Origin of the sequence: Chromobacterium sp. Panama (assembly GCF_003052555.1) — a bacterium.
In the GTDB taxonomy this organism is placed as follows: Bacteria; Pseudomonadota; Gammaproteobacteria; order Burkholderiales; family Chromobacteriaceae; genus Chromobacterium.
In genome coordinates this window covers 2389960-2433613 of the sequence record NZ_QARX01000001.1, presented here as the reverse complement: position 1 = coordinate 2433613, position 43654 = coordinate 2389960, and the positions used below count along the sequence as shown (strand labels likewise).

The window sequence follows — 43654 nt, the reverse complement described above, 5'->3', positions numbered from 1 at the left end:
TTTCGCTCGTTTTCGCCTTGTCTCACCTTAGCTCGCGAGATCGTAAACAGGCTCTTGGAAGTTATTCAAGGTTCGCGGCGCTGCGGCGGGATAGTTGGACCGAGGCGTGGACAAGAAGCTAGAAGGAGATGGCAATGGATTTGCACGCAGACGCGCTGGTGATAGACGGACTGATCATCGCCAAATGGGCGCGGCCGGTGTTCGAGGACATGCGCCGCGGCGGCTTGAGCGCCGCCAATTGCACCGTGTCGGTGTGGGAGGGCTTTCAGGACACCGTGAACAATATCGCCGAGATGAAAGGGCTGATCCGCGAGCACGGCGATCTCTTGACCCTGGTGCGCGGCGTCGAGGATATCCGCCGCGCCAAGGCGGAGGGCCGCACCGGCGTCATCCTGGGTTTTCAGAACGCCCACGCCTTCGAGGACAGGCTGGAGTCCGTCGACGCCTTCGCCGACATGGGCGTGCGCGTGGTGCAGCTGTGCTACAACACGCAAAACCTGATCGGCACCGGCTGTTACGAACGCGATGGTGGCCTGTCCGGCTTCGGCCGCGAAGTCATTGCGGAAATGAACCGCGTCGGCATCATGGTGGACCTGTCCCATGTGGGCGGCCTGACTTCGCGCGAAGCCGTTCTGGAATCGAAAAAGCCGGTCTGTTACTCCCATTGCCTGCCCTCGGGCCTCAAGCCGCATCCGCGCAACAAGAGCGACGAGGAGCTGCGCTTCATCGCCGATCACGGCGGCTTCATCGGCGTCACCATGTTTCCGCCCTTTCTGCGCCGCGGCATCGAAGCCACCGTGGACGACTACGTGGAAGCGATGGATTACGTGATCGCGCTGGTGGGCGAAGACTGCGTCGGCTACGGCACCGATTTCACCCAGGGCTACGATCAGGGCTTCTTCGACTGGATCACCCACGACAAAGGCCGGTATCGCCGGCTGACCGATTTCGGCACCATCCTCAACCCGGAAGGCATTCGCACCATAGGCGAAACGCCCAATCTGACCGCGGCGATGCAGCGGGCCGGCTGGCCTGAGCGCAAGATCCGCAAAGTGCTGGGCGAGAACTGGTTGCGGGTGTTCGGCGAGGTATGGGGGGCTTAGCCCCCTGGCCACAGCCCGGATCCCGCGTTGAGCCTCCTCGCGCGCAAGCGGCGCATGGGTATTTCTTAAGAGCCGTTCAAAGTCTCGCGAGCAAGGGCGAGACAAGGCGAAAACAAGCGAAAAAGCGGAATGTACACGTGGTACATGAGCATTTTGAGCTGGTTTTCAACGCCGTATCGCTGAAGCGCAGCAGACTTTGAACAGGTTCCAAGGTGGGCTCGCCGCATCCGAAGCATATTCAGGAGGACTTATGAAGCAAGTTAAAGTATTGGGGGCTTTGCTGTTGTCGGCCGCGCTTTGGACCCAGCCGGCGGCGGCGGAGACCGAGCTGAAGCACTGGCCGCCCAAGATCGCGGAACGGCTGAACGCCATGATCAAGGCCAATGCCCATAAGGGCGAATACGCGGTGTTCGACATGGACAACACCAGCTATCGCTACGATCTGGAAGAAGCGCTGCTGCCTTATATGGAGGCCAAGGGCTTGCTGAGCCGCGAGCGGCTGGACCCGTCCTTGAAGCTGATCCCCTTCCGCGACGAGCCGGACCGGCCGGAAAGCCTGTACAGCTACTATCTGCGGCTGTGCGAGATAGACGAACTGATCTGCTACCCCTGGGCGGCGCAGGTGTTTTCCGGACTGACGCTGCGCCAACTCAAGACCCAGGTGGACGCGCTGATGGCCAGCGGCGCCCCGGTGCCGGTCAGGTACTTCCATCAGGGCAAGCCGGTGGAGGGCAGCGTGCCGGCGCCGCGCGTGTTCACCGGCATGGTCGAGCTGTACGCCAAGCTGCAGGAGAACGGCATCGCCGTCTACGTGATGACCGCGGCCAGCGAAGAACTGGTGCGCATGGTGGCCAGCGATCCGCGCTACGGCTACCGAGCGCCGCCGCAGAACGTGCTGGGCGTCAACCTGCTGCTGAAAGACCGAACGAACGGCGCGCTGACCACCTCGCGTTTGCAGATCAAGCGCGGCGGCTATGAGCCGGAACGCAATCTGGACCTGGAACTGACCCCCTATCTGATGAACCCGATGACCTGGTACGAGGGCAAGGCCGGGACCATCCTGGGCTGGATAGACCAATGGCGCAAGCCGGTGCTGGTGGCCGGCGACACGCCGCAGTCCGATGGCTACATGCTGCTGAACGGCATCGACACGGCCAAGGGCGGCTTGCGGCTCTGGGTAGATCGCAAAGCGGGTTATTGGGATCGGATCCGCAGCTGGAGCCGGGAAGCGGCCAGGCAGCAGCGCAAGCTGGGCCAGCCGGCGACGGCGGACCGCAACTGGCTGGTGGTGAAGCCGGAGCAGATTCAATAAGCGCTGGAAGACGCGGAATGGGGCGCATGGGCATGCTCACGCCGCTGGCAAGCTTGTATCGCCGAAGCGCGGCAGACCTTGAACCGCTTTAGAACCGCTAACAAAACCTCGTAGAGACGCTGGACCAAGGCGCGCCGACGCAGGCAGTACCAGCAGGCGCAACGCAGGGTCGGGGGTTGGCTTAGCGGGTCTTAAGGGAGGAAACGAATATGTTGAGGCAATGGTGTTGCATCCTACTGCTGCTCTTGTGTGTGCCGGCCCGCGCGGCCGAGGCCACGCCCGGCAAACCGCTCATCAAGATCGGCTACGTCGAAGGCTGGGCGGACAGCGTGGTCACCACCCAGGTGGCGGCCCAGATCATTCGCGGCCGGCTGGGCCACCCGGTGGAGCTGATGCCGGTGGCCGCCGGCATCATGTGGCAGGGCGTGGCGCGCGGCGATCTGGACGCCACGCTGTCGGCCTGGCTGCCGGTGACCCAGGGCGCGTATTACCGGCAGTTCAAGGACAAGGTGCTAGACCTGGGGCCCAATTACGTCGACGCCCGCATCGGCCTGGTGGTGCCGGACTATGTGGCCGCCCGCGCCATAGGGGATCTCAACGCCGAGCGCGCGGCGTATCAGGGACGCATCGTCGGCATAGACGCCGGCGCCGGGGTGATGCAAAAGACCGAGGCGGCGATCAAGGCCTACCGGCTGAATTTGACGCTGATGCCCAGCTCCGGGCCGGGCATGACGGCGGAACTGGCGCGCGCGATCAACGCCCGCAAGCCCATCGTGGTGACCGGCTGGGTGCCGCACTGGATGTTCGCCAAATGGAAGCTGCGTTTTCTCGACGACCCGCAAAAAGTGTTCGGCGAGGCCGAGCACGTCAACAATGTGGCCCATCCCGGCCTGAGCGCCAAGGCGCCGCGGGTGCTGGCCTTCCTGCAGCGCTTCCGCTGGCGGCCGGAAGAGATCGGCCCGCTGATGCTGGCGGTGGAAACCGGCACCAAACCCGCGGCGGCGGCGGCCTCCTGGATTCGGGCCCATCCGGAGCGGGTGGCGGAGTGGGCGCCCTGAACCACTGCGCGTTCAATGTCATGCCTCCCCTTGGCGGACCGCGGTCCGCCTTTTTTGCGCCCGCGCCGCGAGGTGTCGGCAATGGGCAAAAACCGGTCGCGCCGACGGCTCCGGCCCGGAATGGCCTGCGGCAAGATGCCGGCAATGACGGGCTGCGCCCGACTTGCTCAGAGCCGGTTCACCGTCTGGCGAGCAAGGGCGAGACAAGGCGAAAACCGCTGAGGAAGCGGAAGGGTCATGCGGCATATGGGCATTCTGAAGCCGTACTCACCACGCCATGTCCGACGAAGCGCAGCAGACCTTGAACAGGTTCTCAGGAGAACGGCATGCAACCGCAACTTCCCATCGACGTGGACCCCGACAGCGGCGTCTGGCGCACCAACGGCCTGCCCATGTTGTACGTGCCGCGTCATTTCTTCATCAACAACCACTTGGCCATGGAGGCGGCACTGGGCCGTTACCAGTACGCGGACGCGCTCTACCAGGCCGGCCATCGCTCCGCCCACTTCTGGTGCGCCAGCGAGGCGGCCACCCACGGTCTGGCCGGCCTGGCCGTGTTCGAGCACTACCTGAGCCGGCTGTCCCTGCGCGGCTGGGGCCGCTTCCGCTTTTTGGAGGCCGACGTGGCCAGCGGCAACGCCCATATCCGGCTGGACCACTCCTGTTTCGTGCTGGCCCAGGGCGAGGCCGGCGCGCCGCAAAGCGAGCACATGGCCTGCTATCTGTTCGCCGGCTGGTTCGCCGGCGCGATGGACTGGGTGGGGGAAAGCCTGGGGCGCGACTACCGCACCGTCTGCCGCGAAAGCCAGTGCGCCGGGCAGGGCGCGCCGTACTGCGCGTTCACGGTCCATCCCTTGTAGTCAGGGTCTGTTGACGTATGTTTTACCGCTGCGTTCGTCCCCAGCCGGTGCGGCGCGCGAAGGCCGCCTCGCCGCAGTGTTATTCACTGCTAGAGGCGGTCGACAAAGCGAGGCACAGGCTGGGGACGAACCCGGAAGGCTGACCGAGGAAAGCCCTTTCTACGGCGTTGTCAGGCTTGGCCTTGGTTTACCAAAGCCTGCGCCCTTCGCCTTGTAGAGCGCACTTTTCTCGGTCAGCGCGGCGGGGAAAGCATACGTCAACAGACCTTTAGGAGCCGGCCATGTCTTACCCGCATTTGTTCGAACCCATCACCCTGAACCGGCTGACCTTGCGCAACCGCATCGTCAGCACCGCCCACGCCGAGGTCTACGCCGAAGCCGGCGGCCTGCCGGGCGAGCGCTACATCCGCTACTACGAAGAAAAAGCCAAGGGCGGTCTGGCGCTGGCGATTTGCGGCGGTTCCAGCCCGGTGTCCATCGACAGCCCGCAGGGCTGGTGGAAATCGGTGAACCTGGCCAGCGACGCGGTGATAGAGCCGCTGGCGCGGCTGGCGGAAGCCATGCACCGCCACGGCGCCAAGATCATGATCCAGGCCACCCACATGGGGCGGCGCTCCAGCTATCAAGGCGAACACTGGCCGCATCTGCTCAGCCCCTCCGGCGTGCGCGAGCCGGTGCACCGCGGCAACGCCAAGATCATGGAGACGGAGGACATCCATCGCGTGATCGCGGATTTCGCGCTGGCGGCGCGGCGGGTCAAGGCCGCCGGCCTGGACGGCATCGAAATCGCCGCCGCCCACCAGCACCTGATCGACCAGTTCTGGAGCCCGCGCACCAATCAGCGCGAGGACGAATGGGGCGGCAGCCTGGACAACCGGCTGCGCTTCGGCATGGAGGTGCTGCAGGCGGTGCGCGCCGAGGTGGGCGCGGACTTCTGCGTCGGCCTGAGAATGAGCGGCGACGAATTCCACGAAGACGGCCTCAGCCACGACATGCTCAAGGAGATTGCCGCCGCCATGTCCGAAACCGGGCTGATCGACTACCTGTCGGTGATAGGCTCCGGCGCGGACACCCACAACAGCCTGGCCAACTGCATGCCGCCGATGGCGCTGCCGCCCGAGCCTTTCGTGCATCTGGCCGCCGGCATCAAATCGGTGTCCAAGGTGCCGGTGATGCACGCGCAGAGCATACGCGACCCGGTGCAGGCGGAACGCATCCTGGCCGCCGGCATGGTGGACATGGTGGGCATGACCCGCGCCCACATGGCCGATCCGCATCTGGTGATCAAGATCCGGGACGGCAAGGAAGACCAGATCCGCCAGTGCGTGGGCGCCAATTACTGCATAGACCGCCAGTACTACGGCCAGGACGTGCTGTGCATCCAGAACGCCGCCACCAGCCGCGAGTCCACCATGCCTCATCTGATCTCCCGGGCGGCGCGGCCGCGCCGGGTGGCGGTGGTGGGCGCCGGGCCGGCCGGGCTGGAGGCGGCGCGGGTGGCGCGCGAGCGCGGCCACGAGGTGGTGCTGTTCGAGCGGCAGCCGCAGGTGGGCGGTCAGATCCTGCTGGCGGCGCGCGCGCCGCAGCGCGAACAGATGGCCGGCATCGTGCGCTGGCTGGACATGGAAACCCAGCGCCTGGGCGTGGACCGCCGGCTGGGCGCGGCGGCGGACCGCTCCATGATCATGGACGAGCGGCCGGATATCGTGGTGCTGGCCACCGGCGGCCGGCCGCACACCGGCCAGGTGCCGGCCTGGGGCGTGGCGGAGGGGCTGGCCGTCAGCAGCTGGGACATCCTGTCCGGCCAGGTGGAGCCGGCCCGCAACGTGCTGGTCTACGACGCGCTGAGCACTCACGCCGGCTTCGGCGTCGCCGACTATCTGGCCAGCCGCGGCAGCACGGTGGAAATCGTCACGCCGGACGTGAAGGTGGGCGACGACACCGGCGGCACCACCTTTCCCATCTTCTACCGCCGCCTGTACGCCCAAGGCATCATCCCCACCCCCAATGTCTGGCTGGAGGCGGTTTACGCCGAAGGCGACAAGAAAATCGCCGTGCTGCGCAACGAATACACCGAAGCGCTGGAAGAGCGGGCGGTGGACCAGGTGGTGATAGACAACGGCGTGCTGCCGGACGACGCCCTGTACGGGCAGCTGAAGCCCTTGTCGCGCAACCGCGGTCAGACCGATGTGCGGGCGCTGTTCGCCGCCGAGCCGCAGCCCTGTCTGGACTGGCCGCTGGCGGCCGGGGAATTCCTGCTGTTCCGCGTCGGCGACTGCGTTTCCATGCACAACATCCACGGCGCGCTCTACGACGCGCTGCGGCTGGCCAAGGATTTCTGACATGAGTTTTCCCTATCTCCTCAGCGGCCTGTTCTGGTTGGGCGCGCTGCTGCTGAGCGCCGGGCTGCTCCGGCGCGCGCGGCTGTGGCGGCGGGGGCGCGCCGCGCCGGCGTCCTGGCGCGGCCTGCTGGCCGCGCCCAAGCGTTACTTCGTGGACCTGCACCGCGTGGTGGCCCGCGATCCGGCCGCGGCGCGCGCCCATGTGGCGGCGGCCGGCGGCGGGACGGCGGCGCTGCTGCTGATCGCGCTCAATTACGGCCTGCTGCTGCATCAGCGCTGGCTGGACCTGCTGCTGGCGGCGTCGGCCGTTCTGATGCTGATCGGCGCGGCCTTGATGCGCGCGCGTCGCCGCGCGCCGCCGGCCCGGCTGTCGTTGGGAGAATGGCAGCGGCTGCCGGCGCGGCTGGCCTGTTTCGCGCTGGGCGCGCTGCTGGCGGCGGCGCTGGCCGGCGGCGAGGCCTGGCTGAGCGCCGCCGGGCAAGGGCTGGCCGCCGTCGCGCTGTCGCTGCTGGCCTTGGGCGGCGCGGAGCTGGCCCTGGGCATAGGCCTGGGCCGGCCGATGAAGCACGCGGTGGCCGGTTTGCTGCACCTGGCCTTCCATCCGCGCGCCGAGCGCTTCGCCGGCAAGTCCGCCGATCTGAAGCCCTTGAACCTGGCCGCCGGCGAGCTGGGCGCGGCGCGGGCGGCCGATTTCGCCTGGAACCGGCTGCTGTCCTTCGACGCCTGCGTGCAATGCGGTAAATGCGAAGCCGCCTGTCCGGCCTTCGCCGCCGGCCAGCCGCTCAATCCCAAGCGTCTGATCCAGGACCTGGTGGCGTCCATGGGCGGCGGCGGTCCGGCCTACGCCGGCAGCCCGCATCCGGGCCGGCCGGCGGCCGCGGCCGCGAGCGCGGACCGGGACATCGTCGGCGGCGCGTTGGCGGCGGACACCTTGTGGTCCTGCACCACCTGCCGAGCCTGCGTGGAAAACTGCCCGATGCTGATCGAGCACGTCGACGCGGTGATCGATCTGCGCCGGCACCTGACCCTGACGCGGGGCGAACTGCCGGGCAAGGGCGCGGCGGCGCTGGCCAATCTGCGCCATACCGACACCGTCGGCGGCCATCCGCTGCGCGCACGCTACCACTGGGCGGCGGACCTGGACCTGCCGCTGCTGCGGGAGGGCGAGTCCGTCGATTGGCTGTTGCTGGCGGGCGAGGGCGCTTTCGACATGCGCTATCAGCGCGCCTTGCGCGCCCTGCTGACCGTGCTCAAGGCCGCCGGCCTGCGCGTGGCGGCGCTGGGCGAAGCCGAGCGCGACTGCGGCGACCTAGCGCGCCGCCTGGGCGACGAGGCGGGTTTTCAGCGGCTGGCGCTGGCCAATATCGCCACGCTGGGCCGCTATCGCTTCAGCCGCATCGTCACGCCGGACCCGCATGTTTTTCATTGCCTGGCCAATGAGTACCCGGCGCTGGGCGGACATTACGAAGTCTGGCATCACAGCCGGCTGCTGGACCAACTGCTGGAGACGCGGGCGATCCGCGTGCGCTCCCGCGACTCGGCCGAGCCGCTGAGCTATCACGACCCCTGTTATCTGGGCCGCTACAACGAGGGCTACGGCGCGCCGCGCCGCGTGCTGGCCGGCATCGGCATCCAGGTGGTGGAGATGAGCCGCTCCGGCCGCGACGCTCGCTGCTGCGGCTGGGGCGGCGGGGCGGCCTTTACCGACGTGCCCGGGCCGCGCCGGATTCCGGACATGCGCATGGACGACGTCCGCGCCGCCGGCGCCGGCCGCGTCGCGGTGGCTTGCCCCAACTGCACCGCGATGCTGGAAGGCGTCAGCGGCGCGCGGGCGGAGGTGGTGGAATTGGCGGAACTGGTGGCGGAGCGTCTGGAGACCGGCCCGGAGGCCGGGCAAGAGCGGGGCGATGCGCGGCGCGCGGCGGCGCAAGGCCGGCTGGCGAAGGAGGAGGTATGAAGATGAAGCAGACCGCGCCGCGGGTGGATCCGCGCCGGCCCTGGGTGCGTTCGCCGGGCGGGCTCAAGCGCATCGTGCTGGGCGAGGACGGCGGCCTGCGCGACGCGCCGCCGGCGAGCGCGGCCAAGCTCAGGCCGCTGCGCAGCGCCGGGCCGTTCGATGGACGGCTGTTGGTGGTGGCGCACGCCGAGCGCGGTCAGCTGGACGAGGCGGCGCGCGAGGCCATCGCCGCCGCCGCCCTGCTGGCCGGCCCGCGCGAGGAGGTGCTGGCGGTCTTGTTCGGCATGGAAGGCTGCGCCGACGCCGAACTGGCGGAACTGGCCTTGGACCGCGTCTTGACGCCGGCCGATCCGGGCTTTGCGCCGGAAGCCAAGCTGGCCTTGTTGCGGCGGCTGTGGCGGCGGGAGCAACCGCGCCATGTGCTGTTCGCCGACCGCGGCGAGGACGCCGACCTGGGCCGGCGCTTCGCCTGCCGCGAGCGCCTGTCGGTACTGACCGACGTGGTGGAAATCGCCGCCGACGGCGTGCGCCGCCGCCGGCCGGGCGCGGGCTTCAGCGTGCATCCGCGCGCCCAGGCGCTCTTGCTCGCGCGCGGCGTGGCCGACGTCCGCCTGCCCTTCGTCGGGCGCGGGCTGCGGCAGGCTTGCGCGCCGGAGGCGGCGGCGGAGCGGGTGCGGGACCTGGGCGGCGTCGCCAGCCCGGCCTCGCAACTGGCGCTGGAAGAGGCGGACCTGATCCTGGCCGCCGGCAACGGGGTCAGCGACGTGCCGGCCTTCCTGCGGCTGGCGGAATCCATGGGCGCGGCGGTGGGCGCCTCGCGGGTGGCGGTGGACGACGGGCGTTTCCGCCGCGACCAGCAAGTGGGCGCCACCGGCCGCAGCGTGCAGGCCAGCGCCTATCTGGCGCTGGGCATTTCCGGCGCGGTGCAGCACCTGCAAGGCATCAAGGCCTGCCGCCATGTGATCGCGGTCAATCTGGACGCGGCCGCGCCCATGGTCAAGCGCGCGGACCTGAGCGTGATCGACGACTGCCAGTCCTTCATTCAGGCCTTGCAGGCCTTGCTGGAGCTTGAGAACAAGGAGGTCGGACCATGAGCGAGACGGCGCTTTCCGCCGGAACGGCGGCGAAAACGGCGGTGTTGGTGGCCCCGGCGCCGCATCCGGTCAGCGGGCGGCCCTGCGCCGGCCCGGGCGATCTGGCGGCGCTGGCGCTGGCGCGCCGGCTGGGCCGAGCCTTCGTCGTCTTGCACGCCGGGGACGCGGACAAGGAGGCGCTGGCCGACTACCTGGCCCAGGGCGCGGCGGCCATCGCCGTGTTGCAGCCGCCGGCGGACAGCGACCCGACGCCGGCGCTGATCGCCGCGCTGGGGTGCCCGCGCCCAGGCTGGAGCCGGCGCGGCGCGCGCGGGCGCTGGCGGCGCAGCGCGGCAGCGGCCTGGAGCGCCTGCTGGGGGCGATTGCCGGCGACGACGCGGCCGCCGGGGGGCGCGTCGTAAAACAGGGGGATTCCGTCGAGAAAGCGCAAGCGGTGCTGGATTACCTGCGTCAACATCGGCTCGTCGATTTTTGAGCCGCCCGCCATCAAAGGAGCGAGACATGTCCCACAGCGTCATTCCCTTCCCGGCAGCGACGATGGCCCCGCTGCGCGAACTGCTGGCCCGCCGCCGTCCCGGCCACAGTCTGGAAGCGCCGTTCTACCGCTCGCCGCNCGCCGTTCTACCGCTCGCCGCAGGTGTTCGAGGCCGATCTCGAATACATCTTCCGCCGCCACTGGATCTATGTCGGCGTCAGCGCGGAAATACCCGAACCGGGCGACTACCTGACCGTGGAGCTGGGGCGCGATCCCATCCTGATCCTGCGCGACGACGACATGGTCATACGCGCTTTTCACAATGTCTGCCGCCACCGCGGCTCGCGGCTGTGCGCCGAGCGTCAGGGCTCGGTGGGCAATCTGGTCTGCCCCTACCATCAATGGACTTACGACCTGTCCGGCCGGCTGATCTTCGCCGATCACATGGCGGACGGCTTCGACCCCTCGCATCACAGCCTCAAGCCGGTGGCGCTGAAAAATCTGGAAGGGCTGCTGTTCATCTGCCTGGCCGAGCGGCCGCCGGAGGACATCGACGAGATGATGGCGCGGATGGCGCCCTATATCGCGCCGCACCGCATCGACGATTGCAAGGTGGCGGCCCAGGTGGACATCGTCGAGGCGGGCAACTGGAAGCTGACCATGGAGAACAACCGCGAGTGCTATCACTGCACCGCCAACCATCCGGAGCTGACCGTCTCGCTGTACGCCTACAGCTACGGCTTCGCGCCCCGGGCCGAGCAGGCCTCCGGGCTGGCCGATTACCAGCGCGTCGTCGCCGAGCACCACGCGCGCTGGGAGGCCTGCGGTTTGCCCTCGGCCGAGATCGAGCGCCTGTCCGAGGTGTCCGGCTTCCGCGCGATGCGCATGCCGCTGGACCGCAAGGGCCAGTCCCAGACCGTGGACACCGGCGCGGCCTGTCGCAAGCTGCTGGGCGATCTGCGCGACCCGGCGTCCGGCGGCCTGTCGTTCTGGACCCAGCCCAACTCCTGGCACCATTTCATGGCCGACCACATCGTCACCTTCACCGCCTTGCCGCTGTCGGCGGAAAGCACGCTGGTGCGCACCACCTGGCTGGTGCGCAAGGACGCGGAAGAGGGCGTGGACTACGAGGTGGACAACCTCACCCGGGTATGGAAAGCCACCAATCAGCAGGACCGCCGGCTGGTGGAGGAGTCGCAGCGCGGCATCAACGGCTCCGCCTATCGGCCCGGTCCTTATTCGCCCTACACCGAGGCCTTGGTGGAGAAATTCACCCACTGGTACGCGCAGCGGCTGGGCGACGGCCTGGAGCGGGAACGGCGCGACCATGAATAGCGCGCCGCCGGCCAGCCCATTGGATGATCTCCCGTCAGCCGCCGACCTGCCGCTGTGGCGGGCCGGCGAGGACAGCCTGCTCGTCTGCGTTCAGGCGCGGGAGGAAACCCACGATGTCAAAACCTTCGTGTTCCGCGCCGAGCCGCCGCGCCGCTTCCCTTATCTGCCCGGCCAGTTCATCACGCTGGAACTGGACATCGACGGCGCCGCGGTCAACCGCTGTTACACGCTGTCGTCCACGCCCACCCGGCCGGACCGGGTGTCCATCACCGTCAAGCGCATTCCCGGCGGCGTCGTTTCCTCTTGGCTGCACGAGCATCTGCGCCCGGAAATGGCGCTGCGGGTCTTGGGGCCGGCCGGCGAGTTCAGCTATGCGCGCCACGCCGCTTCGCCCTATCTCTTTCTGTCCGCCGGCAGCGGCATCACCCCGCTGATGTCGATGACCCGGGCGCTGACCGATCTGGCCTCAGGCGCCGACATCCTGTTCGTGCACAGCGCGCGCTCGCCGCGCGACATCGTGTTTCGCAAGGAATTGAGCCTGCTGGCCAGCATCCACCCCACTTTCAGCCAGGCGGTGATTTGCGAAAACCGGGCGGGAGAGCCGGATTGGGCCGGCCTGATCGGCCGGCTGGACCGGACGCTGATCGAGCGCATGGCGCCGGATCTGCACGCGCGCCAGGTGTTCTGCTGCGGCCCCGCGCCCTATATGGCCGCAGTGCGCGAGCTGCTGCGCCAGTGCGGTTTCGACATGAGCCGCTATCACGAGGAAAGCTTCAATTTCGCCGAACTCAGCGCGGCGCCGCCGGACGAGGCGGTGCGGACGCCGCCGCCCGGCGTCGAAGGCCGCGGCTTCAATGTGCGCTTCGCCAAAACGGGGGACGATTTATCGGTGGCGCCGGGGCAGACGGTGCTGGCGGCGGCGCTGGCCAAGGGTATGCGCCTGCCGGCCTCCTGCACCCGCGGCGTGTGCGGCAGCTGCAAGAGCCGTCTGCTGGAAGGCCGGGTGGACATGCGGCACCAGGGCGGCATCCGGCCGCGCGAAGTGGAGCAGGGTTATTTCCTGCCTTGCTGCAGCCTGCCCTTGAGCGATCTGGTGGTGGATCGCTGAGCGCCTGTCCAAAGTCTCGCGAGCCAGGCTGAAACAAGGCGGAAACGAGCGAAAAAGCGGCATGTACAAGCGGCATTGCGCGTTTTGAGCGGGTACTCACCGTACAACGCTTCACGAGGCGCAGCCGTCTTTGACCGCTTCCGCGCGCGCGTCCGTCGCCTCCCTGTCCTTCACGCCTGCCCGGCCGCGGCCGGCGTTTTTGTTTTTGCCGCCGGCGGCGGATTGCGGTTTTTTTACGACACAGGCCGGCCGGGCCGGAGACGAAAGCCGGCGCTGGATTTGGCGGCCAGGCCTATGCCGGCCGGTTTTGCGCGCGGATGTCGGATTTGGACGGCTTGTTGTCGGAATACCCTTACTTGGCCCAGCCCTTCCTTCCTATCTTGAACCTTGATTTACATTAAACATTCTTCGAATTGTCAGCGGCCGCGCCGAAGGGAGCCGGGATGCAAACGATCAAGGTCGAGGTCAGAAACCTCCACAAGGTGTTCGGCGGCAAGCCGGCGGAAGTGATGTCCTTGCTGCGGGCCGGCGAGAGCAAGGACGAAGTGTTTCGGCGCACCGGGGCGGTGGTGGGCGTCAACGACGTGTCGTTCTCGGTGCGCGCCGGCGAAATCTTCGTGCTGATGGGCCTGTCCGGCTCCGGCAAATCCACGCTGATCCGCCTGATCAACCGCTTGCTGGAGCCCAGCGCCGGCCAGATCCTGCTGGACGGCCAGGACCTGACCCGGCTGTCGCCCAGGCAATTGGTGGCCTTGCGCCGCCGCGACATGAGCATGGTGTTCCAGAGCTTCGCGCTGATGCCGCACCGCACGGTGCTGGACAACGCCGCCTTCGGCCTGGAAGTGGCCGGCCTCGGGCGCAAGGCCCGCGAGGCGCGGGCGCGGGAAGTGCTGGAGCAAGTGGGGCTGGCCGCCTTCGCCGGCAAGTACCCGCATCAGCTCTCCGGCGGCATGCAGCAGCGGGTGGGCCTGGTGCGCGCGCTGGCGGTCAATCCCTCGCTGATGCTGATGGACGAGGCCTTCTCGGCGCTGGACCCGCTCAAGCGCGCCGAGCTGCAGGACTTGCTGCTGCAATTGCAGCGCGAGCAGCGCCGCACCATCGTCTTCGTCTCCCATGATCTGGAAGAGGCGCTGCGCATCGGCAGCCGCATCGCCATCATGGAGGGCGGCCGGCTGGTGCAGGTGGGCAGCCCGCGCGAAATCATCGAATGCCCGGCCGACGACTATGTGCGCAACTTCTTCAAGAGCGTGGACACCTCGCGCTATCTGCAGGCCAAGGATCTGATCGAAGCCGCGCCGCCGCCGCGCGCGACGGCCGCTCCGCACGTGGAGCCGTCCTGTAGCCTGTCCGATGTGCTGTTGCGGCTCCAGGGGCAGGCCGAACCGCTGCAGGTGCGCGACGACGACGGCCGCTGCCTGGGCGTGATCACCCCCAGCAGCGTGCTCAACAAGCTGTCCCAGCACCGCCCTAGCGCGGCCGCCCACCACTGAACCCCAACGGGCGTCGCCGGCGCGGGGGCGTGTGGCTCTCGCCGTCCTGAGCGCGTCCGGCGAGACGAGGAGCACGCCGCATGGCCGACACCAGTCCCCAGTCCCCGCTGCCGATAGGCAGCTGGGTCAACCAGATCATCCATTTTCTGCTGGAAAACAACGCCGGCGCCTTCGACGCCGTCGGCGGCGGCATCGACTGGTTCGCCACCCAGGTGGAGGCCTTGTTGCAGGGCGTGCCGCCATGGGCGCTGGCCGGCGTGTTCGCCGGCGTCGGCCTGTGGCGGCTGGGCTGGAAGTTCGCCGTCTTCGTCTGCGCGGCGCTGGGCCTGATCTGGGCCACCGGCTTCTGGAGCCAGACCGTCGCCACGCTGGCGCTGACCCTGTCCGCCACCTGCGTCAGCCTGATGCTGGGCGTGCCGCTGGGCATCTGCTGCGCGCGCTGGCGCTGGGTCAACGCCCTGGTGCGGCCGGCGCTGGACTTCATGCAGACCATGCCGGCTTTCGTTTATCTGATTCCCGCGGCAATGTTCTTCGGACTGGGGCGGGTGCCGGGCATCCTGGCCACGGTGGTGTTCGCGGTGCCGCCGGCGGTGCGCTTGACCAATCTGGGCATCCGCCAGGTGAACCGGGAGCTGGTGGAGGCGGGCAACGCCTTCGGCTGCACCTCTTGGCAATTGCTGTTCAAGGTGCAGCTGCCCATCGCGCTGCCGTCCATCATGGCCGGGGTCAATCAGACCATCATGATGGCGCTGTCCATGGTGATCATCGCCTCCATGGTGGGGGCCGGCGGCCTGGGCAACGATGTTCTGGCCAGCATACAGCGGCTGGACGTCGGCCTCGGTTTCGAGAGCGGGCTGGCGGTGGTGCTGCTGGCCATCATCCTGGACCGGATCACCGAAAGCTTCGGCCGCGCGCCGGAAGCGGGCGCCGCGGCCGACGGCTGAGGATGAAACAGGAGGAAACCAGGGACGAAACAATACCTGCGCAACGGTTTTCAAGGCCGGCTGCGAACCGCTTCGGAGCAGAACAACAATTCTTGCAACGCACACATTGGAGGTCGTGATGGGACCGCAACAGATCGCCTCGTTGTCGCATATCGCCTTTTTGCTGCTGGACCGGTTTTCAATGATCGCGTTCTCCAACGCGGTGGAGCCGTTGCGCATGGCCAACTACCTGTCGCGCAAGAAGCTGTACCGCTGGAGCCTGCTGTCGGCGGACGGCGAGCCGGTCAGCGCCAGCAACGGCCTGAGCCTGTCGCCGATCTCCGCGCCGGGCCCTCCGCAGCAGTACGACATGCTCATCGTCTGCGGCGGCTGCCAGGTGCGCGAGGCGGCCACCGACAAGGTGCAGGCGCTGATCCGCCGCTTCGCCGCCCAGGGCGTGCCGCTGGGATCGATCTGCACCGGCACCTTCGCGCTGGCCCGGGCCGGGGTGCTGAACGGCTACCGCTGCGCCATCCATTGGGAAAACCTGCTGTCCATCAGCGAGGAATTCCCCCGCACCCGCTTCACCTCGGACCTGTTTGTGCTGGACCGGGACCGCTTCACCTGTAGCGGCGGCACCGCGCCGCTGGATTTCATGTGCCATCTGATCCGCCACAAGGGCGGCAAGAGCCTGGCGGCCGACGTCTCGGTGCAATTCATCGTGGACCGGCTGCGTGACGACGGCGACCGCCAGCACATCCCGCTGCTGGCGCGCATCGGCACCGGGCACGAGGCCTTGCTGGACGCCGCCTTGTCGATGGAGAGCAATATCGAGAACCCGCGCTCGCTGGAACATCTGGCGGCGGAGCTGGGCGTGTCGCTGCGCCATCTGGAGCGCTTGTTCAAGCGTTATCTGAGCACCACGCCGGCGCAATACTATCTGGACCTGCGCCTGCGCCGGGCGCGCGAACTGCTGCTGCAAACCAATATGAGCGTGATGGAAGTCACCGTGGCCTGCGGCTTCCTGTCCTCCTCGCATTTTTCCAAGTCCTACCGCGGGCTGTTCGGCTACCCGCCCAGCCGCGAGCGGCAGCAATACCTGGTGGCGGCCGGGGCCATCGCCTGAACGCCTGTTCAAGGCCGGCCGCGCCTTGTCTCGTTCCGGCTCGCGAGACCTTGAACGGGTGCTGGAAACCTAATGGGCGGCGCGGCAGCGGCCGCCGGGCGGACTCTCGCCATCATCGCTGCCCGGGAGGAAGGGATGAATCGATTCAAAGCAATGTCCGCGGCGCTGCTGCTGGCCATCGCCGGCAGCGCGGCGGCACGGGAGCCGGCCGCCTGCCGCAATGTGCGTTTCGCCGATGTCGGCTGGACCGACATCGCGGCCACCACCGGCATGGCCAGCGTGGTGTTGGAGGCGCTGGGCTACCGCCCCAGCGTGACCATGGCCTCGGTGCCCATCGCCTTCTCCGGGCTCAAGAGCCGGCAGATCGACGTGTTCCTCGGGTATTGGAGCCCGTCGATGACGCCGCTGATCGAACCCTATCTGAAAGCGGGCCAAATCAAGGTGCTGACCGAGCCCAATCTGAGCGGGGCCAAATACACGCTGGCGGTGCCGGACTACGTGGCCGCCGCCGGCCTGCGGGATTTCAAGGACATTGCCCGTTTCAAGGCGCAGCTGGACGGCAAGATCTACGGCATTGAAGCCGGCAACGACGGCAACCGCCTGATCGACGACATGATCCGCAAGCAACAGTACGGCTTGGGCGGCTTCAAGCTGGTGGAGTCCAGCGAGGCCGGCATGCTGGCCGAACTGGAACGCGCCGAGCGGCGGAAGAAATGGATGGTATTCCTGGCCTGGGAGCCGCACCCGATGAACGTCAGGCACAAGCTGCGCTATCTGTCCGGCGGCGACGCGGTGTTCGGCCCCAATTTCGGCGCGGCCAGGGTCTTCACCGCGCTGCCGCCGGATTACGAAGCGCGTTGCGCCAATGTCGGCCGCTTGCTGCGCAATCTGCGCTTCAGCACCGATATGGAAAACCGGGTGATGGGGCCGATCATGGACAAGATCAGGCCGGAGGTGGCGGCGCGGGAGTATTTGAAAAAGAACCCGGCGGTGCTGACGAGCTGGCTGGCGGGAGTGGACACCTTCGACGGCCGGCCTGGGCTGAGCGTCGTCGGCCAGGCGCTGGCGCGCTGAGAACCTGTTTACGATCGTGGCGCGTTTGATCGCAAAGGGGTCGCTTTGACTCAAGGCCGGCGTCGCTTTCTTTCCTAGCATCGGGAGCTGATGTCGCCGGTATCCGCCGGCGCGGCAGCGAGGAGACGATGATGACAGGCAATCGCGGAGTGGTGTACCTGGCGCCGGGCCAGGTGGAAGTGCGCTCCATACCCTTTCCGGAACTGGCGTCCCCGGCCGGGCGCAAGCTCGGCCACGGCGTCATTCTCAAGGTGCTGAGCACCAATATCTGCGGCTCGGACCAGCATATGGTGCGCGGCCGCACCACGGCGCCGGCCGGTCTGGTGCTGGGGCATGAAATCACCGGCGAGGTGATAGAGACGGGCGGCGATGTGGAAACGCTGCGCATCGGCGATCTGGTGTCGGTGCCGTTCAATGTGGCGTGCGGACGCTGCCGCTGCTGCAAGGAGCAGGATACCGGCGTGTGCCTGTCGGTGAACCCGGCGCGGGCCGGCGGCGCTTACGGCTACGTCGACATGGGCGGCTGGGTGGGCGGCCAGGCGGAATACGTGATGGTGCCTTACGCCGACTTCAACCTGCTGAAATTTCCGGACCGGGATCAGGCGCTGGCCAAGATCCGAGACCTGACCTGCTTATCCGACATCCTGCCCACCGGCTATCACGGCGCGGTGTCGGCCGGCGTGGGGCCGGGCAGCACGGTCTACGTGGCCGGCGCGGGTCCGGTGGGCTTGGCGGCGGCGGCTTCCGCGCGCTTGCTGGGCGCGGCGGTGGTCATCGTCGGCGACGTCAATCCGGCGCGGCTGGCCCATGCCCGCGCCGTCGGCTTTGAAACCGCGGATCTGTCGCAGGACGCGACGCTGGGCGAGCAGATCGCCGCCATCCTGGGCGTTCCGGAGGTGGATTGCGCGATCGACGCCGTCGGTTTCGAGGCGCGCGGCCACGGCCACGCCGCCTCGCGGCAGGAGGCGCCGGCCACCGTGCTCAACGCCTTGATGGAAGTGACGCGCGAGGCCGGGCGCATCGGCATTCCCGGGCTCTACGTGACCGACGACCCCGGCGCGGTGGACGAGGCGGCCAAGCAGGGCAGCCTGTCGGTGCGCTTTGGCCTGGGCTGGGCCAAGTCGCACAGCTTCTTCACCGGCCAGACTCCGGTGATGAAGTACAACCGCGCGTTGATGCAGGCGATTCTGTGGGACCGCATCCCCATCGCCGAAGTGGTGGGCGTGGAGATCATCAGCCTGGACAACGCGCCCAGGGGCTACGCCGAGTTCGACGGCGGCGCGCCGAAGAAATTCGTCATCGATCCGCATGGGCAGTTGCGCTAGCCTACTCTGTTGGCTGGGCATGGGCGGCCTGGTCCTGGACGCGCAGGCTTGGGATGCGTCCGCGACCAGCCCGCTGCCCGGCGGCATCGCGCCGAGGCAGCGCATTGTGGCGCCCAGGGCGAGCCTGGGTCCCGGGCTGCCGTCAACGTCCTTGACGAGAGACGTCTCTCCGCCGGAGGACGAAGCCGCGCTGCTCTCCGGCGCCTGCCGGAACCGCCACTTGAACCCCGAGGCGATTCGGGCGCATGCTAAATCCCGGCTCAGCGACATCAGCGCCAGCGAGTTGAGCGCTTACCGCCTTGAAGGCATCGTGCCGCAGGGGCCGAACCGGCGCGGGCCCTGGAGCAGCTTCGACTGGGTGTTCACCCGGCCCGACGGCGTGTTGCTGGTGTTGAGCGAATGGGATTTCGTCGCCGACGGCGGCGGCGTGCTGGCGCTGCGGGAAGACATGAATATGAGCGTGCGGGGCCATCCGGCCCGTTTTCAGCTCAGGAGCACGCCCTCCGGCAAGCCGGTGTCCGAGCTGAGCTGGGCCAGCCGGCAAAAGCTTTACAGCCTCAAAGTATGGGACGAGGTCGGCCCCGATGCGCGGCAAACCTATAATTCGGCTTGGCTGCTGCGTTTGGCCGAGCAGATCAGGTAAGCGAAGCGGGGGCCTGCTTGCACTCACTGGGAATCGCCATGTCCTTGACCGCGGAACAACAGGCGCGCATCGCCGCGCTGGTATCGGATCATCAAACGCAGCCGGGCGGTTTGCTGCCCTTGCTGCACGCCGTGCAGGACGAGTTGGGCCATGTGCCGGACGCCGCGACGCCGGACATCGCCCGCGCCTTCCGCCTGAGCCGCGCCGAAGTGCGCGGCGTGCTCAGCTTCTACCACGATTTCCGCGACGAGCCGCCGGCGCGCCATGAGCTGCGGCTATGCCGGGCGGAGGCCTGTCAGAGCATGGGTTCAGAGGCGCTGGCGCAAAGGCTGCGGGCGCGCACCGGCCTGGACGACGCCGGCCGCAGCGCCGACGGCGGCCTGGAACTGCGGCCGGTGTACTGTCTGGGCGCCTGCGCCTGCGCGCCGGCCTTGCTGCTGGACGGCGAATTGCACGCGCGGATCGACGCCGCCATGTTGGACGCCTTGCTGGCCGGCTGTCTGGAGGAGGGCGGCGCATGCTGACCTTCCATCTACCCTGTGATTCCGCGGCGCGGGCGCTGGGCGCGGACCGGACCGCGCGGGCGCTGGCCGAGGCGGCGGCGCGACGCGGCCTGGAAGTGGACATCCGGCGCAATAGTTCGCGCGGCCTGTACTGGCTGGAGCCCTTGCTGGAAATGGACACGCCGCAAGGCCGCGTCGGCTTCGGGCCCTTGACGGCGGCGCAGGCGGACAGCGTGCTGAGCGCCGTGCTGGAGGCGGACGGCCAGCATCCGCTGGCGCTGGGCTTGCTGGAGCGCCTGCCCTATCTGGCCGGCCAGCAGCGGCTGTTGTTCGCGCGCGCCGGGCTGACCCGTCCCTTGTCGCTGGACGATTATCTGGACCACGGCGGCTATCGCGGCCTGGCCCACGCGCTGGAACTGGGCGGCGAGGGCACGCTGGACTGCGTGCTGGAATCCGGCCTGCGCGGCCGCGGCGGCGCGGCCTTTCCCGCCGGCGTCAAATGGCGCACGGTGCGCGAGGCGGCGGCGGACGGCAAATACGTGGTGTGCAACGCCGACGAGGGCGATTCCGGCAGCTTCGCCGACCGCATGCTGATGGAGGGCGACCCCTTTTTGTTGATCGAGGGCATGACTATCGCGGCGCTGGCGGTGGGGGCGACCCGCGGCTACCTCTATGTCCGCTCCGAATACGCCGCGGCGGCGGAGACGCTGCGGCGGGCGTTGGAGATCGCCCGCCGGCGCGGCTATTTGGGGCCCGATCTGCAAGGCAGCGGCCGCGAGCTGGAACTGGAGCTGCGCCTGGGCGCGGGCGCGTATATCTGCGGCGAAGAAACAGCCATGCTGGAATCGCTGGAGGGCCGGCGCGGCGAAGTCCGGGCCAAGCCGCCGCTGCCCGCGCTCAGCGGCCTGTTCGGCCGTCCCACCCTGGTGCACAACGTGTTGACCCTGGCCTCGGTGCCCACCATCCTGGCCCGCGGCGCGCCGTACTACCGCGATTTCGGGGTGGGCCGCTCGCGCGGCACCATGGCGTTTCAGCTGGCCGGCAATGTGCGGCGCGGCGGCCTGGTGGAGCGCGGCTTCGGCCTGAGCCTGCGCGAGTTGATCGAGGACTACGGCGGCGGCTGCGCCAGCGGCCGGCCGGTCAAGGCGGCGCAGGTGGGCGGGCCGCTGGGCGCCTGGCTGAGCCCGGCGCAGTTCGACACCGCGCTGGACTACGAGGCTTTCGCCGCCGTCGGCGCCATGCTCGGCCACGGCGGCGTGGTGGTGTGCGACGACAGCGTCGACATGGCGCGGATGGCGCGTTTCGCCATGCGGTTTTGCGCCGAGGAGTCTTGCGGCAAGTGCACGCCCTGTCGCATCGGCTCCACCCGCGGCGTGGAGGTGATGGACCGGCTGTTGGCGGCCGGCGACGCCGCGGAGCGGCGCCGGCATTGGACCCTGCTGCGGGATTTGTGCGAGACCATGCGGCACGGTTCGCTGTGCGCGCTGGGCGGTTTGACGCCCTTGCCGGTGTTGAGCGCGGCGCGGGGTTTCCCCGCGGATTTCGGCCTGGACCCGGCCATCGTCGAGGAGGACGCGCCATGAGCTGCCAGTTTGACCCCAAGCCGGTCCCGACGGCGGACCTGGGCACGCCGGCGCGCGAGGGCGCGCCGGTGAGCCTGAGCATAGACGGCGTCGAGATCACCGTGCCGGCCGGCACCTCGGTGCTGCGCGCCGCCGCGCTGCAGGGCGCGCGCCTGCCCAGGCTGTGCGCCACCGACAGCCTGGAGCCGTTCGGCTCCTGTCGCATGTGCCTGGTGGAAATAGACGGCCAGCGCGGCTATCCGGCCGCCTGCACCACGCCGGTGAGCGCGGGCATGGCGGTGCGCACGCAGAGCGAGGCCTTGGCCAGGCTGCGGCGCGGCGTGATGGAACTCTATGTGTCCGACCACCCGCTGGATTGCCTGGGCTGCGCCGCCAACGGCGATTGCGAACTGCAGACCGTGGCCGGCCAGGTGGGACTGCGCGAAGTGCGCTACGGTCTGGCCGGGGCCAATCATCTGGCCGATGCCAAGGATGAGTCCAATCCTTATTTCGATTACGACCCGGCCAAATGCATCGTCTGCAACCGCTGCGTGCGCGCCTGCGAGGAAACCCAGGGGACTTTCGCGCTGAGCATCGTCGGCCGCGGTTTCGATTCCCGCGTCCGCGCCGCCGGCGGCGCGGACTTCCTCGGCTCGGAATGCGTGTCCTGCGGCGCCTGCGTGCAAGCCTGTCCCACCGCCACGCTGGTGGAGAAAAGCGTGGTCGCGCAGGGGCAGCCGGAGCGCAGCGTGGCGACCACCTGCGCTTATTGCGGCGTGGGCTGCGGCTTCCGCGCCGAACTCAAGGGCGAGCGCGTGGTGAGAATGACGCCGGACCGGGACGGCCGCGCCAATCACGGCCATTCCTGCGTCAAGGGCCGCTTCGCCTGGGGCTACGCCACCCATCCGGACCGCATCGTCAAACCCATGCTGCGCGCCGGCATCCACGAGCCCTGGCGGGAGGTGAGCTGGGAACAGGCGCTGGAGCATGTGGCCGGCGAGTTCCGCCGCCTGCAGACGCGCTACGGCCGCGACGCCGTCGGCGGCATCAGCTCCAGCCGCTGCACCAATGAGGAAACCTATCTGGTGCAGAAGCTGGTGCGCGCCGCCTTCGGCAACAACAATATCGACACCTGCGCCCGCGTCTGCCACTCGCCCACCGGCTACGGCCTCAAGCAGACTCTGGGCGAATCCGCCGGCACCCAGGATTTCGATTCGGTGCTGAGCGCCGACGTGATCCTGGTGATAGGCGCCAATCCCAGCGACGCCCACCCGGTGTTCGGCTCGCTGCTGCGGCGACGGCTGCGCGAGGGCGCGCGGCTGATCGTCATCGACCCGCGCCGCATCGATCTGGCCGATTCGCCGCACGCGGCGCCGGCGCTGCATCTGGCCTTGCGGCCCGGCAGCAATGTGGCCGTGCTCAACGCGCTGGCCCATGTGCTGGTGAGCGAAAACCTGTTGGATCAAGACTTCATCGCCCAGCGCTGCGAGGCCGAGGCCTTCCGGCTCTGGCGCGACTTCGCGGCAGAAGCGGACAATGCGCCGGAGCGCGTCGCCGAGACCAGCGGGGTGCCGGCGGCGCTGATCCGCGAGGCGGCGCGGCTGTACGCGGGCGGCGGCAACGCCGCCATCTACTACGGCCTGGGCGTCACCGAACACAGCCAGGGCAGCACCGCGGTGATGGCCATCGCCAATCTGGCCATGGCCACCGGCAATCTTGGCCGCGCCGGCGTCGGCGTCAACCCGCTGCGCGGCCAGAACAATGTGCAGGGCTCCTGCGACATGGGCTCTTTCCCGCACGAACTGCCCGGCTACCGCCATGTGTCCGACGACGCGGTGCGCGCGCGCTTCGAGGCGGACTGGGGCGTGGACTTGCAGCCGGAGCCGGGGCTGCGGATTCCCAATATGCTGGACGCGGCGCTGGACGGCGGTTTCAAGGGCTTGTACTGCCAGGGCGAGGACATCGCGCAGAGCGACCCCAACACCCAGCACGTGGCCGCCGCGCTGACGGCGATGGAGTGCGTGGTGGTGCAGGACCTGTTTTTGAACGAAACCGCCAAATACGCCCATGTGTTTCTGCCCGGCAGCTCCTTCCTGGAAAAGGACGGCACCTTCACCAATGCCGAGCGGCGCATCTCGCGGGTGCGCCGGGCGATGCGTCCGCTGGCCGGCATGGCGGACTGGGAGGTGACCGCGGCGCTGGCGGCGGCGCTGGGCTATCCGATGGCTTATGCGCACCCGTCGGAAATCATGGACGAGATCGCGCGGCTGACGCCCAGCTTCGCCGGGGTCAGCTACGCCAAGCTGGACCGGCTGGGCAGCCTGCAATGGCCGTGCAACGAGGCGGCGCCCGAGGGCACGCCGGTGATGCACGTCGACCGTTTCTCCCGCGGCCTGGGGCGCTTCGTCGTCACCCGCTATGTGGCGACTTCGGAGCGGGCGGGCAAGCGTTTCCCGCTCTTGCTGACCATCGGGCGGATTCTCAGTCAGTACAATGTCGGCGCGCAGACCCGGCGCACCGAAAACCGGCTTTGGCACGCCGAAGACAGGCTGGAAATCCATCCGGTCGACGCCGAGGCGAGGGGCGTCGTCGACGGCGACTGGGTGGCGGTGCACAGCCGCGCCGGCGACACCGCCTTGCGCGCCAAAGTGACCGAACGGGTGGCGCCGGGGGTGGTGTACACCACCTTCCATCATCCGGAGTCCGGCGCCAATGTGGTGACCACCGACAACTCGGATTGGGCCACCAACTGTCCGGAGTACAAGGTCACCGCGGTGGAGGTGAGGAAGACCGCGCGGCCGTCGGAGTGGCAGCGCTGTTTCCATGGTTTCGGCGACGAGCAGCAAAGACTGCTGGCCGCCGGACGGCGGACGGGGAGCCAGACGGAATGAGGCCGGAGCCGCTGGTGAAGATGATCAACGAGATCGCGCGCTTCTTCGAGGACGCGCAGGGGGAGGACGCGGCGGCCGAGGTCGCCCAGCATCTGCGGCGTTTCTGGACGCCGGCGATGCGCGCAGGCCTGCTGACGCATTGGCGGAGCGCCGGCGCGGCAAGCGGGCTGGTTCCGTTGGCGGCGCGGGCCTTGGGCTGTTTGGAGCAGATGTCCGACAAGGCCGCTGGCTAAGAGTCTGTTTACGATCTGCTGCGCTTGGCGAGACGTCTCACGGTGGGTACCGCTTCGAAACGCTGATGTGCCACGAGCGTATTCCGCTTTTTCGCTCGTTTTCGCCTTGTCTCGCTTTTGCCCGCGAGACTTGGAACAGGCTCTTAAGAGCTTGTTCAAGATGGCCGGCGCTGCCTGTCGGGCGGCGCCGGCGATACGCAAAAACACGCGGCGCAGGCCGCGGATCGCCGCGGCGTCAGCGTCGCCGGCGCGGGGACGGGCCACAGCCGGCGGCGGCCGGTTGCGGACTTTCGCAAGCGGGGCCCGCGTGGTCCCGACCGTGCCGGAGCAAGCGCCATGACGACTACCCTGATCAAGATCGATCTCGATCAATCCCCTTACGACAATCCGCAGATCCACAACCGCTGGCATCCTGACATTCCCATGGCCTGCTGGGTGCTGCCCGGCGACGACTTCGTGCTGGAGTGCTACGACTGGACCGGCGGCCAGGTGCGCAACGACGATTGCGCCGAGGACATCCGCGACCTGGATCTGAGCGCCGTGCATTTTCTGTCCGGCCCGGTGGGCGTGGCCGGCGCGCAGCCCGGCGACTTGCTGGTGGTGGATTTGCTGGACATCGGCGCCTTGCCGGAGCGGCAATGGGGTTTCAACGGCATTTTCTCGCGCAGCAACGGCGGCGGTTTTCTCAGCGAGCATTTTCCGCACGCGCAAAAGACGATATGGGATTTCCAGGGGCTTTACGCCCGCAGCCGCCATATTCCCGGCGTCCGTTTCGCCGGGCTGATCCATCCCGGCCTGATAGGCTGCCTGCCCAGCCGGCCGTTGCTGGAGGAGTGGAACCGGCGCGAGGCCGAATTGCTGCGCGAGAATCCGCGCGCGGTGGCGCATCTGCCTTTCGCGCCCAGCGCGCATATGGGGCGCTTGGGCGGCGAGACGGCGCGGCGCGCGGCGGAGGAGGCGGCGCGCACGGTGCCGCCGCGCGAGCATGGCGGCAATTGCGACATCAAGGACTTGTCGCGCGGCGCCCGCGTGTTTCTGCCGGTCTATGTCGACGGCGCCGGCCTGTCGGTGGGCGATCTGCACTTCAGCCAGGGCGACGGGGAGATCACCTTTTGCGGCGCCATCGAGATGGCGGGTTGGGCGCATCTGAAGGTGGATCTGATCAAGGGCGGGGTGGCGGCCTACGGCATCCGCAATCCGGTGTTCCAGCCCAGCCCGCTGGCGCCGCGTCACGGCGATTACCTGATTTTCGAGGGCGTGTCGGTGGACGAGCATGGCGGCCAACACTATCTGGATGTGCAAGTGGCTTATCGTCAGGCCTGCCTGAACGCCATCGACTATCTGGGCAAGTTCGGCTATTCGCGCGCCCAGGCCTACAGCATTCTCGGCTGCGCGCCGGTGCAGGGGCATGTCAGCGGGGTGGTGGACGTGCCCAACGCCTGCGCCACGCTGTGGCTGCCGACGGACATCTTCGATTTCGACATCCGGCCGCAAGCCGGCGGGCCCCGGCCGCAGCCGCTGGACGGCGTGCCAGTGCCCTTATCCTATGATCTGTAAGAGTCTGGCAATGTCTGCTGCGCTTCGGCGATACGGCGTTGGAAACATCCTCAAAATGCTCATGCGCCGCGCCTACCTTCCGCTTCTTCGCTAGTTTTCGCCTTGTCTCGTCCTTTAAGGCGCGACTTGATAGACCGGGTGGTCCGGCGGAATCAGCTCGGTGGCGAGGAAATCGATGAAGGCGCGCACCGCCGGCAGCAGGCCGCGGCGGGTGGGGAAGGCGGCGTGCAGAATGCCCCAGGGAATGTCGTAGTCCGGCAGCAGCCGCACCAGCTGGCCGGCCTGCAGCGCCTCGTGGCAGACCAGTTCCGGCAGCGCGGCCACGCCCAGGCCGGCGATGGCGGCGTCGCGCAGCACGATCAGATCGTCAGTCATCAGCCGGGGGCTGTCTATCTGCACGGTGTAGGCGTGGCCGGCCTGATCCAGCAAGGCCCATTGGCCGCGGCCGTCGGGCCGGCTCATGGTCAAGGCCGGCCAGCCGGCCATGTCGGCCGGATGCCTGGGGGCCGGGCGCTCGGCCAGCAAGGCCGGGCTGGCCACCAGGGAGGTCTGGGCGGTGGCCAGCCGGCGCACCACCAGATTGGCGCTGTCCTCGATCACATTGCGCACGCGGATGGCCACGTCCACTCCTTCTTCTATCAGGTCCACGCGCCGGTTGCTGGAATCCAGCTGCACCCGCAGCAGCGGGTGGCGGGCCATGAAGCGGGGCAGGGCCGGGGCCAGCAGGGTCTTGGACAGCAGTTCCGGACAGCTGACCTTGATCAGGCCGCGCGGCTCGGCGCTGCTGCGGGCGATGGCCTCGTCGGCGGCTTCGGCTTCCTCCAGCATCGCCTGACAGTGTTGGTAGTACTGCTGGCCGATCTCGGTCAGCGACAGGCGGCGGGTGGTTCTTTGCAGCAGGCGCACGCCCAGCCGCTGCTCCAGCTCCGCCACGCGACGGGACAGCCGGGATTTGGGGATGCCCAGCACGCGGCCGGCGGCCATGAAGCCGCCGTGCTCAACCACTTTGGCGAAGTAGAGCAGATCGTTCAGGTCCTGCATGATTGTCTCGCTGATGGAACAATGTTTCCGATTTTTGCAGTCTAGTGCGGATTGGTTCGGAAAACTATCATGCAATCACTTTCTCTACCCAGACACCAAGGACCCGACCATGAAACTGTTGCATCTCGACTCCAGCATCCTCGCCGCCAACTCGGTTTCCCGCCAACTGACCGCCGTTGTCGCCGACACCCTGCGCCAGCGTCACTCCAATGTGGAAACCGCTTACCGCGATCTGGCCGGCCAGCCCATCGCCCACCTGTCCGGCGAAATCATCGGCGCCAATTTCACCGCCGAGGCGGACTGGACCGCCACTCAGCGCAGCGAAGCCGCGCTGAGCAATGAGCTGATCGAAGAATTCCTGGCCGCGGACGTGGTGGTGATCGGCGCGCCGATGTACAACTTCTCCATCCCGTCGCAATTGAAAGCCTGGGTGGACCGCGTGGCCGCCTCCGGCCGCACGTTCAAATACACCGAGAACGGTCCGGTGGGCCTGGCCGGCGGCAAGAAGGTGATCGTGGTGTCCTCGCGTGGCGGCGTTTACAGCACCGAGCAGGGCCAGCTGATGGACTTCCAGGAAGACTACCTGAAGACGGTGATGGGCTTCCTGGGCGTGAACGACGTGGCTTTTGTCCGCGCCGAAGCGGTGAATATGGGCGAAGACAAGCGCGCCACCGCCATCCACGCGGCCAAGGACGCCATCGCCAAACTGGCGCTGTAATTCTCCTGCCGCAAACGAAGACAGCCGGCCCTTGATGGGCCGGCTGTTTTGCGTCTGGCACGAGCGGAGAATCTGCTCAATGCCTTTGTCGGGGTTAGCCCGCCGACGCGCAGCAGATCGTAAACGTTCTCAGGGCAGCTTGCAGCTGTCCGACAGCTTGTCCAGCCCCTGCTGCTCGTGGCGGAAACTGGCCTTGGGCGGCGTGTGGCTGTAGTCGAGGGTGACGACGTAGAGGCTGTCGAAGTCGTTCTTGTCCCATTTGGGCACCTTGTCCGCCGAGCCCTTGTCGCCGTAATCCTGCATCAGGCTGACGGCGAGTTCGCGCAGCAGCTTGTGCTCCCAGGCGATGTAGACGGTTTTGCCGTGCTGCAGCGGGTTGACCAGTTGCTGTTGCAGCGCGTCGATGGCTTCCATGTCGAAGTTGCTGTTCACCGGCAGGCCCAGGGAGATGGCGGTGGGCTCGATGGTGGCCAGCGGGCGGATGTAGTTGAAGGTGCCGGCGGGGTCCCGGGTCTGGCTGGCGGTGGAGGGCGCGAAGATCTGGTCGGCCCGCCCATATTTTTTGGGCAGCAGCTTGGCCAGTTCCAAAGAGCGGTTGAAGCCCTTGCAATTGAGCTGGCCGTAGCCGCCCTCGGGTTTTTCGCCGTGGCGCAGCATAACCAGCGTCTGGGTCTGCGGCGCCGGGGCGGCGTGCAGCAGGGGGCTGGCCAGCATGGCCAACAGCAGGCTGAGGCGGGAGAGTTTCATCGCGGGGTCCGTTGAGTCGAAACCCGCTCAGTGTCCCGCAGCGGACGGCGGCGGCGCAAGCTGGAACAAGGATCAGGGTTGCAGCTGCAACTGGGCCACGCTGTCCGCGCTCAGGTATTTGCCGAAGATCTTGCGCAGGGCGCCGTCCTTGAGCATTTGCTGCAGCTGGGCCTGCCATTGTTCCGCCTGCTGCGGGCTGAAGGCGCTGTGCGCCAGCATCAGGCCGCCGGCGATGCGTTCCGAGTTGGGGAACAGGTCCAGCACCGTCACCTGGCCGGACAGGGCCGGGGAGTTGAGCCAGCTGTCGTAGCTGAAAGGGTGGGCGAAGGCGGCGGTGACGATGCGTTGGGACAACATGGCGTAGAGGTCGCGTTCGTCGTTGGCCATCACCACCTTGCCGCGTTTGGCCAGTTGTTCGATGAAGGCGTCTTGCTCCGGGCTGTGGCGGTAGCCGCGGATCACGCCCCATTTGACCGCAGGTTCGGCCAGCAACTGCTCCAGGGTGCGCGCGCCGATCTGCTTGGACAGCAAGATCATGTTCTTGCTGTAGAAGTAGGGATAGATCCAGGCGTATTTGCGGCGGTCAGCGGTGGGGATGGTGGAGGTGCCCAGATTCAATTGGCCGTGCTCCAGCATTTTCAGCACGCGGATGCGGGGGTAAACGTCTTCCTGGACGATATTGCAGCCCAGCCGGCGCGCCAGCTCGTGCACCAGGTCCACATCGTAGCCGTGGCCGTTTTCATAGGCGCTGCCAATCAGGTAGTAACCCACTTTCAGGCCGTCGGCCGGGCAGGGCGAATCGCCCAGCGCCGCCGCCGATGCCAGCGCGCCGCCCAGCAGCGCCGCCCAGTGTGCTTTCATGCCGTTCTCCCGTACGCGTTCCGTTTAGCTATAGCCGGATTCGTCGGGTCTTGCCGCATGCGAGTGATTGTTATTCCAGCATGCCGCGCACGCTGTCTTCGCTCAGGTATTTGCGCAGAATGCGCTGCAGGCTGCCGTCCGCGCGCATCGCGTCCAGTTCCGTCCGCCAGCGGCGCATCTGGGGTTCGCTGAAGCTGCGGTGGGACAGCACCAGGCCGTTCTCCAGGCTGCTGTCGCGGAAGGGGTCCATGACCTTGACTTGCAGCCGGGCGCGCGGCTGGCCGTTGAGCCAGTGGTCGTAGACCTGGGGCTGGGAGAAGGCGGCGGAAATGGAGCCGCTGCGCAGCATGTCCAGCAGGTCTTCCTCGTTGGCGGCGCAGATCAGCTTGTCGCGCTTGGCCATTTGCTGCAGGAAATAGTCCTGCAAGGGACTGTTGCGGTAGCCGATGACGGCGCCCCATTTCAGCTTGGGGTCGTTCAGCCATTGTTCCGGCGTCTTGCCTTGCACCGCCGGGCTGAGCAGGGTCATGTTGCGGTCGCGGGTATAGGGCAGCACCCAGGCGTAGCGCAGCCGCTTTTGCAGCGGGATGGTGGAGGTGGCCAGATTGAGCTTGCCGTGTTGCACCAGCAGCAGCACGCGCAGGCGCGGGTATTCGCGTTCTTCGCGGATCTTGCAGCCCAGCCTGCGCGCCAGTCCGTGGACCAGGTCCACGTCGTAACCCTTGCCGCCTTCATAGGCGGTGGTCGTCGGGTAGTATCCAACCTTCAGCCCCTCCGCCGGACAGGCGGGCGCGGCGGCGCCGGCCTGCGCCGCGGCGGCGCAAAGGCAGAGGAGGGCGGTCAGGTGCTTGCTCATGGCGCTTCCTTTGCCGAGGGTGGACGAAAACAAGACAGGCTGCCGGAAGGGCAGCCTGTCGGCGGCGCTGTAAACGCGGTTTACAGCTTGATCAGCGTGCTCTTCAGCTCAGTGTATTTTTCCAGCGCGTGCAGCGACTTGTCGCGGCCGTTGCCGGATTGCTTGAAGCCGCCGAAGGGGAAGTTCATGTCCCCGCCTTCATCATAGCAATTCACCCACACCGTGCCGGCGCGCAGGCGGCGCGACACCTGGTGCGCGGTGCTGACGTTGGAGGTCCACACCGCGGCCGCCAGGCCGTATTCGGTGTCGTTGGCGATGCGGATGGCGTCTTCCACGTCGTCGAAGGTGATGACGGACAGCACCGGGCCGAAGATCTCCTCGCGGCAGATGGTCAGATCGGCGCTGGGGCAGTCAAACGCCGTCGGTTCGATGAACAGGCCGGTGTCGGCGTGGGCCGGTTTGCCGCCGAACAGCTTCTTGGCGCCCTCGCTGTCCCCCTTGCCGATATAGGACAGCACCTTGTCGTACTGGATGCGGTCCACGATGGCGCCCATATTGGTGGCCGGGTCCAAGGGGTCTTGCGGGTAGTAGCGGGCTGCCGCCGCCTCCAGCTCTTGCAGGAAGCGCGCCTTGATGTCGCGGTGGACCAGCACGCGGGAGCCGGCGGTGCAGACTTCGCCCATATTGTAGAAGATGCCGCCGGCGGCGGCGCGCGCCGCCTGGGCGATGTCCGGGCAGTCCGGCAGGATGATGTTGGGCGATTTACCGCCCAGCTCCAGCCAGACGCGCTTGAGGTTGGATTGCGCGGCGTAGCCGGCGATCAGCTTGCCCACGCCGGTGGAGCCGGTGAAGGCGACGCAGTCCACGTCCATGTGCAGCGCCAGCAATTTGCCCACGTCGCCGGCGCCGGGCAGCACCTGGAACACGCCGTCGGGGATGCCGGCCTGTTTGGCCAGCGCCGCCAGGCGGATGGCGGTGAGCGGGGATTTTTCCGAGGGCTTGATGATCACCGGGTTGCCGGCCGCCAGCGCCGGGCCAAACTTCCAGCTGGCCATCATGATGGGGTAGTTCCACGGCACGATGGCGGCCACCACGCCGATGGCTTCGCGGGTGACCAGGCCCACCACCTTGGGGTCCACCGGCGCCACTTCGCCGCCTATCTTGTCTATGGCTTCGGCGAACCATTCCACGCAATAGGCGCTGCCGGGCAGGTCCACGCTGAGGGTGTCGCTGATGGGCTTGCCCACGTCCAGGGTTTCCAGCAGGGCCAATTCATCGCCGTGCTCGTAGATCAGCGCGGCGAAGCGCTTGAGGATGCGGCCGCGCTCGCGCGGCGGCAGGCCGGACCAGGCGCCGGAGTCGAAGGCTTGGCGCGCGGCGCGCACCGCGCGCTCCACGTCGGCCTCGCCGCACCAGGCCACGTCGGCCAGCTTCTCGCCGTTGGCGGGGTTGTTGCAGGCAAAGCTTTTGCCGTCTTGCGCCGCGCAGTACTCGCCGGCGATGAAGGCGCGCCCTTCGATCTTCAGTTGAGCGGCGAATTGCTTCCATTCGGCATGCGTTCTAGCCATTTACTCTCTCCTTTGATGATCCTGCGCCGTCCGTTGGCGGCGCCGGTATCGCTTGACGCGGGTTTGACTGCTTTGTCGTCTGTCGTGGGCTTGGAGCCGGCGGGGCGGGCAAAGCTCCCCGGCCTGGCCTTATGGCCTGCTGGTCGCCGGATGCGGTCTTGCCGGCGCTTCTTGTTCTTAATGGTTCTTAGAATGTGGGCGGCGAACTGGCGCTGACCACCTCGCAGGTTTCGGCGCCGACGTTGCGAAAGCGATGGGGCAGCCGGCTGTCGAAGTAATACGCGTCGCCCGGCCCCAGGATGCGGCTCTCGTTGTTCACCGTCACTTCTATACTTCCTTTGATGATGACGCCGCCTTCCTGGCCGTCGTGCGTCAACATGTCCGGCCCGGTGTCGGCGCCGGTTTCGTAGACTTCGCGCAGGATGGCGATGTCGCGCTTGTCGTGGGCGGTGCCCACCAGCAGCAGCCGGATCTGCTCATTGCCCAGATTGGGTAATTCGTGGGCCTGGTAGAACACGCGCGCCTGTTCCGGGTCGGAATCAAAGGTGAAAAAATCCGCCAGCGTCATCGGCAGCCCTTCCAGCACCTTTTTCAGCGAGCTGACCGATGGGCTGACCCGATTTTGTTCGATCAGCGAAATGGTGCCGTTGGTGACTCCGGCTCGTTTGGCCAGTTCCCGCTGCGACAGCCCGAAACGATCCCTGACCATGCGTAATCTCGCGCCAACGTCCATGGATTCCTGCTCCGTCAGTATGTTAATAATTTTAGACGCTTTATGATAATTATTTTGTACGGACTCTGCACTACTTGCTGCGACGCAAAATCGAATATCTTTGCATCGGTGGGGGTTTATAGTCAGAATCAGAAACAAGGGGCAAGCGTATTGTGAATTTTCTTAAACGCTTGCGCGGCACTTCCGCAACAAATCTAAGTGAGGAGAGCGACATGCTGATCGGTGTTCCCAAGGAGATCAAGAACCACGAGTATCGTGTTGGCCTAACCCCGTCTGGAGTCCGGGAGTTAGTCGCCAACGGTCACAAGGTTTTGGTCCAGACCCAGGCCGGCCTCGCCATCGGTTTCACCGATGAACAGTATATCCAGGCCGGCGCCTCCATTGCCTCCAGCGCCGAAGAAACCTTCGAACGCAGCGACATGATCGTCAAGGTGAAAGAGCCGCAGCCGGTGGAATGCCGGATGCTGCGCCGGGATCAGCTCCTGTTCACCTATCTGCATTTGGCGCCGGACCCGGAGCAGACCAAATTATTGCTGGAATCGGATGCCATCGCCATCGCTTACGAAACCGTCACCGACGAGCGCGGCGGCCTGCCGTTGCTGGCGCCGATGTCGGAAGTGGCCGGCCGCATGGCGATACAGGCCGGCGCGCACGCGCTGGAAAAGGCCCAGGGCGGCCGCGGCGTCTTGCTGGGCGGCGTGCCGGGCGTGGCCCCGGCGCGGGTGGTGGTGATAGGCGGCGGCGTGGTGGGACTGAACGCCGCGCGCATGGCCATGGGCGCCGGCGCCGAGGTCACCATTCTGGACAAATCGCTGCCGCGCCTGAAGGAAATCGACATGGTGTTCGGCGGCCGCATCAAGACGCTGGTGTCCAACTCCGCCAATATCGAAGACAGCCTGCGCGAGGCGGACCTGGTGATCGGCGCGGTGCTGATTCCGGGCGCGGCGGCGCCCAAGCTGGTGACGCGGCCGATGCTGAAAATCATGAAGCCCGGCGCGGTGCTGGTGGATGTGGCGATAGACCAGGGCGGCTGCTTCGAGACCAGCCGGGCCACCACGCACCAAGACCCCATTTACGTGGTGGACGGCATCGTCCATTACTGCGTGGCCAATATGCCCGGCGGCGTGGCGCGCACCTCCACCCAGGCGCTGACCAACGCCACCTTGCCGTACACGCTGGAGCTGGCCAACAAGGGCTGGCGCCAGGCTTTGCTGGACAACGCCCATCTGCGCAACGGCCTCAACGTCTGCCGCGGCCGGCTCACTTACCAGGCGGTGGCCCAGGCGCTGGGCCACCCGTTCATCGACCCGATCGAAGCCATCAAGGCGGCTTCCTGACCCGTATCAAGGATTCGAAATGTTGCAAGCTATCATCGGCATACCCTGTGACATCAAGATGGTAGGCCCGCTGCCCTTCCACTCCGTGGGCGAGAAATACATCGCCGCCGCGGCCGGCGGCGCCGGCGGCGTGCCGGTGCTGCTGCCGGCGCTGGGCGACAAGACCGCGCTGAGAGACGTGCTGGAACTGGTGGACGGCGTGTTGCTGCCGGGCTCCCTGTCCAATGTCGAACCGCACCGCTACGGCGGCGCGCCCAGCCGGCCCGGCACCATGCACGACCCCATGCGCGACGCCACCACGCTGCCGCTGATCCAGCAAGTGCTGGAGCAGGGCATTCCCCTGCTGGGCATCTGCCGCGGCTTCCAGGAAATCAATGTGGCGATGGGCGGCGAACTGTACCAGCACGTGCAGGAAGAAGAAGGCAAGCGCGACCACCGCGAGCCGGACACGCCGGATCTGGATGCGATGTACGCCCTGTCCCACCCGGTGCGCTTCGCCGAAGACGGCCTGCTGCGGCAATGGACCGGCCAGGAGTCCGCCATGGTCAACTCCCTGCACCAGCAGGGCATCAAGCGGCTGTCCGATCGCCTGATCTGCGAGGCCGTCGCCGACGACGGCCTGGTGGAGGCCTACCGCGTGCGCGACGCCAAGGGCTTCGCCTTCGCCGCGCAATGGCATCCGGAATGGAAGTACTGGGACAACCCGCTGTCCATGGCCATCTTCAAAGCATTTGGCGACGCCTGCCGCCAACGCCGCGAACAGCGGCAACGCGGGCCGCAATTAACCGAGACCTTGTGTCACCACTCGGAATAACACACACAGAGGAAGAGAACATCATGACCCATCAGATCAATGAATGGCTGCGAGAGCACCGGATCACTGAAGTCGAGTGTATCGTCCCCGACATGACCGGCGTGGCGCGCGGCAAGATCGTGCCCAAGGACAAGTTCGTGTCCGACCCGGAAATGCGCCTGCCCGAAGTCGTGCTGATCCAGACTGTGACCGGGGACTACCCCGACGACAGCATGCTGGACCTGACCGACCCGGACATGGTGCTGGCGCCGGACCCGAACACCCTGCGCTTCGTGCCCTGGGCCGTGGATCCCACCGCTCAATTGATCTACGACTGTCTGCGCGCCGACGGCAGCCCGGTGGACGTGGCGCCGCGCAATGTGCTCAAGCGCGTGATCGGCCTGTTCGACGAGATGGGTCTGGAGCCGGTGCTGGCTCCGGAAATGGAATTCTACCTGCTGTCCCCCAATCCGGACCCGGACATCCCGCTGGCCGCGCCGGTGGGGCGCACCGGCCGCGCCGAGTTCGGCCGCCGCTCCTACTCCATCGATGCGGTCAACGAGTTCGACCCGCTGTTCGAAGACATCTACGACTACTGCCACGCGCAGAATCTGGAAGTGGACACCCTGATTCATGAGGTGGGCACCGCGCAGATGGAAATCAACTTCTTGCACGGCAACCCGCTGGAACTGGCCGACCAGGTGTTCCTGTTCAAGCGCACCGTGCGCGAGGCGGCGTTCCGCCACAATATGTACGCCACCTTCATGGCCAAGCCGATGGAGAACGAGCCGGGCTCCGCCATGCACATGCACCAGAGCCTGGTGGACAAGAACACCGGCCGCAATGTGTTCACCAATGAGGACGGCAGCCCGTCCGACCTGTTCTTCCACTACATCGCCGGCCTGCAGAAATACGTGCCCAAGTCCATGCCGCTGTTCGCGCCCTACGTGAACTCATTCCGCCGTTTGTCGCGCTACACCGCGGCGCCGACCAATGTCGAATGGGGTTACGACAACCGCACCGTGGGCCTGCGCGTGCCGCATTCCTCGCCGGCGGCGCGCCGCATCGAAAACCGGGTGCCGGGCGTGGACGTCAATCCCTATATCGCCATGGCCGCGACGCTGGCCTGCGGCTACCTGGGCATCATCAACAAGCTGCAGCCCAGCGAGCCGCGGCAGACCGATGCCTACGAGCTGCCTTACCAGTTTCCCAACTCCTCGGAGGAGTCCTTGCAGCAGCTGGCGTCTTGCAAGGAAATGGCCGAGGTGCTGGGCGAGCGCTTCGTCAGCATGTACGTGGGCATGAAGGAGAAGGAGTTCTCCGAATACTTCCGCGTGATCAGCCCGTGGGAGCGCAAGTTCCTGCTGCTGCACGTGTGATTTAGCTATGACATTGGGCTGATTTGTCCGTTAGAATCAGCCCGGACAGCCAGGATAAGCACTGAAAATACGCCAATGGCGAAGGAGGGGCGGCAGAGAACATCTCCGCCCCGTTGGAGAATACTGGAAGGAAGTCCTATGCAGAATCAACAACGCACGACCGAACAATGGCGCCAACTGGACGCAGCGCATCATCTGCATCCGTTTACCGATACCCAATCGTTGAACCAGCAGGGCGCGCGGGTGATGACTCGCAGCGAGGGGATTTACCTGTGGGATTCCGAGGGCAATAAGATCATCGACGGCATGGCCGGCCTGTGGTGCGTCAATATCGGCTACGGCCGCAAGGAACTGTCCGACGTGGCCAAGAGCCAGATGGACGAACTGCCCTTCTACAACACCTTCTTCAAGACCACCCACCCGGCGGTGGTGGAACTGTCCCACCTGCTGGCGCAAGTGACGCCGGCCGGCTACGAACATGTGTTCTACACCAACTCCGGCTCCGAGGCGGTGGACACCATGATACGCATGGTGCGCCATTACTGGGACGTGCAGGGCAAGAAGGAGAAGAAAACCCTGATCGGCCGCTGGAACGGCTATCACGGCTCCACCATCGGCGGCTCCAGCCTGGGCGGCATGAAGTATATGCACGAGCAGGGCGACCTGCCGATTCCGGGCATGGCCCACGTTGAGCAGCCGTGGTGGTACAAATACGGCAAGGATCTGAGCCCGGACGAGTTCGGCGTGGTGGCCGCGCGCTGGGTGGAAGAGAAAATCCTGGAAATCGGTCCGGAAAAAGTGGCCGCCTTCGTGGGCGAACCCATCCAGGGCGCCGGCGGCGTGATCATCCCGCCGGCCACTTACTGGCCGGAAGTGGAACGCATCTGCCGCAAATACGATGTGCTGCTGGTGGCCGACGAAGTGATCTGCGGCTTTGGCCGCACCGGCGAGTGGTTCGGCTTCGAGCACTTCGGCTTCCGTCCGGACATCTTCACCACCGCCAAAGGCCTGTCCTCCGGCTATCTGCCCATCGGCGCGGTCTTCGTGGGCGAGCGCGTGGCCCAGGGCCTGATCGCCGGCGGCGACTTCAACCACGGCTTCACCTACTCCGGCCACCCGGTGGCCAGCGCGGTGGCGCGCGTCAATATCGAGCTCTTGCGCGACGAAGGCGTCATCGACCGCGTCAAGAACGAAACCGGTCCCTATATGCAGAAGCGCTGGCGCGAGACCTTCAGCCAGTTCGAGCACGTGGACGATGTGCGCGGCGTCGGCCTGATCCAGGCGTTCACCCTGGTCAAGGACAAGAGCAAGCGCGAGCTGTTCCCGGAGTTCGGCGATGTCGGCCTGATGTGCCGCGACATCTTCTTCAGCAACAACCTGATCATGCGCGCCTGCGGCGACCACATCGTGTCCGCGCCGCCGCTGGTGATCAGCAAGGCTGAAATTGATGAAATGCTGGGCGTGGCCGCGCGCTGCATGGAGACGTTCGAGCGCAAATTGAAGGACAGCGGTCTGGTCTGAGCGGAATTCGCGCACGGGCCGGCATCAAGCCGGGGCGGCCAGCCCCGGCTTTTTTCTTGGGGCCTGGAGGCGCGGCCTGTTCGGGCGCGGGTCCGGGTCTCGCGGACCAGGCCGCTGCGGCTCGCGGCCGCAGGGTGACGAGCGTTCCCGTGCGGCGCTCGCCGTGTCGCTGAGGCGCAGCGGGCTTTGAACGGGTTCTCAGTGCCGGTAGGTGCTGAGCCTGACGCCGCCCTCGGGCGTGAAGCTCGCATCCAGCAACAATTCGCCGTGCGGTTTCAAGCGGCAACGCAGCCGGTAGCGCAACACCATTTGCTCGTGGTCGCCGCGGAAATCGACCTCGACCGCGTCCAGCCTGGGTTCGTAGCGCAGCAGGGTCTGTTCGATGCTGCGCATCAGCTGATGGGCGCTGGCGGGCAAATGGCGATAAACGTGGCCCAGGTCCGGCAGGCCGTAATCGGGCAAATGCTTGAGCGAACCGGCGCGCGCGTTCAGGATGCGCCGAATGCTGTCCACCACGCTGCGAGAGAACTGCTGCTCCGGCGCAAGGCGATCCAGCGCTTGGCCGTCGGCAAACTGCCCGGTCAGCATTTCATACAGTGAAGCCCCCATGCTCAGCCCTCCGCCCGACGGCGTTCCAGCGCATAGCCGCGCAACTCCAGTTGCAGCGGCTTGTCGTTGTCCAGCTCCTTCTTGTCCAGCAGCAGCCGCCATTGCCGTTCCGGGCCGGCTTGCCGGAACAGCGCGATCACGCCGACATAGGCCGCGTCCTGGCGGTAAGGCTCGCGCAGGCTGACCGCCGCGCCCGGCCGCAGCAGTACTTGGTGGCTGGCCAACAAGTCATCGGCGAGCACGGACTGATCCTGCTCCAGCAGCGTCGGGTAGGGCGCGGCCAGAAAGGCGGCCTTGTCCTTCAGCTGATACACCCTCACCACCACCGACAGCGGCCGCTGCCCGGCTTCGGTGTTCAGCTCCTCGCTCGCGATCAAATCCAGGTTCAGACGCTCGACGCGGGTGAGGAAGATCTTTTGAGCGGCGCTGACGGTGACGTTCTTGGTGCTTTGCCACAGGCCGCAGCCGCTCAGCGGCAGCGTCAGCCCCAGCCAGACCAGTCCGGCGCTCAGGGCGGGAAGGCGATGTTTCATCCGGGTTCTCCTGGCTGCCGGTCGCAGACGTCCGACAGCGGTTGATAATGACCGATGCGCAAGCGGCGCCAGCGCTGTCCCGCCTCACCGGCCAGGGCGGCGCCCAAGCCCAGCCTGGGCCGGGCGCGGGTGTCCAGGCGGCTGGCCGGCAACCAGTTGGCGGGCAGCTCCAGCCAGATTTCCGCCTCCAGCCGCCATCCCAGGTAAACGCGGGTCAGCGCCAGCACATCCCGGTGCAAGGGGCCGCCGGGCAACAGGGCGGGCACGCAGTCGGCCTGAGCCGGGCGGACGGTCACGGCGATCGCGTGATTGGCGGCGCGCAGCCGGCGGCCCAGGACGAATTCGCCGGCGCGCAGCGGCGGCCGGGCGGAAAGAGGGGGCGGCTCGTCCAGCGCCGCCCAGCGGGGCAGGAATTCCCGTACCCGGATGTCGGCTGCGGGCAAGGCGTGGCGGATCACGCTGGCCAGGCCGGAAGCCGGCCGGGTGCGTTGGCCCAGCAAGGCGAGCAAGCCCAGCATGCGCCCGGCGGGCAGCTGCCGGCGCTCCGCCGCCTCGCCCACGCCCATGCCGATCAGGCCCAGCAGGGCCTTGGACAGCGGATCGCGCGCGCCGGGCCGGAAGGCCAGCGGGTAACGGTATTTGCCCCAGGCGCGATAGAGCAGGGCGGTGAGGCGATGGCTGAACAGATCCAGCATCGCCGCCAGCGCTTCGTGCCCCTCGCGGCGGGCGGCGATGTCGTCCAGAAAGTAATAGGGCAGCACGGCGTCGACTCCGTAAAGCCCCATGAAGGCGGTGCGCAGCACCGGAGGGCGGCCGGTGTCGGGGTCGGCCGGTTCGGCGCGGACGATCTCGCCGGCGGGAAAGCCCAGAGACGGCGAGGGCAGCAGCCGCACCGGCTCGTCGGCCGGGCTGTCGGCCGCGCCCAGGCGCCGGTCGCCGGGCAAGCGCTCCAGCACGCGGCAGAATTGAAAAAAGTTGTACGAGGGAGCGGATTGCAGCCAGGCGTAGAATTCGGCTTCTGTCATAGCGGAGGCGCCTCCGTCTTGCTGTCCGGCCAAGAAACCCGTTCGTTTTCCGGCAGGATGCGCAGTTCGAAGCGGGTGAACAGATTCATGTCGGCGTAGGCGGCGAAGAAACGGTGCATCAGATCCCCGAACAGGTGGAGGTCGCCCGGTCCGGCGAAGCAGGTCCGGTCCACCGCCAGCTCGATGCGGACCCCGCGTTCCATGCAGCCTTGCTTCACCCGGCTGACCAGTTGATGCCTGACCTCCAGCAGCCCGTTCAGCCGTTGGCGGTTCAATTCGTCCTCGGTCCAGTCGTACAGCGCCAGCGTGCCGCGCAGCACTTCCACGTCCAGCAGCGACAGAAAGTTGGGCGCCAGGTGCGAGAGCACCCGCCATTGATAACGGTCTTCCGCCGGCGGGTAGCAGGGAAGGGTGGGCGGGGTTAGATTGGCGATCCGGGTCAGCGGCGTGGACGGCGAGCGCTCCAGGATTTGCGCCTCGCGCAGCGCTTTGCGCGGCAGCATGCCGTTGGTGCCGGTGACGCGCAGCGACAGGATCTCTGCACGCCTCGCCGCCGACGGCGAATCCCATAGATGGCCGCCCAGCACCAGCCAGGTTTCCGGCCTGCCGGCCGCTCCAAGCCGGGTTCGGGCATGGTAGAAGCGTTCCGGCGCCTCGTCGCGCAGCATGCCGCCCCGGTGCTGGAAGCTGGAGAACGGCAAGTAGGCGTGGCGGCCGCCGTTTTCGGTGTCCATGGAGACGACCTCGTCGACCGACCAGGCCTCGATCTCCGGCCCCTGGCTCGCCAGCGGCACCACCCGGTATTCATGGCTCAAGTGGTCGACATGCAGCGGCTCGGCTTCCAGCGGGAACAGATTGATCGCCGGCACGCAGTGCAAGCGCAGATTGTCGGCAGTGAACGGCATGTCCGCCGGATAGCGCTGCGTCAGGGTCAACTCCAGCGCAAAGCCGGTCGCGTCTCCGGGCAGCAGAGCGGCGTCCAGCCCGGCCAGATCGAGAAACTGGAACTTTTCGCGGAAGCAAAAGTACTCCAGCAGCAGCTGATAGCCGCCAAAGGCGTTGTCGGCCTTGGGCCAGAGCCGGTCCGCGTCGTCGAAGCCCGCCGGCTCGAAGCGCAAGGCCGGCGCTTCCCGGGGCGGATGCGGGGCCTGGCCCAAAGGCCGCAAGCGCGCGCGACCCAACTGCCGGGTCAGCGCGTGACGCAGCGCGAAGGCGATGGGCGGATCGGCGGCGAGGAACAAGCGCAGGCGGGACAGGTCCAGCACCTCGCGCTTGGCCGCCGCGCCCAGCTCAAAGCGCAGCTCCAGCACCGAGCGTCCTTCGCCGTCCAGGCGCGCGCCGGCCTGGCTCAGCAGCAAGGGTTGAATCGTCGCCGGCTGGGTGGTGCGGTAGGCGCAGCGCACCCCGCTCGCGCCCAGCGGCGCGGTGCGCACGCTCAATCCGGCTTCCACCGGTTTGGCCTGTTGCAGCGCATGGGCGTCGGCGCGCAGCTCCAGTACGGTCAGCGACGGCACCATGCGCAGATAATGCGGCCACAGCATATTGACCAGGCCTTCGGTCAGCTCCGGGAAGTCGTCGTCCAATTTCTGGCGGATGCGGCCGGTGAGAAAGGCGAAGCCTTCGAACAGACGCTCCACATACGGATCGCGCTTGCCCACCCGGTCGATATTCAGCAGGGCGGCGCGGTCCGGGTGGGCGCGGGCGAACTCCTTGCCGGCTTCGCGCAGATAGCGCATTTCCGCTTCGTAATAGCGCAGGGTCAGGTCATCCATAGACGGCTTTCATCGGCGGGTGGGAAAAGCGCCGCTCGCGGCGCGGACGGCTTCACGGCAAGGCCCCGGACAGCGCCCGGGCCGGGTCCAGCGCGGCCAGGCGCGCGTTGAGCCGTTCCAGTTGCTGGCCCAGACCGGCGCGGTCCGCGTCCTTGCGCTGCATGCGTTGGCGCAGCAGCCGCGCCAACTGCGCCAGCAGTTCGAAGGCCAGCTCCGGTTCCCAGACGTCCAACTGGTGGCCGTCCGCCTGGCGCAGCAGCGCCTCCAGCAAATGGACGGCCATTTCGGCGCGGCCGTGGCGTTCCGCCAGCCGGGCCAGCAACAATTGCCGCAGGCAGCGTTCGCGGCCGCCCGCGGCGGCGGGCAGGGCCTGCACCCAGGCGAAGGCGGCGGGCAAGCCCTGCTGCGCGGCGATGGCGTGGGCCTGGGTTTCGGTTTCCGGCCAGTCCGCGCGGTCGTCCGCCGCCGGCGCGGCGAGAGCGGCGGAATCCGGCCGCCGCCATTGCGCCAGCCATTCCAGCGTGGCGTCCTCCGCGAACGGACTGCCGTCGCTGAAGCTCAGTTTCTCCACGCCGGGCAGCCGCTGGCACAGCCGTTGAATATCGTCGCGGATCAGCTCCGCCAGCGGCGCGGTCATTTCGCCGCCGTGCTGGTAGGCCAGCCAGGCGTAACGCTGCAGGTCCAGCCACCAGTGATTGGCCCCTTCCGCGAAGGCGCTTTCCGCCCGCTCGCTCAAATCCCGCCATTGTTGTTGCAAGAGCAGGCGCTTCAGTTGCTGGCGCAGCTCGGCGCGCGGCGGCGGCAGCCGGCTGCGGCCGTCGGCGTCGCCGGGCGGCGGGCTGCTCAGCGCCTCCCAGCGCACGGCGCGCAGCAGGCGCAGGGCGGCGGCCTGGCCTTCCGGCTGTTGGCGCAGAAACACCGCCATCCGGCGCGCCTGCTCTAGCAGTTCGCGCCAGGAGCCGACATCGTCGGCGTCCGGCGGCGGCGCGTCGGCCGTCGCGGGGGCGGGCGCGTCCATGGCCGCATTGCCGGCGGCGGGGCTTGGCAGGCGCGGTTGAAGGCTGCGGCCCAGGGCATCCAGCCGCAGCGGCGGCGCCGGGCTGTCGGCCGCGAGCCGCTGCAGCAGCAGCAAGGCGGCCGCGGCCCGCCGCCACGCTTCGCCGTCGTCGTCTGCCAGCACCGCCAGCTGATCGGTGAAGCGTTCGCTGGCCAACCACTCCAGCGCATTGCGCCGCCGCGCCGGCTGGCGCGGCCAGACCGCGTCCGGGTAGCGCTCCAGCAAGGCGGCGCTCAGCTCCAGCCCGTCCGCCAGGCCGGCCACGCCGTCCTGGCGCAGCCGGGCGCAGGCGTAGTAGGCCGCCACGCGCAAATCCTTGCCGCGGGTTTTCAGCAAGGTTTCCGCATGCGCCAAGGCCAGCGGCGCGTTCATGCCGGAGAGGCGGGTCACTTCCTCTTTCAAGGCCTGAAACTCGTCGTCGTGGGACAGGTCCTCGCCGCAGGGCGCGGCGTCGGAAATCGGCTTCAGCCAGGCGGCCCAACGCGGCAGCCGCTGGCGGGCTTCTTCTTCCGGCGCGGTGTTCAGGCCCAGCAGCGCGCGCACCCAGCTCACTGGCACCCTCGCGGCGTCTTGCCGGACGGCGTTCGGCGCGCGGACAGCGTGGCCGGCCGCAAACCCATCCGGTAAGCCTGGACATTGATGGCGAGCGCGCCGCGGCCCGGCAGCATGGCGCGGCAGGCTTCGCCTCGCAGCGGATATTCGCGCCGGAGAATGCTCAGTTCCTCCTCGCTCCAGCGGTGCGGCGGCCTCAGGCCCAGAGCCTTGGCTTGAGCGTGGATGGCGGCGGGGCTGCGATCAGGCAGCAAGCTTTGACAGGCGGCGCCTATCAAGGGGTACTCCTGGCGCAGCACTTCCAGTTCGCGCGCGTTCCATTCGACGAGAGGTTTGTGTGTCGGCAAGGGCTTGGGCGTCATGATTCGCGTCTCCTCAAGGTTGGGGCCGCCGGGCCGGCTTGGCCGCGGCGGGCGGCGAGTTAGGCTCCACGATAAAAATCCGCGCCGGCAGCTGGAACTGGATCAGCTGCAACAAGGCCAGCGGGCCGGCTCCGGCCTCGCTGCGCAGCTGGTAGCGTGCCTGATGCCCGTCCGGCAAGGCCCAGCTCAACTGCCAGGTGGCGCGGTCAATCTGTTCGC

General features: G+C 67.4%; 39 protein-coding genes. 26 read left to right on the top strand and 13 right to left on the bottom strand.

The annotated features are described in order from the left end of the window. Positions 1 to 134 precede the first annotated feature (134 nt). From DB032_RS10875 to fmdA, 21 genes are all read left to right on the top strand, one after another. The gene (locus tag DB032_RS10875) at positions 135 to 1103 is read left to right on the top strand and encodes a dipeptidase (RefSeq protein WP_107799500.1); all 969 of its coding nucleotides are present in this window, start codon (positions 135 to 137) and stop codon (positions 1101 to 1103) included. A gap of 250 nt (positions 1104 to 1353) precedes the next feature. Continuing rightward, positions 1354 to 2415, top strand: coding sequence for a phosphorylcholine phosphatase (locus DB032_RS10870; protein ID WP_107799499.1), 1062 nt, complete (start codon positions 1354 to 1356; stop codon positions 2413 to 2415). 209 nt (positions 2416 to 2624) lie between these two features. Then, on the top strand, positions 2625 to 3473 hold the full coding sequence (locus tag DB032_RS10865; RefSeq protein ID WP_107799498.1) for a glycine betaine ABC transporter substrate-binding protein: 849 nt from the start codon (positions 2625 to 2627) through the stop codon (positions 3471 to 3473). Between the two features lie 326 nt (positions 3474 to 3799). Continuing rightward, positions 3800 to 4333 (top strand): DUF5943 domain-containing protein, encoded by a 534-nt coding sequence (locus DB032_RS10860; RefSeq protein WP_107799497.1) that lies wholly within the window; start codon positions 3800 to 3802, stop codon positions 4331 to 4333. 281 nt (positions 4334 to 4614) lie between these two features. Beyond that, the gene (locus DB032_RS10855; RefSeq protein ID WP_107799496.1) at positions 4615 to 6675 is read left to right on the top strand and encodes an NADH:flavin oxidoreductase; all 2061 of its coding nucleotides are present in this window, start codon (positions 4615 to 4617) and stop codon (positions 6673 to 6675) included. Between the two features lies 1 nt (position 6676). Further along, a complete protein-coding gene (locus DB032_RS10850; protein WP_107799495.1) occupies positions 6677 to 8632 on the top strand; it encodes a DUF3483 domain-containing protein in 1956 nt (651 codons plus the stop codon). Continuing rightward, a complete protein-coding gene (locus DB032_RS10845; protein ID WP_107799494.1) occupies positions 8629 to 9726 on the top strand; it encodes an electron transfer flavoprotein subunit alpha/FixB family protein in 1098 nt (365 codons plus the stop codon). Before DB032_RS10850 ends, DB032_RS10845 begins: the two co-directional genes overlap by 4 nt. After that, positions 9723 to 10127, top strand: coding sequence for a hypothetical protein (locus tag DB032_RS10840; RefSeq protein WP_233246683.1), 405 nt, complete (start codon positions 9723 to 9725; stop codon positions 10125 to 10127). The genes DB032_RS10845 and DB032_RS10840 overlap by 4 nt, the downstream gene beginning before the upstream one ends. 236 nt (positions 10128 to 10363) lie before the next feature. Next, the gene (locus tag DB032_RS10835) at positions 10364 to 11536 is read left to right on the top strand and encodes an aromatic ring-hydroxylating dioxygenase subunit alpha (protein ID WP_233246682.1); all 1173 of its coding nucleotides are present in this window, start codon (positions 10364 to 10366) and stop codon (positions 11534 to 11536) included. Further along, on the top strand, positions 11529 to 12644 hold the full coding sequence (locus DB032_RS10830; RefSeq protein WP_107799493.1) for an FAD-binding oxidoreductase: 1116 nt from the start codon (positions 11529 to 11531) through the stop codon (positions 12642 to 12644). Before DB032_RS10835 ends, DB032_RS10830 begins: the two co-directional genes overlap by 8 nt. Before the next feature lie 443 nt (positions 12645 to 13087). Beyond that, positions 13088 to 14134, top strand: coding sequence for a glycine betaine/L-proline ABC transporter ATP-binding protein (locus DB032_RS10825; RefSeq protein WP_107799492.1), 1047 nt, complete (start codon positions 13088 to 13090; stop codon positions 14132 to 14134). Positions 14135 to 14214: 80 nt separating this feature from the next. After that, entirely contained in the window at positions 14215 to 15078 is an 864-nt protein-coding gene (locus DB032_RS10820) for a proline/glycine betaine ABC transporter permease (RefSeq protein ID WP_107799491.1), read from the top strand. A 118-nt stretch (positions 15079 to 15196) separates the two neighbouring features. Then, the gene (locus DB032_RS10815) at positions 15197 to 16183 is read left to right on the top strand and encodes a GlxA family transcriptional regulator (protein WP_107799490.1); all 987 of its coding nucleotides are present in this window, start codon (positions 15197 to 15199) and stop codon (positions 16181 to 16183) included. A gap of 135 nt (positions 16184 to 16318) precedes the next feature. Then, positions 16319 to 17257, top strand: a complete 939-nt coding sequence (locus DB032_RS10810; RefSeq protein WP_107801816.1) for a choline ABC transporter substrate-binding protein — start codon at positions 16319 to 16321, stop codon at positions 17255 to 17257. A 131-nt stretch (positions 17258 to 17388) separates the two neighbouring features. After that, complete coding sequence (gene fdhA / locus DB032_RS10805) at positions 17389 to 18582, top strand: formaldehyde dehydrogenase, glutathione-independent (protein ID WP_107799489.1); 1194 nt, start codon at positions 17389 to 17391, stop codon at positions 18580 to 18582. 151 nt (positions 18583 to 18733) lie between these two features. Then, positions 18734 to 19225, top strand: a complete 492-nt coding sequence (locus DB032_RS10800) for a hypothetical protein (RefSeq protein ID WP_146176646.1) — start codon at positions 18734 to 18736, stop codon at positions 19223 to 19225. A gap of 38 nt (positions 19226 to 19263) precedes the next feature. Then, positions 19264 to 19749, top strand: coding sequence for a formate dehydrogenase subunit gamma (locus DB032_RS10795; RefSeq protein ID WP_107799487.1), 486 nt, complete (start codon positions 19264 to 19266; stop codon positions 19747 to 19749). Beyond that, a complete protein-coding gene (locus DB032_RS10790) occupies positions 19743 to 21311 on the top strand; it encodes an NADH-quinone oxidoreductase subunit NuoF (protein WP_107799486.1) in 1569 nt (522 codons plus the stop codon). The genes DB032_RS10795 and DB032_RS10790 overlap by 7 nt, the downstream gene beginning before the upstream one ends. Further along, positions 21308 to 24181, top strand: a complete 2874-nt coding sequence (fdhF, locus tag DB032_RS10785; protein ID WP_107799485.1) for a formate dehydrogenase subunit alpha — start codon at positions 21308 to 21310, stop codon at positions 24179 to 24181. Before DB032_RS10790 ends, fdhF begins: the two co-directional genes overlap by 4 nt. Beyond that, positions 24178 to 24414, top strand: a complete 237-nt coding sequence (locus DB032_RS10780; protein WP_107799484.1) for a formate dehydrogenase subunit delta — start codon at positions 24178 to 24180, stop codon at positions 24412 to 24414. The genes fdhF and DB032_RS10780 overlap by 4 nt, the downstream gene beginning before the upstream one ends. 336 nt (positions 24415 to 24750) lie before the next feature. Continuing rightward, on the top strand, positions 24751 to 25971 hold the full coding sequence (fmdA, locus tag DB032_RS10775) for a formamidase (protein WP_107799483.1): 1221 nt from the start codon (positions 24751 to 24753) through the stop codon (positions 25969 to 25971). A gap of 114 nt (positions 25972 to 26085) precedes the next feature. Here the strand turns inward: fmdA and DB032_RS10770 are convergent, their stop codons facing one another. Then, a complete protein-coding gene (locus tag DB032_RS10770; RefSeq protein ID WP_107799482.1) occupies positions 26086 to 27012 on the bottom strand; it encodes a LysR substrate-binding domain-containing protein in 927 nt (308 codons plus the stop codon). A gap of 109 nt (positions 27013 to 27121) precedes the next feature. On the opposite strand from DB032_RS10770, the gene DB032_RS10765 reads away from it, so the two are divergent. Continuing rightward, positions 27122 to 27730: an FMN-dependent NADH-azoreductase gene (locus DB032_RS10765; RefSeq protein WP_107799481.1), complete on the top strand. Its 609-nt coding sequence runs from the start codon at positions 27122 to 27124 to the stop codon at positions 27728 to 27730. A gap of 129 nt (positions 27731 to 27859) precedes the next feature. Here the strand turns inward: DB032_RS10765 and DB032_RS10760 are convergent, their stop codons facing one another. The 5 genes from DB032_RS10760 to DB032_RS10740 all read right to left on the bottom strand — a co-directional run bounded on the left by DB032_RS10760 (position 27860) and on the right by DB032_RS10740 (position 32495). Further along, on the bottom strand, positions 27860 to 28477 hold the full coding sequence (locus tag DB032_RS10760; protein ID WP_233246681.1) for a hypothetical protein: 618 nt from the start codon (positions 28475 to 28477) through the stop codon (positions 27860 to 27862). 72 nt (positions 28478 to 28549) lie between these two features. Beyond that, entirely contained in the window at positions 28550 to 29338 is a 789-nt protein-coding gene (locus tag DB032_RS10755; RefSeq protein ID WP_107799480.1) for an ABC transporter substrate-binding protein, read from the bottom strand. 70 nt (positions 29339 to 29408) lie between these two features. Next, positions 29409 to 30194 carry an ABC transporter substrate-binding protein gene (locus DB032_RS10750; protein ID WP_107799479.1) on the bottom strand — a complete coding sequence of 262 codons (786 nt, stop codon included), beginning with the start codon at positions 30192 to 30194 and terminating at the stop codon, positions 29409 to 29411. 80 nt (positions 30195 to 30274) lie between these two features. Continuing rightward, complete coding sequence (locus tag DB032_RS10745) at positions 30275 to 31762, bottom strand: aldehyde dehydrogenase (protein ID WP_107799478.1); 1488 nt, start codon at positions 31760 to 31762, stop codon at positions 30275 to 30277. 187 nt (positions 31763 to 31949) lie between these two features. Further along, complete coding sequence (locus tag DB032_RS10740) at positions 31950 to 32495, bottom strand: cupin domain-containing protein (protein ID WP_048412316.1); 546 nt, start codon at positions 32493 to 32495, stop codon at positions 31950 to 31952. A gap of 212 nt (positions 32496 to 32707) precedes the next feature. Here DB032_RS10740 and ald point away from each other — a divergent pair, with 212 nt between their 5' ends. From ald to DB032_RS10720, 4 genes are all read left to right on the top strand, one after another. After that, a complete protein-coding gene (gene ald, locus DB032_RS10735; RefSeq protein ID WP_107799477.1) occupies positions 32708 to 33832 on the top strand; it encodes an alanine dehydrogenase in 1125 nt (374 codons plus the stop codon). 19 nt (positions 33833 to 33851) lie between these two features. Beyond that, positions 33852 to 34646, top strand: coding sequence for a gamma-glutamyl-gamma-aminobutyrate hydrolase family protein (locus DB032_RS10730; protein ID WP_107799476.1), 795 nt, complete (start codon positions 33852 to 33854; stop codon positions 34644 to 34646). A gap of 23 nt (positions 34647 to 34669) precedes the next feature. Then, positions 34670 to 36004 carry a glutamine synthetase family protein gene (locus tag DB032_RS10725; protein WP_107799475.1) on the top strand — a complete coding sequence of 445 codons (1335 nt, stop codon included), beginning with the start codon at positions 34670 to 34672 and terminating at the stop codon, positions 36002 to 36004. A gap of 138 nt (positions 36005 to 36142) precedes the next feature. Further along, positions 36143 to 37525 (top strand): aspartate aminotransferase family protein, encoded by a 1383-nt coding sequence (locus tag DB032_RS10720; RefSeq protein WP_107799474.1) that lies wholly within the window; start codon positions 36143 to 36145, stop codon positions 37523 to 37525. Positions 37526 to 37723: 198 nt separating this feature from the next. Here the strand turns inward: DB032_RS10720 and tssE are convergent, their stop codons facing one another. The 7 genes from tssE to DB032_RS24125 form a co-directional block, all read right to left on the bottom strand. Then, the gene (gene tssE / locus DB032_RS10715) at positions 37724 to 38134 is read right to left on the bottom strand and encodes a type VI secretion system baseplate subunit TssE (protein ID WP_107799473.1); all 411 of its coding nucleotides are present in this window, start codon (positions 38132 to 38134) and stop codon (positions 37724 to 37726) included. 2 nt (positions 38135 to 38136) lie between these two features. After that, a complete protein-coding gene (tssJ, locus tag DB032_RS10710) occupies positions 38137 to 38667 on the bottom strand; it encodes a type VI secretion system lipoprotein TssJ (protein ID WP_107799472.1) in 531 nt (176 codons plus the stop codon). After that, complete coding sequence (gene tssG, locus DB032_RS10705; protein WP_107799471.1) at positions 38664 to 39692, bottom strand: type VI secretion system baseplate subunit TssG; 1029 nt, start codon at positions 39690 to 39692, stop codon at positions 38664 to 38666. Before tssG ends, tssJ begins: the two co-directional genes overlap by 4 nt. Then, complete coding sequence (tssF, locus tag DB032_RS10700; RefSeq protein WP_107799470.1) at positions 39689 to 41464, bottom strand: type VI secretion system baseplate subunit TssF; 1776 nt, start codon at positions 41462 to 41464, stop codon at positions 39689 to 39691. Before tssF ends, tssG begins: the two co-directional genes overlap by 4 nt. Positions 41465 to 41516: 52 nt before the next feature. Continuing rightward, positions 41517 to 43073 carry a type VI secretion system protein TssA gene (gene tssA / locus DB032_RS10695; RefSeq protein WP_158274286.1) on the bottom strand — a complete coding sequence of 519 codons (1557 nt, stop codon included), beginning with the start codon at positions 43071 to 43073 and terminating at the stop codon, positions 41517 to 41519. Then, the gene (locus DB032_RS24130; protein WP_158274285.1) at positions 43070 to 43435 is read right to left on the bottom strand and encodes a hypothetical protein; all 366 of its coding nucleotides are present in this window, start codon (positions 43433 to 43435) and stop codon (positions 43070 to 43072) included. Before DB032_RS24130 ends, tssA begins: the two co-directional genes overlap by 4 nt. 13 nt (positions 43436 to 43448) lie before the next feature. After that, positions 43449 to 43654, bottom strand: a 206-nt coding sequence (locus DB032_RS24125) for a hypothetical protein (protein ID WP_199225875.1), incomplete at its 5' end; no start/stop codon positions are given.

Excerpts from the sequence above, each read along its gene's own strand:
- DB032_RS10760 (WP_233246681.1), bottom strand. The coding sequence starts at position 28,477 with ATGAAACTCTCCCGCCTCAGCCTGCTGTTGGCCATGCTGGCCAGCCCC.
- DB032_RS10725 (WP_107799475.1), top strand. The coding sequence starts at position 34,670 with ATGACCCATCAGATCAATGAATGGCTGCGAGAGCACCGGATCACTGAA.
- DB032_RS10845 (WP_107799494.1), top strand. The coding sequence starts at position 8,629 with ATGAAGATGAAGCAGACCGCGCCGCGGGTGGATCCGCGCCGGCCCTGG.
- DB032_RS10855 (WP_107799496.1), top strand. The coding sequence starts at position 4,615 with ATGTCTTACCCGCATTTGTTCGAACCCATCACCCTGAACCGGCTGACC.
- DB032_RS10765 (WP_107799481.1), top strand. The coding sequence starts at position 27,122 with ATGAAACTGTTGCATCTCGACTCCAGCATCCTCGCCGCCAACTCGGTT.
- DB032_RS10720 (WP_107799474.1), top strand. The coding sequence starts at position 36,143 with ATGCAGAATCAACAACGCACGACCGAACAATGGCGCCAACTGGACGCA.
- DB032_RS10840 (WP_233246683.1), top strand. The coding sequence starts at position 9,723 with ATGAGCGAGACGGCGCTTTCCGCCGGAACGGCGGCGAAAACGGCGGTG.
- DB032_RS10820 (WP_107799491.1), top strand. The coding sequence starts at position 14,215 with ATGGCCGACACCAGTCCCCAGTCCCCGCTGCCGATAGGCAGCTGGGTC.
- DB032_RS10790 (WP_107799486.1), top strand. The coding sequence starts at position 19,743 with ATGCTGACCTTCCATCTACCCTGTGATTCCGCGGCGCGGGCGCTGGGC.
- tssG (WP_107799471.1), bottom strand. The coding sequence starts at position 39,692 with ATGACAGAAGCCGAATTCTACGCCTGGCTGCAATCCGCTCCCTCGTAC.
- DB032_RS10810 (WP_107801816.1), top strand. The coding sequence starts at position 16,319 with ATGAATCGATTCAAAGCAATGTCCGCGGCGCTGCTGCTGGCCATCGCC.
- tssJ (WP_107799472.1), bottom strand. The coding sequence starts at position 38,667 with ATGAAACATCGCCTTCCCGCCCTGAGCGCCGGACTGGTCTGGCTGGGG.
- DB032_RS24130 (WP_158274285.1), bottom strand. The coding sequence starts at position 43,435 with ATGACGCCCAAGCCCTTGCCGACACACAAACCTCTCGTCGAATGGAAC.
- DB032_RS10745 (WP_107799478.1), bottom strand. The coding sequence starts at position 31,762 with ATGGCTAGAACGCATGCCGAATGGAAGCAATTCGCCGCTCAACTGAAG.
- tssE (WP_107799473.1), bottom strand. The coding sequence starts at position 38,134 with ATGGGGGCTTCACTGTATGAAATGCTGACCGGGCAGTTTGCCGACGGC.
- DB032_RS10875 (WP_107799500.1), top strand. The coding sequence starts at position 135 with ATGGATTTGCACGCAGACGCGCTGGTGATAGACGGACTGATCATCGCC.
- DB032_RS10860 (WP_107799497.1), top strand. The coding sequence starts at position 3,800 with ATGCAACCGCAACTTCCCATCGACGTGGACCCCGACAGCGGCGTCTGG.
- DB032_RS10870 (WP_107799499.1), top strand. The coding sequence starts at position 1,354 with ATGAAGCAAGTTAAAGTATTGGGGGCTTTGCTGTTGTCGGCCGCGCTT.
- DB032_RS10740 (WP_048412316.1), bottom strand. The coding sequence starts at position 32,495 with ATGGACGTTGGCGCGAGATTACGCATGGTCAGGGATCGTTTCGGGCTG.
- DB032_RS10795 (WP_107799487.1), top strand. The coding sequence starts at position 19,264 with ATGTCCTTGACCGCGGAACAACAGGCGCGCATCGCCGCGCTGGTATCG.
- tssF (WP_107799470.1), bottom strand. The coding sequence starts at position 41,464 with ATGGATGACCTGACCCTGCGCTATTACGAAGCGGAAATGCGCTATCTG.
- DB032_RS10825 (WP_107799492.1), top strand. The coding sequence starts at position 13,088 with ATGCAAACGATCAAGGTCGAGGTCAGAAACCTCCACAAGGTGTTCGGC.
- fmdA (WP_107799483.1), top strand. The coding sequence starts at position 24,751 with ATGACGACTACCCTGATCAAGATCGATCTCGATCAATCCCCTTACGAC.
- DB032_RS10830 (WP_107799493.1), top strand. The coding sequence starts at position 11,529 with ATGAATAGCGCGCCGCCGGCCAGCCCATTGGATGATCTCCCGTCAGCC.
- DB032_RS10755 (WP_107799480.1), bottom strand. The coding sequence starts at position 29,338 with ATGAAAGCACACTGGGCGGCGCTGCTGGGCGGCGCGCTGGCATCGGCG.
- DB032_RS10770 (WP_107799482.1), bottom strand. The coding sequence starts at position 27,012 with ATGCAGGACCTGAACGATCTGCTCTACTTCGCCAAAGTGGTTGAGCAC.
- DB032_RS10865 (WP_107799498.1), top strand. The coding sequence starts at position 2,625 with ATGTTGAGGCAATGGTGTTGCATCCTACTGCTGCTCTTGTGTGTGCCG.
- ald (WP_107799477.1), top strand. The coding sequence starts at position 32,708 with ATGCTGATCGGTGTTCCCAAGGAGATCAAGAACCACGAGTATCGTGTT.
- DB032_RS10850 (WP_107799495.1), top strand. The coding sequence starts at position 6,677 with ATGAGTTTTCCCTATCTCCTCAGCGGCCTGTTCTGGTTGGGCGCGCTG.
- DB032_RS10815 (WP_107799490.1), top strand. The coding sequence starts at position 15,197 with ATGGGACCGCAACAGATCGCCTCGTTGTCGCATATCGCCTTTTTGCTG.
- DB032_RS10750 (WP_107799479.1), bottom strand. The coding sequence starts at position 30,194 with ATGAGCAAGCACCTGACCGCCCTCCTCTGCCTTTGCGCCGCCGCGGCG.
- DB032_RS10730 (WP_107799476.1), top strand. The coding sequence starts at position 33,852 with ATGTTGCAAGCTATCATCGGCATACCCTGTGACATCAAGATGGTAGGC.
- fdhF (WP_107799485.1), top strand. The coding sequence starts at position 21,308 with ATGAGCTGCCAGTTTGACCCCAAGCCGGTCCCGACGGCGGACCTGGGC.
- fdhA (WP_107799489.1), top strand. The coding sequence starts at position 17,389 with ATGACAGGCAATCGCGGAGTGGTGTACCTGGCGCCGGGCCAGGTGGAA.
- DB032_RS10780 (WP_107799484.1), top strand. The coding sequence starts at position 24,178 with ATGAGGCCGGAGCCGCTGGTGAAGATGATCAACGAGATCGCGCGCTTC.